We start from the raw sequence: 46,022 nt of genomic DNA, 5'->3' as shown, positions 1-46,022 counted from the left end.
TTTTTGCGTTTAAAGCCTCGGAAATGGGCCTAGGGCCCCGTTGGGCGAGATAGCCAAGCCGTTGCCGCAGGCAACGTCCTTACGATGTGAGAGTAGGCGAAGGGCCCCTCAGGCCCGCAGCGCGAAGAGCTTGCCCCTGAGCTAGCCACGGCCAACCTATTAAGACGAAAACCCCCAGCCAAACGGCTGGGGGTTTTTGCTTAAGGCTTCCCATTGTGGCTTCGGGCATAGCTGGCCTTGTTATGTTCCACACATCACGTGAACAAAAAGCACAAAACGCTCGTTATGGCCGATAAGTTCTCTTTGCTTTTCCTTGACGTTAACGTTCTGTTGCGGCGGCGCTTGGGGTGCTGCTAGCGACAATAACCTTAATAAACGAAAGGCAGCGAATAATGAGAATGTCAGCATTGGGCTCCCTGGTTGTGCTGGGGAGTGTTGCCGGGCTTAACCCGGCCTGGGGAGCAGATACATCTGTAGAGAGTCTTAAAGCGCAGATCGACGCTTTGTCCAAGAAGGTCGGTGAGCTTGAGGCAAAGGAAGAGAAAAGCGAGCCCTTCGCCGGCGTTTCCATCGGTGGCCGTTTGCAGCTCGATTACAACCTTTTTGATGGAGCCTATAACGCCAACCATCAAGGCCATACCGGTTCGGATCTCTTTGCCCGCAGGGCGCGGCTTTTTGCAGAAAAAGAAAGCGGTGACTGGGACTATAAATTGCTGTTGGAGTTCGCCGAGGATGGCGCTGAGATCACCATGGCCCGGCTTCAATACCGGGGCTTTAACGGCGGCCCGGTTATCAAGCTAGGTAAGATAAGGGAGGACATTTCCCTTGAAGCCCTCTCCAGCAGCAAGTACATCACCACCATCGAGCGCTCCAACCTGGCTGATACCTTCTCGCCTTATTTTCGTTGGGGCGTTGCGGCCTATCAGTACTTCCCTGCATCCAAGGTGCGCTATGCCATCGGTATTTATAAGAACGATGCGTTTGGCGACAGTGGTAAAAATAAGAACAACAACCTGGATTTGGCAACGACCGGGCGTTTGACCTGGGCGCCTATCCAAGGAGACGGTAAAACCCTGCACTTTGGCCTTTGGGGCTCTTATCGGGAAATGGGGGGCGACACGCTGTCCAGTGCCTTTGCCCGTGGTGAAGTCCGTGAAACCAGCGTCAAGCTGGCCGATTACGCCGCCGGCGGCGAGACTGTGGCTATCGATCACTTAACTCAATACGGTTTGGAAGCGGCAGGGCAGTGGAAGGCGTTTTCTCTGCAAGGCGAGTTTGCCCAGCGCCAGCTGCACACCTCTGACACCACCTCGCCCCTGGACGGCCAGCATTACAACGGTTATTCGGTTACGGCCAGCTACTTCCTGACCGGTGAGCAGCGCCAGTACAAAGCCGGTAGCGCCGTGTTCAGCCAACCCAAAGGCGTTAAAAATGCCTGGGAGCTTTATGGGCGAGTCTCCGGTATGGATGCCGCCTCCGATACCCAAGGTACCAAGGTGACTTCCTATACCTTGGGCAGTTCCTATTACTACAGCCCGCAAGTGAAGTTCATGCTTAACCTTATTCACTCCAAGGTGGGGGGACCGGGCCGGGCAGCCCTTGTCGGCGATGAAGATACCGGTAACGCCCTGACCTTCAGAACTCAATACCTGTTCTAGGAGCCTGCCATGAAGGCCTTTTATCTGTTGGCTGCGCTGCTGGCTTTCCCCGGTAGCCTGCTGGCCAAAACCGATATCCACTTCTTGATCCCCGGCGGGCCCGGTGGTGGTTGGGACACCACCGCCAGGGGTACGGGAGAGGCGTTGGTGAAGGCTGGCCTTGCCGACAACACCTCCTTTCAAAACCTCTCGGGCGGCGGCGGCGGCCGCGCCATTGCTTACCTTATCGAAATGGGTAACAAGCAGGGGGACATGTTGATGATCAACTCCACCCCCATAGTGCTGCGGGCGCTGTCCGGGCAGATCCCCAATAGCTTTAGGGATCTAAAACCCGTGGTGGGGCTTATCGCCGATTATGGCGCTTTTGTGGTGACCAAAAACTCCCCTTATCAAAGCTGGGACGCCGTGGTGGCGGCCTACCGCAAGGACCCAAGACTGGTCAAAGTGGCGGGCGGTTCGGCCCGGGGCAGCATGGATCACCTGGTTGCGGCCCAGGCTTTTGAAGCCGCTACCGGCAATGGCCGGGCCCTTAGGTACATTCCTTACGACGCTGGTGGCCGTGCCAAAGCTGGGCTGTTGTCCGGTGAGGTGCAGTTGCTGTCGACCGGGCTAAGCGAAGCCCTGGACTTGGCCGACTCCGGCGAGGCCAAGATTTTGGCGATGACGGCGCCGCAGCCGTTAGCGGACAGGCCCGATATTCCCACCCTCAAGTCCCTTGGCTGCGACATGAGCTTTACCAACTGGCGAGGCCTGTTTGCCTCTCCCGATACACCGGACGCCAAAGTCGCCGAATACGCCGCGCTTTTTAAAAAGCTGATGGCCACGCCCCAGTGGGAAGCGGTGCGCAAGCGCAACGGCTGGCTGAATCTCTATGAAGAGCCCAAGACCTTCTTGCAGTCCTTGGAGCGCCAAGAGTCCGACATGCGCCAGGTCATGCAAGATCTCGGCTTTATCCAGTAGGAGCACCTGATGAACATAACCAAAGACAGCCTGGGCGCCTTTCTGTTCCTGGTGTTCTCCCTGGCTTACGGCTTTTACGCCTGGCAGATAGTGCCGCTGCCCATCGAGGCAAGGGACGCGGTCACCTCCTCAACCCTGCCCAAAATTTACGCCGGTCTTGGCGCGCTGTTCAGCCTTTTGGCCTTGGTGCTGAGCTTTACCGAAGCCAAAAGCGAGGCAAAAGGCGCCGGCTTTTCTCGCCGCGCCATGGGGCGCACCGCAGCCTTGCTGGGGCTGATGCTGCTTTACGCGCTGGCCATGGAGCCCCTGGGGTTCATAGTGGCGACCCTGGCTTTTTTGCTGGCCGGCTATTGGGTAATGGGGGAGCGGCGCATCAAGGTATTGCTGTTGGCGTCGGTGCCGGTGGTGGTGCTGTTCTGGCTGGTGATGACCCGCCTGCTGGGCATCTATCTTGTTTCTGGTTCACTGTGGAGTTAACCCATGCTTGACGGGATCCTGCTGGGGCTGACCACAGCGCTCAGCATAAAAAATCTGATGTACGTGGTGCTGGGCTGCTTTGCCGGCACCTTTATCGGCATGCTGCCGGGCCTCGGGCCCATCACCGCCATCGCCCTGATGATACCGGTGACCTACAGCATCGACCCTTCCTCCGGGATGATCCTGATGGCTGGCGTGTATTACGGCGCCATTTTCGGCGGCTCCACCTCGTCCATCTTGATCAACGCTCCCGGTGTTGCCGGCACCGTGGCCACCTCCTTTGATGGCTATCCTATGGCCCGCCAAGGCAAGGCCGGCAAGGCGCTGGCCATTGCGGCTTACGCCTCTTTTAGCGGTGGCACCATCGCCGCCATCTTCCTGATGGTGGCAGCGCCGCTGCTGGCCAAGGTGTCTTTGAGCTTTCGCTCGGCCGATTACTTTGCGCTGATGCTGATGGGCCTGACCGCCATTGCGGCCTTTTCCAACAAGGGGCAGTTCCTCAAAGCGATGATGATGACGGTGCTGGGCCTGATGCTCTCTACTGTTGGCATAGACCCGTCCTCCGGCGCCGAGCGCTTTACCTTTGGGCAAAGCAACCTTCTGGACGGTATCAGCTTCCTGCTGGTGGCCATGTCCATGTTCGCCTTGTCCGAGGCGCTCATTAGTGTGCTTAAGCCTGAAAAAGACAAGGCCAAGAGCGAAGCGGCCGCCAACACCGACATGGGCAGCCTCAAGCTCAGCAAGGAAGAGGTCAAAGAGATTGCCCCTGTGATTGGCCGCTCGTCGGTGCTGGGCTTTTTGGTGGGTATATTGCCGGGGGCCGGGGCGACCATCGCCAGTTTCATGGCCTACGCTGCCGAGCGTAATCTGGCGCGGGGCGCCAAGAAGGCGTTGTTTGGCAAAGGCTCATTGCGTGGCCTGGCCGCGCCGGAAACCGCCAATAACGCGGCCTGTACCGGCTCATTCGTGCCGCTGCTGACCCTGGGCATTCCGGGCTCGGGCACCACGGCGGTGATGCTGGGGGCGCTTATCGCCTATGGGCTGCAACCTGGGCCGCTGCTGATGGAAGAAAATCCCGATGTGTTCTGGTCGGTGATCATGTCCATGTACATCGGCAACGTGGTGCTGCTGATCCTCAATCTGCCGATGATCCCCTACATCGCCAAGACCCTGGCTCTGCCTAGGCAGCTTCTGACAGTGCTTATCCTGTTCTTCAGCCTGATTGGCGTGTACTTGGTGTCGTTCAACACCTTCGACCTGCAGATGATGGTGCTCTTTGCGGTGATCGCCCTGGTGCTGCGGCTGATGGACTTTCCCATGGCGCCGCTGATCCTCGGTTTTATCCTGGGGGACATGATAGAGCGCAACTTCCGGCGCGCCATGATGATCTCCGACGGCTCCCTGAGCTTCCTGTGGGACAGGCCGTTGACCTTATGCATCATGCTGTTGGCGGTAGGGGTTTTGCTGGTACCCTTGGTCGATTACCTTCGCAGCCGGCGCGGCGCCAACAAGGCGCCGGGCGACGCTCAATTGGACAACCTATGACGGCAGGGCCCTGCGGGGCCCTTTGACCCTATGTGGCATATCAAACGTCTGGAAACCCGTCTTATCGTCTGGATAACGGCCCTTAGCCTTATCCAGGCGTTGTTGTTTGCGCTTTTGGGCCAGCATTTGCTGGAAAAAAGCGTGCGTGAAGAAGTAGGGAAAAAGGCGTTAGCGCTGGCCTCATCCATTGCTGAGCTCGACGAGGTGCAAAACGCCCTGGCTTATGGCGACACTCAAGGGCTGCAAGATTTTATCGAGAAGCTGCGCCGCTCCACCGGCGCCGACTTTATCGTGGTGGGTAACACCCGGCGCATCCGCCTGACCCACCCAGACCCTGCCCGCATCGGTTCGCTGATGGTGGGGGGCGACAGTCGCGAAGCGCTGGATGGGCGCTCTTATATCTCCGAGGCCAAAGGCTCCTTGGGTTATTCGCTGCGGGGCAAGGTGCCGGTTCGCGATACTCAGGGCAAAGTGGTGGGGCTGGTGTCGGTAGGCTTTTTGGCGACCTCGGTCAATTCCCTGGTATGGGCCAAGCTCGCCACGCTGGTGGCGGCGGTCGCCGGGCTTTTGGTGCTGGGCGTCCTGGCCTCCCTTTGGATAGCCCGGCGGGTCAAAGGGGCGCTTTACGGTTTGCAACCTGAGGAAATAGGGCGCCTTTATGCCGAGCAAAACGCCATCCTCAACACGGTACGTACCGGTATCTTGGCCCTTGATAACCATGGGGTGGTGCGCAAACTCAACCGCCGCGCCAAGGATTTGTTGGGCCTGCCTGACCGCCAACCGGGCCAGCCCAGGCGCCATATCCAGATGCTGCTGCCAGAGCAGGCCGAGTTCTTACTCAAAGACCCCGAGCAGCCCCTTAACGGCGTGGAGCTTTTCGCCAACGACCGCTGGCTGGTGCTGTCGCGCCTGCCCCTTAAGGTCAAGGACCAGACCGACGGCGTTTTGATCAGCTTTCGCCCGGTTGACGAGATAGAAGAGCTCAGCCAGCAGTTGGCCAAGGTGCAGGCGTTCTCGGAGCTGTTGCGGGTACAAACCCATGATCATTCCAACAAGCTCAATACCTTGGGCGCCCTTATCCAAATGGGGGCCTACCAGAAGGCGGTGGAGTTTATCGGCCTTGAAAGCCAGGGCTACCAGGAGCAGGTCAATCAGTTGATTGAGCATATCCAAGAGCCCATGGTGGTGGGCCTGCTGCTTGGTAAATACCATAAAGCTCGGGAGCTGGGCGTTGAGATGGCGGTGGAGCCCGACAGCCTGATGCAAGCGGTCGGGGAGGCGGCGCTGGTGGAGAAACTGCTGTCCATCCTCGGCAACCTCATTGATAACGCCATTGAAGCGGCGGTCAAAACCCGAGCGCGCCCGCCCAAGATCTCGGTGATGCTGGACGATGTGGGCAACAACATCATCTTTGATGTGGAAGACAGCGGCTGCGGCATCAGCGATGACCAGTTCGCCAGTCTCTGCTCGCCGGAGTATTCCAGCAAAGACGGGTGCCAGCACGGTGTCGGCCTATACCTTGTGCAAACCTATATTCAAGCCTTGGGCGGCAGCCTGGAGCTTGGCCAATCCATACTGGGCGGCGCCCGCTTCAGTGTTTACCTGCCCAAGACTCCAACCCAGGAGGAGCCCCGCTGATGCCCCATTCGGTGGTGATAGTCGAAGACGAAATTGCCGTTGCCCAACTGCTGGCCGATTACCTCGGCCAATGTGACGACTTCCAAGTACTGGGGATAGCCACCGACAAGGCCACGGCAAGCCGGCTGGTGGCGCTGGGCCAGCCGGAGCTGTTGCTGCTGGATATCCACCTGCCTGACGGCAATGGCCTGGAGCTGCTGGGTGAGCTGCGCCGCCAAGGTGTGGGGAGCGATGTGATCATGGTGACCGCCGCCAAAGAGGTGGCGGCCTTGGAAAAGGCCATGCAACTGGGGGCCTTTGATTTTCTGGTCAAGCCCATCATGTTGGCCCGGCTGGACCAGGCCCTTGCCAAGTTTCGCGCCCGCCACCAGCAGCTGCAGCAAGGCGAAGTACTGACCCAATCTCTGGTAGACAAACTCTTGGGCACCGACAGCAGCGCCAGCGCGGCCAGCGACACCCGGCTACCCAAGGGCATTGATGCAGTGACCCTGTCCAAGGTGCGGCAACTCTTTCAAGAAGACGCCCAGGCGCAGCTGAGCGCCGAGAAGGTGGGAGCCCTTATCGGGGCCAGCCGCTCTACCGCGAGGCGTTATCTGGAGTTCTTGCTGACCCAGCACGAACTGGTGGCCGACCTTTCCTACGGCAGCATTGGCCGGCCGGAGCGCTGTTATCGCTGGCGGCGCTGAACGCACTCTGTACCACCGTTTTTGTTAACGGTGCTCTGGGGGCACTGTTCAGGTTATAGCCAAGGGGGAGCGGCTAGCCTGAATCAGGACTTCAAGGAAAAAGGAGTGTCATATGAAGACCTTAGCTTTAACCGCGAGTGCCACCCTGATATTGTTGGCCGGTTGCAGCAGTACCACTGCCATGGAAAAGCCCGAAGGCACCTATGTTATTACCGCCAAAGGGGATAGCCGCGCCGAGGTGCTGAGTGATGCCAAGGACAAAGCCCTTGAGCAGTGCCAGGAGCATGATTTTGCCTCCTTCACCATAGTCCAGCAGGAGCTGCTGGCGCCTAACGATACCCTGGCCAAGAACCGCGCCTCTGACCGCACCATGACCGGTGCCACCCTGGATGACGACGCCGACATGGCCGCCATGGTGTCGGACGACGGCGAGTACCAGCTGACCTGGCAGATCCGTTGTAGCCGTTAACCTCAGCGAAAATCCCGCGACGGTACCGGCAGCTTGTCGAGTAACAGGCTGTGGTCGACAAGCTTGCCGGCTACCACATGCACTATCGCCCCTTCCTTTTCTAGCGTGCCTGCCACTTCCAGCAACCTGGCTTTGAGAAAGGGCTGGCGCTGATGATGGGCGGTAGCGGCCCATACCACCAGGTTGATATTGCCGGTCTCGTCTTCCAGGGTGACAAAGGTCACTCCCGATGCGGTGCCCGGGCGTTGGCGGCCGGTGACCAATCCTGCAATTCGTACCAGTTGGCCGTGGCGACATTGTGGCAAAGCAGCCGCCGTCACCCATTGGCTAAAATGGCCCTGGCGGCGCAGCAGCGCCATAGGGTGGGTACCCAGGGTCAGCCCCAATTGGCGGTAATCGGCCTGCATGACTTCATGGTCGCTGGGGGGCGCCAGTTGCGTGCTGGCAGAGGCACTTTCTTCGATACCGGCAAAAAGCGGCAGTTGCTCACCCAAGCTGGCCCTTTGCCAGGTCGCCTCAAAGCGGTGTTGGTAGAGCCCATCCAAGGCGCCGCAGCCGGCCAGCAGTTCTTGTTGGACAGCGGGCAGCGCAGTAAGTGCAGCCATGAGCGACCCTTGCTGTCTTTGGGCGATAAAGGCCTCGATAGCGGCCGCGTTGATGCCCTTTATCAGGCAAAAGCCCAGGCGCAGTGACTGGCCTTCAAGGCGGTGCTCAAAATAAGAGTGCACCGCTGACACCGCCAACACCTCAACCCCATGGCGGCGGGCATCCTGTATCAGTTGGTCAGGGGTGTAAAAACCCATGGGCTGGCTGTTCAGCAGGGCGCAGCAAAAGGCGGCCCTGTGGTGGCATTTGAGCCAGGCTGACACATAAACCAGCAATGCAAAGCTGGCCGAGTGGGACTCGGGAAAGCCATAGCCGGAAAAGCCTTTTATTTGCTCGAAGATACGCTCGGCAAAGTCCGGTTTGTAGCCATTAGCCTGCATGCCTTGAATCAGCTTTTGCCGGAACGCTTCGACATGGCCGTTACGAGACCAATTGGCCATGGCCCGGCGCAGTTGGTCGGCCTCGCCGCCGCTAAAGCCGGCCGCCACCATGGCAATTTCGATTACCTGCTCTTGAAAAAGTGGCACCCCCAGGGTGCGCTCCAGCACCTTTTGCAAAGCCGGGGAGGGGTAACTAACCGGTTCGATACCGTCGCGGCGTTTAAGGTAAGGGTGCACCATGTCTCCCTGGATGGGGCCGGGGCGCACTATGGCCACTTCGATCACCAAATCATAAAAAATGCGGGGCTTGAGCCTGGGCAGCATGTTGCTCTGGGCCCGGGACTCCACCTGAAACACGCCGATGTTGTCGGGCTCTTGCAACATGGCGTATACCCGAGGATCTTCTTGGGGAATGGTGGCTAAGGTGAGGGTTGGGCCACCTTGCTCCTGAATCATCGCCAGGCATTTACGGATGGCGGTGAGCATGCCAAGGGCCAGGATATCCACTTTCATCAGCCCCAGGCTTTCCAAGTCGTCCTTGTCCCACTGAATGACAGTGCGCCCTTCCATGGCGGCATTTTCCTGGGGCACTAGGTTATCCAGGGGAACCTGGCTTATCACAAAGCCCCCCACGTGTTGGGACAAGTGCCGAGGAAAGCCGATAAGGCTATCGACCAGCGCCAGAAAATGCGACCAAACGCCGCCTCGGGCTTGGCAAAGCCGTTTGAGCTGCTCACGCCAAGGGTCCAGCTTGTCCCGCCAATCCAACTGGCTTAGCAGGCTTTCAATCACCGGCAGCTCCAGCCCTAAGGCCTTGCCGATATCGCGAATGGCGCTTTTACGCCGGTAGCTCACTACCGTGGCGGTCAGGGCGGTGCGGGCCCTGCCGTAGCGGCGATAGATGTACTGGATCACTTCTTCGCGGCGTTCGTGCTCGAAATCCACGTCGATATCCGGCGGCTCCTTGCGCTCCTTGGAGACAAAGCGTTCAAACAGCAGGTTGCCCTGCTCGGGGTTGACCGAGGTGATACCCAGGCAAAAGCAGACCGCCGAGTTGGCCGCCGAGCCTCGCCCCTGGCAAAGAATGTTTTGGCTGCGGGCAAAATTGACGATGTCATAGAGGGTCAAAAAATAATGCTCGTAACCCAGCTCGTTAATCAGGGCCAGTTCCTTGGCGATAAGGCCTTTTACCTTGGCTGAGGGGCCTTGAGGGAAGTGCCGGTGCAGGCCTTTTTCCACTTCCTGGGCCAGATACTGGCTGGCGCTGAGCCCTGGCGGCAGCCATTCGTCTGGGTAGCGGTATTTGAGCTCTTCCAAACTGAACTGGCAGCGCTTAGCAATGGCAAGGGTTTCGGTTAGCCAAGCCTGTGGATAGCGCTGGCCGAGCGTGGGCAGGTCGTGCAGCACCGCTTCTTGGTTGCAGCTCAGGCGCCAACCAGCTTCTTGAACTGTGGTGTGGTGGCGAAGGGCGCTCAGGCAGTCCAGCAGCGACTGGCGATCGCGGCTGTGCATCAGTACCTGGGGGGCGGCGACAATGGGCAGCTGCCGGGCCTTGGCCCAACTTTCAAGGCGGCTGATATGCTCATCCTCACCGCTGTGGTAGTAGCGCCCGAGCGCCAGCCACAGGCGCCCGGCAAAATGGCGTGCCAACCAGTCGGCCAGGGCATCGTCTGGCTGGTTGGCGTGCCAAAGCAGCAGGCAGTGGCGCAACTGGCAAAGGCGCTCGCGGGCCAGCCGGTACTGGCCTTTGGGCGCCTGGCGGCGGGCATCACTTATCAGGGCGCAAAGCTCTTGGTAGGCGGCAAGGCTTGGGGCCAGCAAGGTCAGCTCCAGGTTGTCTTCCACCTGGATAAGGCTGCCAACCAGCAATTTGATGCTCAACTCTTTGGCAGCGCTGAAGGCCCGCACCACACCGGCTACCGAGCATTCATCGGTAATGGCAATAGCCTGGTAGCCAAGGGCATGGGCCTGGGTGACCAGTTCTTCCGGGTGGGAGGCCCCGGTCAGGAAGGTAAAATTGCTGCGGGTACACAGCTGGGCAAACATCAGCCAAACCAGCCGTGCAGATACCAGCGCTCTTCCTTGTCTTTAAATGTCCAGCAAAGCCCTCCTTGGGGATGGTGGGCAATGAAATAGTCTCGGCTGATGCTGTTTTGCCACCAGCCGCTGGCCAGCCTTTCGGGGCCGCGAATGATGTCGGGGGCATCATCCAAGGGCTCGGGGCTGGGCAATAGCCACAGGGGCCGTAGCGCCCTTTGCGGCTTTACCGCGCAATTTTCCCCTGGCCTTACCCATAAAAAGGCCTCTTCCGGGCAGTGGTTCTCGTTAAGGCAGATCCCTTGGACCGCCTGCTCGCCCAGGCGGGTGATCAGGCGGCCAAGCAGCGGTTCGTTGACCCTTTGATTTTCAAATAGGGCGGCATTACCTGGAGCCCGGGGGCTAAACTGCTGGGCCTGCAAAGCGATGGCCACCGCCGGGGCGTCCAGGCGCAGTTTGTCCAATTGCAGCTGGGCGATACTGCGCCAGTCAGGGTGGCGCCACAGGGGCTCGGCGCCCCTTAAGGTCAGCACCAAAGGCTCCTGGGCGCGAAAATACAGGGTCAATTGCAGCTGGCTACAGGCCAGTTGGCGTTTTTCCAAGAACAGGGCCAGAGCCTGCAATTGGGCACTGAGCGGGAATAACAAGGCCTGTGCCTGGCTGACTTCGTGGTTAAAGATCAGTTGGCGCTCAAAGCCCTCGGGGGGGTGATAAAGCTGGCGGGCTTCTTTGAGGCTGCCTTCCAAGCGGCCCAATACCGACAACAAAGTGGCGCCGTAACGTTTGCCAAGCTCCATACGTGGCAGATCCAGCAATTGGCCCAGTTGCCGCAACCCGGCTCGTTGCAGCCGGGCGTTGAGGTTAATTGGCAAGCCGAGATGGCTGACAGGCAGGGAACGGATGAGTTCCCAACTCTTGTCTAGAGGCAGGGGGCCTATATCCGCTTCGGCCAATAGGCGGGCCGCCAGAGGAGTGTCGGCAATGCCACTGCAAAGGCGATGCCCCAGCTTGTGATAGTTGTCATGCAGGCAAGCCAGTAGGGCCTGGTCACTGCCGTAGAGGCGCTGCATGGAGGACAGTTCAATCAGTAGGCCTTTGGGGGGCGCCAGGCTCAGGGGGCCGGCTAGGTCGTAGGCGGCCTGGGCCAGGGCTTGCAGGCCCTGATGCAGTTGCAGAGGCGACACCGAGATTTGTTGCAGCTGGGGGCACAGGGCCAGGGCCGTGTTCAAGCCCATGCCCGGTTGGATCCCGGCTGTGGCGGCGCCCTCATTGAGGCTACAGATAAGACCTTCTTTGTCCAGGCAGGCCTGTGGCTGCATGGCATCAAGGCCAGTGCTGCCCAGCTCCAGGGCCAAGTCGGGGAAGTGCAGGTAGAGCCAGCGCATGTCAGTGTTCCCAGGGGCCTTGAAGGACCGTGGCACTGTGGCCGGTAATGGTATCGGTGCCCAAGTTCAAAGACTGAGGGGGGAGGGGCCAGCCGCCTTTGCGCTTGTCAATGCTGAACCTGACCACATTGTGCTGGCTGTGCAGTGACAGGCGCAGTGCAGCCGGGCTTTGGGCACGCTGGCGGCGATAAAAGAAAATGCCCATGGCATCACCTTTCTGGGCAGCCAGCTGCAGGCGACGGATCTGCGGATCGGTCACTTCCCTTGGCCAGGCCAGTACGGCGCTGCAGCCACCGCTTTTCAGGGCTTGCTCCAGGGTCCACAGCTCGTCTTTGACTTTAGACGGATGCACCACCAGCACTTTGGACAGATCCACCCCCATGGCGGCCAGAGCCGGCCCGTAGGGTATATGAGGGGGGGCGATAAAGATGATCCAGCGCTTTTCCTGGGACAACCTTGCCAGCATGGGCATCAGCAGGCGTAGCTCGCCAATACCGTCCTGATGGTAGTGGATCTCGGTAATGGCGCCTTTGGGTAGGCCCATGCCCGGCAGGCTGTTATCCAGCTGTGGGTAGCCGGTGGCTTCGGCGGGGGCACCTTGTTGCCAGTGGCGGCCAGTCCAGATGGCGTTGTGTTCCAGCAGTTGGTTCAAGCGCGGGTCCATGGGCATCTCCTGATACTGTAATTTTATACAGTGTATGCATATACAGTAATATCCAGCGCTTCCTCAGGCAAGCCCGGTGGTGAAAAAAGATGCGATCAGGATCGCAGTTCAATGTAATCCTTGGCTTTTTTCTGATCGATTGGCGATCGCCCCTGAAAACGGTGCCTGGCAGGGGCTTAGGAGATCGGATGTTTGCGGGCAGGAAAATGGGCTACCATCAGCGCTGATTGTGAAACACACACACGGAACCCCCATGATTATCAAGCCCAAGATCCGTGGCTTCATCTGTACCACTGCCCACCCGGTGGGCTGTGAAGCCAATATTCTGGAACAGATCAACTACACCAAAGAGCACCCTCCCATTGAGAACGGGCCCAAGCGTGTATTGGTGATAGGCAGTTCCAGCGGTTACGGTATGCCGTCTCGCATTGCCGCCACCTTTGGCGCCGGCGCGGCCACCCTGGGTGTTTTCTTCGAAAAGCCGGGCAGTGACACCAAAACAGGCACTGCCGGTTTCTATAACGCCGTGGCTTTCGACAAGCTGGCCACCGAAGCGGGTTTCTACGCCAAGTCCATCAATGGTGACGCCTTCTCCAACGAGGTGAAGCAGCAAACCATCGACACCATCAAGGCCGACCTGGGCCAGGTAGACCTGGTGGTTTACTCCATTGCTTCTCCGGTGCGTAAACTGCCCGAGACCGGCGAACTGGTGCGCTCAACCCTCAAGCCTATCGGCAAGCCTTACAGCGCCACTGCCGTGGATACCAACAAGGACGAGATTATCTCCGTCGATGTTGAGCCGGCCGTTGACCAGGAGATCCAGGACACCATCACCGTCATGGGTGGCCAGGACTGGGAACTGTGGATCAAGGCCCTGAACGATGCCGGAGTACTGGCCGACGGCTGTAAGTCCATCGCCTACAGCTACATCGGAACCGAGATCACCTGGCCCATCTACTGGCACGGCACCATCGGCAAGGCCAAGGAAGACCTGGATCGCGCCGCCGCCGCTATCGATGCCCTGCTTAAAGGCACCGGCGGCGAAGCCCACGTGGCCGTGCTCAAGTCCGTGGTGACCCAGGCCAGCTCCGCCATTCCGGTCATGCCCCTGTACATCGCCATCGTCTACAAGGTGATGAAGGAAAAGGGCCTGCACGAAGGCACTATGGAGCACGTGTTCCGCCTGTTTAGCCAACAGCTCTACAAGGCTGACGGCGCCCTTTGCGACACCGACGACATGAACCGTATCCGCATGGACGACTGGGAACTGCAAGAAGAAGTGCAGAGCGCCTGTAAAGCCCTGTGGAACCAGGTGACCACCCAGAACCTGCGTGACATCACCGACTACGACGGCTACAAGGAAGAGTTCCTCAAGCTGTTCGGTTTCGGCCTGGATGACGTCGACTACGATGCTGACGCCAATCCCAATCCGCCGCAGCAATTCATTGAAGTATAAAGAGAAGGGGCCCACGGGCCCCTTCTTTGTTGTCCGATTTTAACAAACTGCGTAAGATACCCTCGCAATACTCATAACAAAAAAATAACGGAGCTTGCTCCGACTTAGAGGGAACGCGCGTGGGACGAATACTTGCATTGGCCCTGTTGGCCGGACTGGCCTGGTTGTCGCTGCCGGCGACGGCCCAAACCCTGGTCATAGGCCACAGAGGGGTCGCCGGCCTGGCACCGGAAAACACCCTGTCGGCCGTGAAAAAGGCCCTGCACCTGGGCGTGGATGCGGTAGAAGTGGATATCCGCCAGTCCAAAGACGGGGCCCTGGTGGCCTTTCATGACGACAAGCTGGAACGCACCACCAACGGCCAAGGGGACGTGAGCGACTTTACTCTGGCCCAGCTCAACACCCTGGACGCCGGCTCCTGGTTCGGCCCCCAGTACCTGGACGAGTGGATCCCCACCCTGGCCGAAGTGATGAACGCCATGGGCCACAGCCGCGCCAAGCTCATCATCGAACTCAAGGTACCGGGATTGGAGCGGGACGTGCTGGAGCATATCCGCACCTACAAGCTGCAAAAGCGGGTGATCATCAAGTCCTTTGACCCGGCGATCCTGACCCGCTTTGCCCAACTGGCCCCAGACATTCCTCGCCTGTACGGCTTTTTCGGCTGGTCTGAACGTTTTAACCTGCTGATGGATGACGAGATCCGCCGGTTAAACCCCCTGGATATGGACGTCAGCTACCTGCAGGTCTACCACAGCTTTTTGACGCCAGCGCTCCTTGACGAAGCCCACCAACGGGGGTTCAAGGTGGTGGCCTGGGGCGTGCATTCCCGCAAGGCCATGGAATCCATGCTGGGCCTGGGAGTGGACGGCATCGAAACCGACTACCCCGACCGTCTCTACAGCCTGATGGACGAGTTCAAACTCAAGCGGCTGATGGTGGGCTACAACGAGCATTGACAAAAGGGCCGCCAGGGCCCTTTTTTAATGAATGCGTATCCATTTTTTCAGCCTGCTGTGCCTGGCTGGCTGCCAGCAAATTCCCTGCGGCAGTGGCCAGCCCCCCAGCTTGCCTAGCGCCCCCTTGATGGCCGATGTCAGGGCCCTGACCAGCGACGCCATGGCTGGGCGCAAGCCCGGCACCCCAGGGCATGACCAAGCCCGGGACTACCTTGTGGCGCGCTTTGGCGCCCTGGGCTGGCAAGTGCTGCGCCAGCCGGTGCCAGAAGGGGGGGAGAACCTTATCGCCTGGCGAGGCCAGCCCAAGGTGTGGGTTATGGCCCATTACGACCACCTGGGCCCCGGTTACCCCGGCGCCGACGACAACGCCTCAGGGGTAGCGGTGCTGCTGGCCTTGGCAGAGCACCATCCAGGCTCCCTGGCCCTGATCGCCACCGACAACGAAGAGCGCGGCCTTTATGGCGCCAAGGCCTTGCTGGCCATGCCGCCCCTGGCGCTGCCGCAGTTGGTGATCAACCTGGACATGGTGGGGCGCGGCCCGGTGCTCTATGCCGCCGGCACCCGCGATAACCCGGCCTTAAAGCCCCTTGTTGCCCAGGTGGCCAAGGACGCCCCCCTTTGTCTGCGGCCAGGGCACGACAGCCGGCAAAGCCAGCGCGGCAGCGCCCTGGTCACCGACTGGCGCAATGCGTCCGACCATGCTCCCTTTCGGGAAGCGGGCATTCCTTATCTTTATCTTGGCAACGATACCCACGGCGATTGGCACAATCGCACCGACAGGGCAGAGCGGCTGCGCCCAGCATTTCTGGCGGCTGTAGCCCAAACCACCTTAACGCTGCTGTCGCAGCTGGATGACAAGGGCTTGAGCAAGTGGCAGGCTGAGCCTAAAGGAGGTGATCATGACTAAAGTGATGAAGGACTCGTTGGGGGAAGTCAGCCTGCCTGACGGTGCCCTCTATGGCCCCCAGACCCAAAGGGCGGTCAACAACTTCCAATTGTCCGGTGAACCCATGCCTTGGCGGTTCCTGGCCAGCCTTATCGAGATCAAGCGCGCTGCCGCCCAGACCCACCTGACCCTGGGGCTGCTGGACGACACCAAGGCCCAGGCCATCATCAAGGCGGCCGACCAGCTGCTGGCGGACAAGCCCCTGGACGCCTTCCCGGTGGAGGTGTTCCAGACCGGCTCCGGCACCTCCAGCAACATGAATGTCAACGAAGTGATAGCAAGCCTGGCCGGCAACGGCGTGCAGCCCAATGACGACGTCAACATGGGCCAGAGTTCCAACGACACGGTGCCGGCGGCGCTGCAACTGTCGGTGCTCAAAGGCCTGGAAAAGGGGCTGCTGCCCAAGCTGCATCACCTGGCCAAGACCATTGAAGTCAAAGCCCAAAGCCTCGATACCGTGGTCAAGACCGGCCGCACCCACCTGATGGACGCCATGCCGCTCACCTTCGGCCAGGAACTTACCACCTGGCAGGTGCAGCTGGAGGGGGTAGAGCTGGAGCTGCGCCATGCCATCAAGCGGCTGGCCCAGTTGCCCCTGGGGGGCACGGCGGTGGGCACAGGTATCAACGCCGACCCCAGGCTGGCGGACGGAGTCTGCGTGCGCCTGTCCGAGCGGCTGCACCTGTCGGTTGAGGCCCACGACTGGCCCTTTGCCCATATGGCGGCGGTTGATGCGCCTTTGGCGGCGTCGGCGGCCCTTCGCCAACTGGCGGTGGTGCTGATGAAGGTCAGCAACGACCTGCGCTGGATGAACTCGGGGCCCCTGGCGGGCCTTGGGGAGATCAGCCTGCCGGCCTTGCAGCCGGGGTCGAGCATCATGCCCGGCAAGGTCAACCCGGTTATACCTGAGGCCCTGGCCATGGTTTGCGCCCAGATCATGGGTCTGGACGCCGCCAATGCCGTCGCCGCCCAAAGCGGCAACTTCCAGCTCAACGTGATGCTGCCGCTGCTGGCCCGCAACCTTAACCAAATGGTGGACCTGCTGGGCAACGGCTGTGAGCACCTGGCCGACAAGGCCATTGCCGGCTTTACCGTCAACCAGGACAGGGTCAACGAAAGCCTCGACAAGAACCCGATATTGGTGACCGCCCTTAACAGCGAGATCGGCTATCTTAAGGCCGCTGCCATCGCCAAGAAGGCCTATGCCGAGGGGCGCCCCATACTGGAGGTGGCCAAGGAAGAAACCGACCTGGGCGAAGCCCAGCTAAAGACCCTATTGGACCCAAGGAAACTGTGCAGGCCCCAGGATGAATGAATACGGATACTGGCTAGACAGCCGCCACACCCTCAAGGAAACCGAGCGCCTGGACGCCCTGGCCCAGCCAGAACCCCTTTGGCTGCACCTGGACCGCACCCGCGACGACACCCGCCAGCTTCTTAAAAGCCGCTTTCCCCACCATCTGGTGGAGGCGGCCCTGGCCGAGGAAACCCGGCCCCGCTGGCAATACGATCCGGACGGCACCCTGCTTTTGATCATGCGCGGCATCAACTTCAACCCCGGCAAGGAAGCCGAGGACATGGTGTCCTTGCGCTGCCTGGTCAACGACCAGAACCTGGTGACCCTGGCCGGCCAGGGCCTCAAGTCGGTGTCCGAAGCCACCGACAAGCTGGGCCGGGCCAACGACGGCTCCAATACCTGGCTGATGCTGGGGGAGATCCTGCGCAACCTGGTACGGGGCGCCGACGAGCATTTAAAGCGCCTCACCGAGGGGCTGCTGGACATGGAAGTGTCTTGGCTGGAGAACAAACCCGATCTTCGCAGCCCCATCCTCAACCTCGACCGGCGCCTGTTGAGCCTGCGCCGCTACATAGAGCCGCAGCAGGAGATGGTCGAAGAACTCACCGATGAGCTGGAAGACGAGCTGGCCCCCGAGCCCCTGCGGCTGCTGCTGGAAGTGCAGGACCGCATGACCAGGCTGCTGGAAAGCCTTAATATCCTTAGGGAAAGGGTAAAGCTGCTGCGGGACGACATGAACGCCGAGCGCGACGCTCAGATGAACAAGACCCTGTACCTGCTGTCCATCGTCACCGCCCTGTTCCTGCCTTTGTCGGTTATCACCGGCTACTTCGGCATGAACGTGGGTGGGTTGCCCTGGGTGGAAGATCCCCGGGGCTGGCTGTGGGTCAGCGCCCTGATGGGGGGCTGTTTCGTGCTGTCGGGGCTGGTTATGTGGTGGCGGCGCTGGTTCTGAGCCGTTATCATGGCGCCACAAAAAAACATGCTCACCGGAGATCCCCATGCTTAAGCCAAGGCAACAGGCCAAGACCGTTGTTAACCGCCCGCAACTGAACCTGCGCCCCGAGCTCAAGGTGCTGGGTAAAGACGAACTGGCTCTGGCCCAGGACGTGATTGACGACTTTGGCTGGAAAGCCGGCGACCAACTGCTGGTCAGCGCCGAAGGCGGCAGCCTGCTGGTGACCAACCTGTCCCAGCGCGACGTGGCCCAGACCCGCTTTAACCGCGAGGCCCGCAGCCTGATCAGCGCCCTGGAAGACGACGAGCTGCCCCTGCGCCGGGTACGGGTGTTCTTCAAAGGCGAACTGGTCCAGGTGCTGGAAGCCGACGAGCATGAGTGCGACGAGCACTGCAGTCACGACTGATAAAAAAGCCGCCCCAAGGGCGGCTTTTTTAATGCCAGCTGCGGGTATCCAGGCCGTAGAAGGCCACCAGCAACCGGTAGATGTCGGGCTCAGCCTCGGCCAGATCGGCGCCCCGCTCAAAGAACAATTCTGACAAGACCGCAAAAAATTCTGCCGGATCGGTGGCCCCGTAAGGGTCGATAAGGCCGTAAAAGCCGCCGCGCACCGCCTGGCAGTGGCGCTGATAGGCCTCCTGGAAGGTGGCTTGCCAGCGCTTGGCATCGGGCAGGCTTTGCTGCAGCGGCGCCCCTGTGGCCAGGCCCTTGGCTTGGTCCAACTGGTGGGCAAACTCATGTACCACCAGGTTTTCTCCGTCAAAGGGCTGGGCGGCGGCATGAAGGCAGCCGGCCCAGCTCAGAATAACCCGCCCGTCTTCCCAGGACTCTCCCGCCAGGTGCTTGCCCTGAGTGTCCACCACGCCTCCCGGCAGGTAATGGGGGGCCTTGTTGACGAAACTGTCCTCAAACAGGTAGACGCTGTGCACCGTGGGGTAGGCTGGCTCGTCGCGGCCGATGAGCAGCAGGCAGGCCTGAGCCGATACCAGCAGCCGCATCCGGTCGGTCACAGCCAAGCCCTCGCAGCCGATAAAGTCTACCCGGCTCAAGAACGATACCATCAGCCCTTCCAGCTTTCGGCGCTGGGCCAGGGGCAGGCGAGGGTAGAGGGGCATGTCCTTGGCCAGTTGCCGGCGTTGGTGGTCGGTCAGGGGCTTTTCACGGCGCCGGTAATAGGCGGCGCGCAGCTTGTCGCCGTGGAGCCACCAGGCGATCAGCAGGGCGGTCAGCAACAGCAGGGTCAGTATGGCCACAGTCATCTTCCTTAAGGGCTTGTCACCAAGGTGGGGATGAGCCAGGCAAATTGCAATGAAGGACTATGCTTTAAGAACAGGGGAGAAAGACAAGAGGTTTGTTATGCAATCGCTGATCATTCGAGACCATATGCAACACCATCCATTGAGCCTGCACCCGGAGATGCCCATCGCCACCGCCGTGGAAAAACTGCTGGCTGGCCAGCAAACCGGCGCACCTGTGGTGGACAGCAGTAACCGCCTGGTGGGCTTTGTGTCAGAGCAGGATTTTTTAGCCAAGCTTATCGAGTGCAGTTACCACTGTGAAACCGTGGCCAAGGTGTCCGATATCATGCGCACCGAAGTGCTGACCGTCGGGCCCAACGATTCGGTATTCGAGCTGGCCCTGCAGATGACCGCCCAGAAGCCCAAGGTGTACCCTGTGGTCGAAAACGGCCTGCTGGTGGGCATCATCAACAGGCGCCAGGTGTTGCTGGCCATCGATAAGAACATGCACGACTGCTACAAGGCCAGTTGACCTAAAGGCCGGCCCCAGCCGGCCTTTACCTTCCGCAAAACGCCACAATCCAGTAGCATTGGGCCGTTTCCCTTAGTGCCCAAGCGAACTTGATGTCTGACTCTGCCCCGCAAATTTCCCTTGATGACGTACCCAGCCTTGACCGCAGCCGCCTGCGCCGCCGCATCGAAGGCGCCTATAAGGTAAAGGACGAGCAAAAGCGTGCCGCTACCCTGGCCATGCTGCAAAAGGAAGTGGATAAAGCCCGCGAGCGCCTGCTGGCCCGCAAAAACCGCAGCCTGCACTTGGATTACCCGGCGCAGCTGCCGGTGGTGGCGGCAAGAGAAGACATCAAAAAGGCCATCAGCGAGAACCAGGTAGTTATCATCGCTGGCGAAACCGGCTCGGGTAAAACCACCCAGCTGCCGAAAATTTGCCTGGAGCTGGGCCGGGGCGTGGACGGCCTGATTGGCCACACCCAGCCGAGGCGGCTGGCGGCCCGCGCCGTGGCCACCCGCCTTGCCGAAGAGCTGCAAAGCGAGCTGGGCGGCCTGGTGGGCTACCAGGTGCGCTTTACCGACCACACCCGTGCCCAAACCTGCGTCAAGCTGATGACAGACGGTATCCTTTTGGCCGAAATTCAAAAGGATAAGCTGCTTCGCCGCTACGACACCCTGATCATCGACGAGGCCCACGAGCGCAGCCTCAATATCGATTTCCTGCTGGGTTACCTTCGCACCATTTTACCCAAGCGCCCCGATCTCAAGGTGATCATCACCTCCGCCACCATAGACCCTGAGCGTTTTTCCCGGCATTTCAATGACGCCCCCATGCTGGAAGTGTCGGGCCGCACCTACCCAGTGGAGGTGCGCTATCGCCCCATTACCGACGAAGAAAAGGAAAAGGACCAGCTCCAGGCCATTTTTGACGCCGTAGACGAGCTGTTCCGGGAAGGGCCCAGGGGCGACATCCTGATTTTCATGAACGGTGAGCGGGAGATCCGCGACACCGCCGACGCCCTGGAAAAACGCAAGCTGCGTCACACCGAGATTTTGCCGCTGTTCTCAAGGCTTTCTGCTGCCGAGCAAAACCGCATCTTCGCCTCCCACGGCGGGCGGCGCATCGTGCTGGCCACCAACGTCGCCGAAACCTCCTTGACGGTGCCCGGCATCAAGTACGTGATTGACCCAGGCACGGCCCGCATCAGCCGCTACAGCTACCGCACCAAGGTGCAGCGCCTGCCGATTGAGGCCATCAGCCAAGCCAGCGCCAACCAGCGTAAAGGCCGCTGTGGCCGTACCGAGCCCGGCATTTGTATCCGCCTCTACAGCGAAGAGGACTTTACCGGCCGCCCGGAATTTACCGAGCCGGAGATCCTACGCACCAACCTCGGCGCCGTTATCCTGCAAATGCTGTCTTTGGGCCTGGGGGATATCGAAGCCTTTCCCTTTGTGGAAGCGCCGGACAGCCGCTTTGTCAAAGACGGCCTTAACCTTCTGGACGAGCTGGGGGCCATTGACGGGCGCGAGCTTACCGACATCGGCCGCCAGTTGGCCAAATTGCCGGTAGACACCCGCCTGGCCCGCTGCTTGGTAGAAGGGGCCAAACGGGGCGCCCTAAAAGAGCTTTTGATCATCAGCGCGGCCCTTGCCATCCAGGACCCGCGAGAGCGCCCCCTGGATGCCCAGCAAAAAGCCGACGAGCAGCACCGGCGCTTTGCCCACCCCGAGTCCGATTTTTATGCCTTCGTAAACCTTTGGGCTTACTCCGAGGCCCAGCAGCAGGCGCTATCGAGCAGCCAGTGGCGTCGCCTTTGCCAGAAGGAATTCTTAAACTACGTGCGCATGCGCGAGTGGCAGGACTTGACCGAACAGCTGCGCGAATTCTGCGACGAGTTGGGCTTTAAGGAAAACAGCGAGCCGGCCAGTTACGAGGCCATTCACCAGTCCCTGCTGGCCGGGCACCTGTCCAACCTCGGCTTTAAAGATAAAGAACGGGAATACTTCGGCGCCCGCCAAAGCCGCTTCTTGCCGTTCCCGGGCTCTACCATCGACAAAAAGCCCAAGTGGCTGATGGCCGCCGAGCTTACCGAGACCTCGCGCCTTTTTGCCCGCACCCTGGCAAGGGTCGAACCGGAATGGGCCGAACAGCTGGCCGGGGAGCGGGTCAACCGCAGCTACTTTGAGCCCCACTGGGAGAAAAACCGCGCCAACGTGGTGGCCTACGAGCAGGTGAGCCTCTACGGCCTGGTGCTTATTCCCCGCCGGCGCATCGATTATGGCCGCATCAACCCCATTGAGGCGCGCACCATTTTTATCCGAAGCGCCCTGGTGGAAGGAGAATTTCGCTGCCGGTTGCCGTTCTTTAAGCACAACCAGCAGCTGATTAAGAGCCTTGAGGCCCTGGAGGACAAATCCCGGCGCCGCGACATCCTCATTGAAGACGACACCCTGTTCGCCCTGTACGACGCCAGGCTTCCCCAAAACGTCTTTGACGGCCGCACCCTGGACCATTGGTGGCGCCGCACCGACGAAAAGGCCCAACAGGCGCTGCTGTTTACCGAAGCAGACCTTTTAGCCCAAGACACCGACCACGTTACCGAAAACGCCTTCCCCAACAGCTGGGCCCAGGGCAACCTGCGTTTCCCCCTCAAATACCGCTTTGAGCCGGGCCAGGACGACGACGGCGTGACGGTGCAGCTGCCGCTGGCGGCCCTAAACCAGGTGGAGCCCCAAGGCTTTGACTGGCAGGTGCCGGGCTTGCGTGAAGAACTGGTGATTGCCCTGATTAAGGGCCTGCCCAAGCCGGTGCGCCGCAACTTTGTGCCGGCCCCCAACTACGCCCAGGCCGCCCTTGGCCGCATGGCGCCGCTGGAAGGGCGGCTGATTGAAAAGCTCAGCGACACCTTGCGGCAAATGACCGGGGTGCGCACCGAGTTGGAGCTTTGGGAGCAATCCAGCATTGCCGAGCACCTTAAGATGCGCTTTTCGGTGATGGACGAGACCGGCAAAGAGCTAGCGGCGGGGCGCGACTTGCTGGCGCTCAAAGCCAAGCTCAAGGGCGCGGTTAAAGAAACCCTGGCGCAAGTGGCCACCCCCGGCATTGAGAAGGCCAAGCTCACCGAGTGGAGCTTTGGCGCCCTGCCAGAGGTCTTTGTGGAAAAGCGCCAGGGCCTGGAAATCAAAGCTTACCCGGCGCTGGTGGACGAAAAAGACAGCGTCGCGGTCAAGCTCTTTGACAGCCCCGCCGCGCAGCTCGATGCCCAGCAAAAGGGCCTGCGCCGCCTGCTGCTGTTGAACGTGCCGTCGCCTATCAAGCACCTGCAGGACACCCTGCCCAACAAGGCCAAGCTGGGGCTTTACTTCAACCCCTTTGGCAAGATTGGCGATTTGATTGATGACTGCATCAGCGCCGCCGTCGACAGCCTTATCCAAGGCATTGATTGCCGCGATGCAGCCGCCTTTGTAGCTCTTAAAGACAAAGTGCGGGCAGAGCTGAACGACACCGTGGTGGACATCGCCAAGCTGGTGGAGCAAATTCTGGTGCGCCATAACGCCATTAAAAAACGCCTCAAGGGCAAGACCGATCTGACCATGGTGCGGGCCCAGGCCGATATCCAGGCCCAGCTCGACGGCCTGGTGTTCAAGGGCTTTGTTGCCGCCACCGGCGCGGCGCGCTTAAAAGACGTTACCCGCTACCTTGACGCCATAGAGCGGCGCCTGGAAAAACTGCCCATCGACCCCAACCGTGACCGGGTACACCAGGGCAAGGTAGAGAACGTGCAGGACAAACTGGGCCAATACCGCGCCAAGGTGCCCAAGGGCCTCAGTGAGCCCGGCTGGCTGGTAGAAGCGCGCTGGATGATAGAGGAGCTGAGGGTCAGTTATTTTGCCCAGCAGCTGGGCACCCCTTACCCCATCTCCGACAAGCGCATCTGGAACTTTATGGAAGAGAAGGCCAAGGACGGTTAAGGCCCTGGCCAAAGAAAAAGGCGCCCTTGGGGGCGCCTTTTTTATTTGCGGCTAAGGTTATGAAAAGCCAAATAAAAGGAATTGCCGTGGACAAAGCCGCCTTTTTCGCCGCCATAGGGCAGGGCAACGAGCTCAAGGTCTTTGAGCTGTTAAAGCAAAGCCCCGGGCTTATTGCCAGCCGTTTGGAGGGCATAAGCCCGGTACTTTACGCCTGCTACCAGGGCCAACCGGCCCTGGCCCGGGAGCTGGCAGCCAAGGTGGACCTGGATATCTGGGAAGCGGCCGCCCTTGACGATGTTCATGCCATCCAAAGGGTGCTTGCGGAAAATGGCGCCTTGGTATCCTTACTGGCCCGGGACGGCTTTAGCCCCCTGCACTTGGCTGCCTTTTTTGGCGCCCCGGCCGCCTTGAAATGGTTGCTTGGGGCCGGGGCCGAGGTTAACCAAAGCGCAGCCAATGACGCCAAGGTGCAACCGCTCCATTCCGCCGTGGCCAATAGCGACAGGGAAAGCCGCCTCGATTGCACCCAGGCCTTGCTGGAGGCCGGGGCCGAGGTCAATGCCCGCCAGGCCGGCGGCTTTACGGCGCTGCACAGCGCCTACCATCAAAAAGATCAGGAACTTATCGCCCTGCTGCTGGCCTTTGGCGCCGATACCCAGGCCTGCAGCGATGACGGCCGCCTGCCCAAGGATCTTTTCCAATAAAAAGCCCCGCTTGGCGGGGCTTTTTACTTACTGCACTTCAATGCGTTTGGGTTCGTGCAGCAGCTTGGATTTGGGCAGCGCCAAGATCAGCAGGCCGCTGTCGAAGCGGGCCTCGATGGCGCCGGGGTCGATGTTGTCCGGCAGGCTGAAGCTGCGGCTGAATTTACCGTAGCTGCGCTCGGTGCGGTGGTTTTGGCCTTTTTCCTCGCGGCTGCGCTCGCCGCTTACCGTCAGCATCCCCTGGTGCACCGATACCTCGATGTTTTCCTTGGCAATGCCGGGCACTTCAAAGGCCAGGTGGAAGGCCTGCTCGTCCTCGTCGATATCCACTGCCGGCAGCCAGCCGCTGGCCTCGCGGTTTTGGCGCTGGAAGTAGCGGTTAAAGAGGTTGTCCATTTCCTTGAAGGGATCCCAGGTTACCAGTGACATAAACACCTCCAGTGAGTTGGGTCTCACTATCTATATGGTGCCTGCCCTGGAGCTTTCAATAGATCGCCCTGGCGATTATTTGTTCTGGATCAAGGTTGGGGTGGGCCATAAAAAAAGCCCCGCGATGCGGGGCTTTTTGTTAGCTGACCTGTACCACCAGGCCTTTAAGGTAGAGGCCTTCGGGGTAGTGGACGTTGACCGGGTGGTCGGCGGATTGGCTTAAAAAGCGCAGGATTTGTGCGTCGCGGCCTGCGTCCAGGGCGGCGTCGGCGACAATCTTCTGGAATAGGCCCATGTCCATCAGGCCGGAGCAGGAGAAGGTCAGCAGTATGCCGCCGGGGCGCAGCAATTTCAGGGCATGGAGGTTGATGTCCTTGTAGCCCCGGGCCGCGCCCTTGATGTTGGCCTTGGAGTCCACGAACTTGGGCGGGTCCAGCACGATAACGTCAAACTGGCGGCCCTCGCTGGCGTAGCGGCGCAGCAGGGCAAAGACGTCTTCTTTGACGAAGTCGCAGCGGCTTTCGTCCAGGCCGTTCAGGGCCAGGTTGTCTTTGGCCAGGGCCAGGGCCGACTCGGACACGTCCACCTGGGTAACATGCTTGGCGCCGCCTTTAAGGGCATAGCAGCCAAAACCACCGGTGTAGGCAAAGCAGTTCAGTACCTCTTTACCGTCCACATAGGGCAGCACGGCGGCGCGGTTGTCCCGCTGGTCCAGGTAGTAGCCGGTCTTGTGGCCTTGGACCAGGTCCACCCACAGCTTGACGCCGTTTTCCATGATGGCCACTTTGCCGGGCAGCTCCCCTTGTAGGGTTTGCACCAGGGGCACCAGCTCTTCTTTGCGGCGCACTTCCACGTCGGAGCGTTCGTGGATAACGCAGCCGGGGAAGCGGGCCTTGAGGGCGGCTACTATGGCGTCACGCCAGACATCGGCACCGATGGACAGCAGCTGGCAGACCAGCACGTTGTCGTAGCGGTCGATAGTGATGCCGGGTAGGCCGTCGGACTCGGCCGCCACCACCCGGTAACCGGTGATGCCTTCCCGTTCCACCATGGGGCGGCGGCGTTCGTCGGCGGCATTGATGCGGCGGGCGAAAAAGTCGGCGTCCACTTCTTCGTTCTTGTCGAAGGTCCAGACCCGGGCACGAATTTGCGAGGCAGGGGAATAGGCAGCCCGCGCCAGCCAGGTGCCGTCTTGGCTGTAGATCTCCACCGTATCGCCGGCCTTGGGCTTGCCTTTGCTGTGGTGCACGGCCCCGGCGAAGATCCAGGGGTGGCGACGTTTGACGGATTTTTCACGGCCTTCGGCCAAAACCAGGGCGTTACGGGGCATGGGGCTGCCTTGTGGAGAAAAAAGGGGCCGAGATTGTAGCAAATAAAAAGCCGGGCGGTGCCCGGCTTGGTTCAGATCTTCAGGCCTTTTAGGATATCGGCCAGGCTGCGGGCCAACCCTTGTAGCTCCTGGGTGCCCTTGGCGTTGTCCTGGGCGGCCTGTTCCACCGACAGGGACTGCTGGCGCACTGCCGTGATGTTCTGGGCAATCTCTTCGGCCACGGCGCTTTGTTCCTCGGCGCTGGCGGCGATTTGCGCCATCATCGAGAACACCTGTTCGGAGTGGCGGGTGATGGTGGTGAGATCTTCACCGGCCTGGGCGATGAGGGTGCCCCCGTGCTCGGCCTGTTGCACCGTCTTGTCCATGATCCGCGCCACTTCGCCGGTACCGGCCTGCAGGGCTTCAATCATCTTTTGGATCTCCACCGTGGCCTGCTGGGTGCGGGCCGCCAGGGTGCGCACTTCGTCGGCTACCACCGCAAAACCCCGGCCCTGCTCACCGGCCCTGGCCGCTTCGATGGCGGCGTTCAGGGCCAACAGGTTGGTCTGTTCGGAAATGCCGTTGATGGTGGTGACCACCTCGTCGATGCGCCGGGCGTTGTCGTTGACCTTGGTCACGGCAGCGCTGGCCTCGAAGATCTCTCTGGACAAGGCCTCGATGGCACCAATGGTCTGCTGGATATTGCGGGCGCCTTTTTGCGACTCGTTGGAGGCATGTTGGGTTTCGCCTGAGGCGTCTTCGGCGTGGCGGGCCACTTCCTTGACGGTGGCGCTCATCTCTTCCATGGCGGTGGCCAGGGAGTCCAGGCTTTGGCGCTGGTCTTGGGCCAGGCGCTGGGTGTTGGCCGCTTCGCTGCCGAACAGATCGGCAGAGCCGCCCAGGGCGTCTGAGCTTTCCTTGATGAGTTTGACCAATTGGTGCTGGCGCTCGGCCAGCTTGTCGATGGCGATGGCCAGGGTGGAGAACTCGTCACGGACCGGGAAGAAATTGAGGCGGAAGGTGAGATCCCCCTCGGCGACTTTGGTCAGGGCCTGCACCTGGGTGTAGAGGGCGCCGCCGATAAAGGTAGAAACGTAATAGGTGATGATGCTGAGCAGCACCAGGGCCGCGCCCAGCAAGACCAGGTAGTCCTGGCTGGTGGCCCAGAACTCCGCTTCTTCGAGGGGGCTATGCAGGCTCAGGTACCAGTCCCGGCCCGGAACGCTGGTGGCAGCCATGATCTGGCCGTGCTCAACCTGGGCGCTTTGGGCAAGGCGTTCCAGTTTATTGGACAGGCTGCCGGCAAAGCCGGGGAAGGGGCGGCCATTGGCCTGGTACAGGGCCAGATCGTCCCCTGCGGCTTTGACCGCCTTGATGGCCTCAGCCTCGGGCAGCACGGCCAGGGCCTGGGCCAGGGTCTGTACCTGGGCCTGGGCCAGATGCAGCTGTTCGTCCTCCAGGGCCTTGAAGTCGCGGCTGATGCCTATGCTGGCAAGCAGCACCATTACCAGCATGGGAAGACCGAAGAGAAGGAAGAGTTTTTCTTGTAATTTCAGGTGGATAAGATACTTGTCAATCCAGCGAAACTTGACTTCGCGCATGGGCAATCCTCGAAAGCAAGGTGAGCGGTGTCATTGTCGGCCCGGGAGGCAAAAACTTGACACTCTGTCAGAACCCAGCAAGGGGCATGCCTAGTTTACGCGAGGTATGGGCTCTCCTGCATCTATTGCCTTGACCGCTGCCCTAAGGGCCGCCAGCTTGCCTTCCCCCTCTGCCAATTGCGCCTGGCTAAGGCCCTGTTGGCGGCCCTTTTCAATCAGGGCTTCCAGTTCGCTAATACGGCTGCGTGCCGCCAGGGCAAAGGCCTGCAGCTGCGCCTGGTGGCGCTTGTCTTCTTCTTTTAGGTATTGGTCCGGGTCGGCCAGGGGCCTCGGCGCCGTGGGGATAGTGCGGGTCAGCGGCGGCGTGGCCGGGTCGGTAAGGGGCACCGGCGCCACAGGTTCGGCGTCCAGTGCCGGCACCGGTGCCGGCAGGGTCTGCTGCGGCTCTGGGGCCAGTTGGCTGACAGGCGCGGGCAAGGGCTGCGGTTGGGCCTGCGCCGGCCAAGGCTGGGCTTTGGCCTGGGACGGGCTGTCGGCGGGCCAAAGCCAGGCAAAAAGAGCCAGTACCGGCAGGGCAAGGAGTAACCGCTTCATTTGGCCTCCCGGCGCAGCTGTTGCAACAGGGCCTGCCAGTTGGCCTTGGCCTTTTCCCGGGCTATGGCCTGGCGGGCGGTGAAGGCGACCGATTCGGAGTCGGCGGCCAGCGACTGGTAATGGCGGGCCAGCACCTCTACCTGGCCAAAGCGGCCCGAGGGTAGCCGGATAACGGCAGAGCGCCCTTTTGCCGGGGTAACAAAGGCCAGAGTGCGCAGCACATCCCCCTGGGCGTCTTGGCGTGCCAGGCGCTGGGGCTCGGGGCTAAGGCTTACCAGGCTGTCTTGGGTCTCGCCTTCAAAGAATCGAGCGTCCACGGCGGCCAGCTGGCGAAAATCGTCCTGGTGGCGCCGGTAGTAAAGGGCAATCTGGTCGGCCGTCACTTCTTTGGCCAGTTGCCTGAGCACCGGGCTTTCCTGGTGGGGATCGTCCGACAGCCCCAAGTGCTGCATCAACCAGACCCTGTCCAGGCGGTTTTCCACCAAGGCGCGGGCGCAGGCAACCTTGTCCTTGTCCCAGCCCTGGTTGGCAAGCCAGGTGGGAGCCAGGGCCAGGGTGGCCTGCTGCCACAGTAGGGCTTCCAGCAGGGCTTTGTCCCCTTGTTGCAGGGCCAGGCGCTGCTGCAGATTTAGGCCGTCAAGGTCGGCTGGCTGCCATTGGCGGCTGCCAAGGCGCAACAGCGCGCCGTCAAACTTGGCCGCTTGGCGGGCGGCCTTGGCGGCCTCGCCGATAAAGGGGGACACCAGGCTGAGCCATTGCTCATCCACCTGGCGTTGGTGGCTGCTGCCTACCCGGCTGGCCTGGTGCACGGCGCCGGGGTAGTGGGCCCTGGCATAGGGGCCCAGCAGGGCGTCGTCCGCCAGTTGCGCGGCCACGGTCGGCTCCGGCAGTTTGCTCATCAAGGCCAGGCGCGCCAGCAGATCCGGGGTAGGGCAGGCGGCCCACGAGGGGCCGCCGAGCATCAGCGCCAGGGCGCTTAGCAGGTTAACGCTGCATCGCATGGTTCAACACCTTGACCACCATGGCGATGGCGTGGGGCACTACGATGCGCCCCACCATCACCCGCTCGTTATGGTCCTTGGAATTCAGCACCAGGCCCCCTTGGCTATAGGACAGGCTGCCGCCCTGGGTGAGCAGGGGGCGGATATCGTCCTCGTCCACGGCAATGCTGTCGAAGTCGTCCAGGGCGGCGGTGACCAGATTGTCGCTGGCCAGCTGCTCGCTGTCGTAATAGTCGCGGACCCAGGACTCCCAGCCCGAGTGGTTGAGGGCCGAAGTGGTCCAGGTGTGGTGGGGCTGAAGGAGGTCGGTGGAGTGCAGGCTGAAGCCCAGGGCGTCGACGCTGTGATTGGCCAGGTAGCGGCCGTACCAGTACTGGGCCAGGTTGTCGATGGGCTGGAAGGGCATGGTCTCGAAGTCTTGGTACATGCCGTAGTTGGAGGTGGAGCCTTGGCGGTAATGGGCTTCGGTCAGGCCGTAGCTGTTGTATTCTGAGTCGTCCCCAAACCAGCCGCCCTTGCCGCCGGGGCCGTCGTCCAGGTGGTCACCCTTGAGCCAGGAGGCGGCCAGGTTGTCCACGTCCCCCCAGACGGTGAGCTTGTCGTAGTTGTAGCCGCCAAAATCGTTGCCGTGGGCATCGGGGCCCTGGGTGTGGTTTTGAAAGTGCCAGTAGGAGCTGTAGGAGACGATGCTGCTCAGGGTGCCCCACAGCGGCGCCCTGACGCAGTCGCCGGTGACGGCGCCACACAGGTAGGTGTCCTCGAAGTCGTCCACGTCATAGGCCCCCTGGCCCAGGCGCTCGGCCAACTGATCCACCGTCAGGCCGGCCTGGCTGGCGTATTGCACCAGGCGGCCGTACTGGGTGGTGTCGGGGTGGGCTTGCATGTAGGCCACGGCGTCAACGACGATGCGCTTGTGGGTGTCCTGGGTGAAGGCCTGGGCCTGGCTGGCCAGCAGGCAAGGCAGTGCTGCGATGATGATTCTTTTCATTGTCCTCGTCCCTTAGGGTTGTTGTTAACCGCAGTTAACCTAACGCTTACAAGTGACGAGAAAATGGCAGTCAGGTGAATGGCATCAATGACTTAGCTGCCGAATGATATGCATAAAAAAGCCGGCTGGCGCCGGCTTATTGCTTAGAGCTTGCTGCCCCAGAGGTCGTACTCGTCGGCGTTGTCGATGTTGACCTTGACGATGTCACCGGGCTTCACGGCGCTTTCACCGTTCAGATACACCACGCCGTCGATCTCCGGAGCATCGCCCTTGGTGCGGCCGATGGCGCCTTCTTCGTCTACTTCGTCAATCAGCACCTCTTGCACAGTGCCGACCTTGCGCTGCAGCTTGGCGGCGCTGATGCGCTGCTGGGCTTCCATAAAGCGGGCGAAGCGTTCTTCTTTGACTGCTTCGTCCACCGGGTTGGGCAGGGCGTTAGCGGTAGCCCCTTCCACCGGGCTGTACTTAAAGCAGCCCACCCGATCCAGCTCGGCTTCGTTGATGAAGTCGAGCAGCATCTGGAAGTCGTCCTCGGTTTCACCGGGGAAGCCGACGATAAAGGTGGAGCGCAGGGTGAGATCCGGTACGTCGCGGCGCCAGCGCTGGATGCGCTCGAGGGTGCGCTCCACCTGGCCGGGGCGCTTCATCTTCTTAAGGATGTCCGGGCTGGCGTGTTGCAGCGGCATATCCAGGTACGGCAGCACCTTCCCTTCGGCCATCAGCGGAATGACGTTGTCCACATGGGGGTAGGGGTAGACATAGTGCAGCCGGGTCCAGACCCCCAGCTCGCCAAGGGCCTCGGTGAGCTGGTACATGTCGGATTTGACCGGGCGGCCGTTCCAAAAATCGGTGCGGTGCTTGGTGTCGACGCCGTAGGCGGAGGTGTCCTGGCTTATCACCAGCAGCTCTTTGACGCCGGCATTGACCAGGCGCTCGGCCTCGCTCAGCACCTGGCCCACCGGGCGGGACACCAGGTCGCCGCGCATGCTGGGGATGATGCAAAAACTGCAGCGGTGGTTACAGCCTTCGGAGATCTTCAGGTAGGCGTAGTGGCGCGGAGTCAGCTTGACCCCTTGCGGCGGCACCAAGTCCAGGAAGGGGTTGTGCTGCTTGGGCACCGGCAGGTGCTTATGGACGGTGTCCAGCACCGCCTCATAGGCGTGGGGGCCGGTGATGCCCAGCACATGGGGATGAATTTCACGGATTTCATCTTCCTTGGCGCCCAGGCAGCCGGTAACGATGACCTTGCCGTTTTCATTGAGGGCTTCACCTATGGCGTCCAGGGATTCCTGTACGGCGCTGTCGATAAAGCCACAGGTGTTGACGATCACCAGGTCGGCATCGTTATAGCTGGGAACTATGTTGTAGCCCTCCACCCGCAGTTGGGTGAGGATCCGCTCGGAATCCACCAGGTTTTTAGGGCAGCCCAGGCTGACGAAGCCGACGGTCTGGTTACTCATGCTCTACCTCAAATGAAAAAGTTAGCCGCCAAAAAGGCGCCATATTCTAGCCAAGTCTGGGCCCCTGTGCACCCGGCTTGAAGGGGCTCCTGGCTATTGGTGCACAAAAGCGAATATAGACCGTCCTTTTTCAAGGGTTTTTATCGGCGCCGCCTCGGCTATCATGCAAGCCTCCCCGGCTTGGGGACTACGCTTAAAGAGACGAATTTCACCGGGAACAGGGGTATAGTACCCCGCACCCCGGTTCGTGATGTAAAGGTGAGACATGACAGCTGAAGCTGGCGAAAATGCAGTAAAGGTAAGGCGCCAGGTGGAGATCCCCGTCCTTGGAGGCCGGTATCTGGCGACCTTTATCACCTTCGACAACCTGGCTGACGGCAAGGAACACTTCGCCATCGCCCTGGGCGACTGGCAGCGAAGCGAGCCTCTGGTGCGAATGCATTCCGAGTGCGTTACCGGCGACGTCTTCCTGTCGGCCCGCTGCGACTGTGGCCCGCAGCTGGAAGAAGCCATAGTGCGGATCAGCGCCGAAGGCGGCCTTATTCTCTATCTGCGCCAGGAAGGGCGCGGCATCGGCCTTATCAATAAGCTGGACGCCTATGCCCTGCAGGATGAGGGCATGAACACCTACGAGGCCAACCGCGCCCTGGGCTTCGAAGACGATCAGCGGGATTTCACTGTGGCCGCCGAGATGCTCAAGGCCCTGGGAGTGGACCATATCCGCCTGCTGACCAACAACCCCCGTAAGGTGGCCCAGTTGACGGACAACGGCATCCAGGTGGACGGCCGGGTTGGCACCCGCGTCTATCGCAACGACCATAACGAGCGTTATCTGGCCGCCAAGAAAGAAGAAGGGCACCACGCCCTGGGTGAAGACGAACCCTGCTGCCCCGCCCACAGCAAGTACTGAGCCCCGTTCCCCGCTCCTGAAGGCCGCCCTGTGCGGCCTTTTTCCTTTCTAAAACATCGAAAAGAACCGCCAATATTCTCCGATATTCTTTTTAAATCCCTGGCTTAAGATGAAATGGCCTGTGTGGAGGAAAGACTATGTGGAAGAACTCGTCCCAGGGTTTTGGGCGCCTGGCCATCGGCATCCATTGGCTCAGTGCCCTGGCCGTCTTCGGGCTTTTTGGCCTGGGGTGGTGGATGCGCACCCTGTCCTATTACGACCCCTGGTATCGCCTGGGGCCCTGGTGGCACAAGTCCATCGGCATCAGCCTGTTGGCCTTGACGCTGCTGCGGGTGCTGTGGCGCTGGCGTAACACCAAGCCGCGTCCCCTGGGCACTGCCCTTGAGCAAAAGCTGGCGGGGTTTGGTCACGGCCTTTTATACCTGTTGCTGGTCCTGGTGATGGTGACCGGTTACCTCATTTCCACCGCCGACGGGCGCGGTATCAGCGTATTTGACTGGTTTGAAGTGCCGGCCCTGGTGACCGGCCTGCATGACCAAGCCGAAGTGGCCGGCAGTATCCATTGGTATGCGGCCTGGAGCCTGGTGGTATTGGCCCTTGGCCACGGCCTGGTGGCCCTTAAGCACCATTTCATCAATAAAGACGGCACCTTGAAAAGGATGCTGGTGACACAACCGAGCGAGGAAAACTGACATGATGAAGAAGACCCTGTTGGCAACGGCCCTGCTGGGCGCCCTGGCCACTCCGGCCATGGCCGCCGACTACGTGATTGACCACGAAGGCCAACACGCTTTCATCCAATTTAAAATCAAGCACCTGGGTTACAGCTGGCTGCTGGGCCAGTTTAACGATTTCGACGGTACCTTCAGCTACGACGACAAAAACCCCCAGGCCTCCAAAGTCTCGGTCAACATCAACACTGACAGTCTCAACTCGGCCCATGCCGAGCGTGACAAACACCTGAAGAGCAAAGACTTCCTGGACGTGGCCAGCTTCCCCAAGGCCAGTTTTGAAAGTACTGCTTTTACCCCCAAGGCTGACGGCACCGCCGTGCTCACCGGCAACTTCACCCTGCACGGCGTGACCAAGCCCATCAGTATCGATGTTACCCACATCGGTGGCGGCGCCGATCCCTGGGGTGGTTACCGTCAGGGCTTTGAAGGCACCACCTCCTTCAAGCTGGCCGATTACGGTATCAACTACGATCTGGGCCCGGCTTCCAAGGAAGTGCAGATCTACATCTCCCTGGAAGGCGTTCGTCAGTAAGGGCGCCCAAAAAGTCGCAAAAGCCGCAGCCTTAAGGGCTGCGGTTTTTTTATGTCTGCCAGCAGCATCCCGAACTCATGGGTCAGGACTGTGACCAGATCCTCTTTTGGGGGCATATTGACCACCCCGTAACGGCAAGGGCTTTGCTCAGGGGTAAAGGTGCCAAAAAGCTTGTCCCAGATAATCAACACGCCCCCGAAATTCTGATCCAGGTAAGGGGCATGGCTGGCATGGTGAACCCTGTGGTGAGAGGGGGTATTGAAGTACTTCTCAAGCCAGCCCCAAGAGCGGGGATCGGGGCTGTGAACAAAAAACTGGTAAGCCAGATTCAGGGCCACCATGGTCACTATCCAGCCAGGTTTAAATCCGAGCAAGGCCAAGGGGCTCCAAAATAACCACATTCCTACCAGGGGATAAAAAAGCGACTGGCGCAGGGCGGTGGAATAGTTAAATCCGGCCGAAGAATGATGCACCACATGGGCTGCCCAAAACCAATGGCAACGATGTGAGCAGCGGTGAAACCAGTAATAAAGAAAGTCCTGTGCGACAAAAAGCAGCAGGAAAGTGCCGGGGCCCGCTTCCAGGGTGAAAAAGCGCTGCTGATAAAGCAGCTGGTAAACCCAAAGGGCCGGGAACCAAACCAGCCATTCGCTCAGTTGATAGCTGGCGGCCAGCAACATATTGCGAAAAGTCTCCCCTTTTTGATATCGCATCGGGTGCTGGTATTGTTCCTTGAGGATAAGGCCGAGAAATATCGGCGCCGCCAGGAGTAATAACAGGGTGTCCATGCAGAGCGTCCTTTACCGTGTGCCTTTTAGCATGCCAAGGGCAGGGGGCTATCGCTTGTTCCCAAAGGCCAGCCCATGGTGAACAGCTGCCAACTGGATATCACCTGGCCTTACCTCGAGCCCCTCTACCTGGCTTTGGGCCAGCCAGCCCCCGCTGAGGCTGGCCAGAGCCGCCTGGATGCCGGGCTGTACTTCAAGGCTTTGGCTCAGGGCTGCGCCCAATCACGGAGTTTTGCCGTTGACATGGGCCTTGGCGCCCGCGCTGCCGACTACCTGGTGCTGGGGCAGCTGCTGCAAAGCTGTAATCGCCTGGAACAAGCCCTGGCGGCCCTGCTGCGTTACCAATGGTTGGTAGCCAGGTTGGGAGAAGCCAGGTTGCAGTTGGAGGGGGAGCTGGCCCTGCTTTGCTGGCAGCCCTGGCCTGGGGTGCCGGACCTGGCCGTGGAGCGCAATATGGCCGGCTGGCTGGGCTATGCCCGCTTTTTACTGGGACCCGGCTACCAACCGTTGTCTCTGGACCTTGGCCATAGGGCGCCTGGGGCTGAAGCCATGCTGAGCCAGCGCCTGGGTTGCCCGGTGCGGTTTGGCGCCGCCCAGAATGCCCTGGTCTTTCCCAGGAGCTGGCTGGATTTGCCGTTGCGGGGTGACGAGGGCCTACATCAGCACCTTACCCAGTATGCCGAGGGGCATTTACGGCGCCTGGCGCCGGACAGTCGCAGCCAGGCCCTGGCGGCCATGGACAGCCTGGTGGGGCAGCAACTGGTCACCCTGGAAGCCGTGGCCGATGCCCTGGCCCTGTCACCCAGGCAGTTACAGCGCCAACTGGCTCGGGAGGGGCTTTGCTTTCGGGAGTTGCTCGACAGCTGGCGGGCCGGCCAGCTCGCCGCCCTGGCGGAAAAGGACTGGGGGTGGAGTGAAATTGCCGCCGCCCTTGGTTATGCCGAGCAGGGGGCCCTTATCAAGGCTTGTCGCCGCTGGTATGGCTGTACGCCAGGGGAACTTAAAAAGAAAAAGGGACCCTAAGGTCCCTTTATTAATAAGGCTAAGCCTTATTTGATCAGGTAAGCGTCCAGGCTGCCGCCGTTGTCGACGATTTCCTTGAATACTTTGGGCATGCGGCCGATACCGGTCCACAGGTGCTCTTCACCGTCTTTTTCCAGGCGGTATTTGGGGGCGCGCTTGGCACCTTTACCACCACGGCGGGAAGCGGGGGCGCCAGCGCCACCGAGGATATCTTCGGCAGAAATACCGGCTTCAGCCATGGCTTTACGCAGTTCGTCGATTTTCGCAACGCGCTCGGCATCTTCTTTTTGGCGCTCTTCTTCTTCGGAGGCGCGTTGCTCGATAATGGCGTCCAGCTTGCCTTTGATTTCTTCGAGCTCTTGCAGGCTCAGTTCTTTAGTGGCGGCATTCAGGCGACGTTGGTTGCCCAGAATCTGCAGAAAATCTGACATTGGGTGGTCCTTAAAGTGGTGCAAGGAATTTGAGACACTCTATTTTTAAAAAAGGATCGCCCTTATTGCAAGGGGAAAATAAAAAAAAAGCGGCTAAGCCGCTTTTTTTACATATTGGGGTAGTTGGGTCCGCCTGCCCCTTCTGGGGTAACCCAGAGGATATTTTGAGAAGGATCCTTGATATCGCAGGTTTTACAGTGGATGCAATTTTGCGCATTGATTTGTAAACGCTTGGCACCCTCTTCCTCAACAATTTCATAAACGCCTGCCGGGCAATAGCGCTGTGCCGGCTCGTCAAAACGGGGCAGGTTGTAGGCAACCGGTACCTCGGGATCCTTGAGTTTTAAATGACAGGGCTGATTTTCTTCGTGGTTGGTATTGGAAATAAAAACTGAACTCAGCCTGTCAAAACTCAATTTGTTATCGGCTTTGGGATATTGGCGTGGCTGATGAAGATCCACGGTTTCTAATTGCAGGTGATCCGCTACCGGATCGGACAGGCGCCAAGGTGCCTTGCCTCCCAGCAGGTTTTGCTCCAGCCAGTTATAGGCGCCTCCCAGCAAGGGGCCCCAGCGGTGCAAGGCGGCCCCGAAATTGCGGGCGCCGTGCAGCTCTTGATATAGCCAGGAGGCCTCGAAACGGCGGGCAAAATGGCTGGCGGTCAAGGGTTCTTCCCCTTTGAAGTCGTCAACCAAGGCTTCGGCGGCCAACATCCCCGATTTCATGGCGGTGTGGCTGCCTTTGATTTTGGCAAAGTTGAGGGTGCCGGCGTCACAGCCGATGAGCATGCCGCCGGGAAAGACCGGCTGGGGCAGGGCATGGAGCCCTCCTTTGGCGATGGCCCTGGCGCCGTAGCTGATCCGCTCGCCGCCCTTAAGGTATTGGGCAAAGAGGGGGTGGTGCTTCATGCGCTGGAATTCATCGAAGGGGGAGAGGTAAGGGTCCTTGTAATTAAGGTCCACGATCAACCCCACCGACACCAGGCCGTCTTCCAGGTGGTAGAGAAAACTGCCGCCGGTGGCGGTCTTGTCCAGGGGCCAGCCGGCGCCGTGCACCACCAGGCCGCTCTGGTGCTGTTCCTTGGGAACTTGCCACAGCTCCTTAAAACCGATGGCGTAATGCTGGGGCTCCTTGCCCTGGTCCAGCTTGAAGCGCTCCAGCAATTGTTTGCCAAGGTGGCCACGGCAACCTTCGGCGAACAGGGTCTGGCGGGCTGTCAGGTTCATACCCGGCTGGAACTGGGGGCCTTCGCTGCCGTCCTTTAGGCGGCCCATGTCACCGGTTTGAATACCGGTGACCTTGCCGTTGTCATCGAACAATACCTCGGCGGCGGCAAAGCCGGGATAGATCTCCACCCCCAGGGCTTCGGCCTGTTCGGCCAGCCAGCGGCACAGGTTGCCAAGGCTGATGATGTAGTTGCCGTCATTGTGCATGGGCTTGGGAATGGCCCAGCCGGGCAGGGCTGTCTGGCCCTTTTCGTTCAGCAGGTACAGTTCGTCACCGCTGACCGGCGTATTTAGCGGTGCCCCCTGGTGCTGCCAGTCGGGAAACAGCTCGTTCAAGGCGCGGGGTTCGAAAAGGGCGCCGCTCAGAATATGGGCTCCCACTTCCGAGCCTTTTTCCACCACGCAGACCATCAAATCCGGGTCCAGTTGCTTGAGGCGACAGGCCGCCGACAAGCCCGCCGGACCGGCGCCGACGATGACGACATCAAATTCCATGGTTTCGCGTTCCATAGGGACTCCTGCTCGAAAAATGGCAGCCTAATACACTGCTCTTATCTGTGGCTTATCAAGTTGACGTTTACGTTAACAGGAAGTATTTTGGCGGTAAAGCTGGGCGCGGTCCAATGACAGCCCCGAAACTGCTTGCTGAGGAGTTACCGATGAAGGTACTGGTCGCGGTAAAGCGCGTCATAGATTACAACGTCAAGGTCCGGGTGAAAGCCGACCAGAGCGGCGTGGACCTGGCCAACGTCAAGATGGCCATCAACCCTTTCTGTGAAATTGCCGTGGAAGAAGCGGTGCGCCTTAAAGAACAGGGCACCGCTACCGAGGTGGTTGCGGTTTCGGTGGGCTCTGATGCCTGCCAAGAACAGCTGCGCACCGCCCTGGCCCTGGGGGCCGACAGGGCCATCCAGGTCAAAACCGAAGAGGGCCTGGACTCCCTGCTGGTGGCCAAGCTGCTGGCCAAGGTCTGTGACCAGGAAAAACCGGATCTGGTGATCCTCGGTAAACAAGCCATCGATTCCGACAACAACCAGACCGGCCAGATGCTGGCGGCCCTTAACGACTGGCCCCAGGCTACCTTTGCTTCCAAGCTGGTAGTCGAAGGCCAGGAACTGCTGGTGACCCGGGAAGTGGACGGCGGCCTGGAAACCGTGGCGGTGGCCCTGCCGGCGGTGGTCACCACCGACCTGCGCCTCAACGAGCCCCGCTATGCCACCCTGCCCAACATCATGAAGGCCAAGCGCAAGCCCCTGGACCAGTTGGACGGCGCCGCCCTTGGGGTGGATTTGGCACCCCGGGTCAAGGTGCTGGCGGTAACGGCGCCGCCGGTGCGCCAAGGGGGCGAGAAGGTCGACAGCGTCGACAGCCTCATCGACAAACTGCGTAACCAAGCGAAGGTGATCTGATGAGCATTCTGGTCATTGCCGAACACGACAACAAACACCTCAAACCGGACACCGCCAAGGTGCTGAGCGCCGCCCGTGCCATGGGCGACGACATCCACCTTTTGGTGGCCGGTCACCAATGCCAGGAGGTTATCCGTGCTGCAACTGAACTTGATGGTGTCGCCAAAGTCCTGGTGCTGGATGAGGCGCGTTTTGCGCACGCGCTGCCGGAAGCCCTGAGCCAGGCCATAGTGGCCCTGGCCGCTGACTACAGCCACCTGGTGGCGGCCAGTTCCACCACTGGCAAGAACCTGATGCCAAGGGTGGCGGCCAAGCTGGATGTGGCGCAGATCTCCGACATCATCGCCGTCGACAGCGCCGATACCTTCAAAAGGCCCATCTATGCCGGCAACGCCATCGCCACTGTGCAGGCCCTGGACGCCACCAAGGTGGTGACAGTGCGCCCGGCGGCCTTCGACGCCAGCGGCGCCGGCAACAATGCCCCTGTGGTTACCCTGCAAAGCGACGCCAGCTTTGGCGCCAGCCGCTTTATCGGTGCCGAACTGACCGAGAGCGAGCGCCCGGAGCTATCCAGCGCCAGGGTGGTCATCTCCGGTGGCCGCGGCCTGCAAAGCGGCGACAACTTCAAGATGCTCGAAGCCCTGGCCGACAAACTGGGGGCCGCCATCGGCGCCTCACGGGCGGCGGTGGACGCCGGCTTTGTGCCCAACGACTGGCAGGTGGGCCAGACCGGCAAGATAGTGGCGCCGGATCTGTACATTGCCGTGGGTATCAGCGGTGCCATCCAGCACCTGGCGGGGATGAAGGATTCCAAGGTGATCGTTGCCATCAACAAGGATCCGGAGGCGCCCATCTTCCAAGTGGCCGACTACGGCCTGGTGGGGGATCTCTTCGAAATAGTGCCCGAGCTCACAGAAAAGCTGTAAAAGCCGCACTACTGGTCAAGGTGCGCCCAAGAGGCGCACTTTTTGTTTGCATTCACTATCGGGCGCTGACAGAGTAGCCGCGCCAAGTAGAGGTGCGTCCTGGATGAGTCGCCGGGGGGAAGGTGATGCTGTGGATCCCCGGTAAAAGGCCAGTGCGCCGAAGTGAAGCCGACATCAAGCGGTTTTGCTGGTGTCGTGGGCGAAAGTCGCGGCACTGCCATAGTCCTAAACACTATGGAGCGCTACCGAAGGCCCCCGTTCCTTTTGTGGTTCTCCATGGGAATTTGCTGGAAATTCCATGGAATTAAATGATCTCTCCCTGTCAGCCCAATCGCTGATCCCCACAGTCCTGACCCTGGGACTGGCCCTGGCTACCCGCCGTATCCTGCTTTCTTTGCTGCTGGGCAGCCTGGTAGGCGCTTTCCTGCTGACCCCGTTGCCCGAGCTGCCCCTGTACCTGGGCACCAAAGTCACTGGCCTCTTTTATGATGACGGCATCAGCTGGTGGACGCTGCAGGTGGTGGCCTTCCTGCTGATGCTCGGCGCCCTGTCGCGGCTGTTGCAGGTCAGCGGCGCCGCCCAGGCCTTTGCCGACGCCTGCGCCAGCCGCATCCAAAGCCGCCGGGGCGTGGGATTGATGAGCGTTGGCCTGGGCCTGGCCATCTTTATCGACGACTACTTCAATGCCCTGGCGGTAGGCCAGGCTACCCGCCCCCTGGCTGACCGCTATCGCCTCAGCCGCGAGCGCCTGGCCTATTACATCGATTCCACCGCCGCCCCGGTTTGTGCCCTGATGCCGTTGTCCTCCTGGGGCGCCTTTATGCTGTCCTTGCTGGCCCCCCTGGCAGCCAGCCCCATGGGCCTTTTTGTGGACATGAGCCTGGCGGCTTTCTACCCCTGGCTGGCGTTGCTGCTGGTGGTGTTCACCGCCTGGACCGACTGGGATCTTGGGGCCATGAAAAAGGCCAAGGCCAAACCCCAGCCCCTGGTAGCCACCCAGCAGGCCCAAGGGGCGCTGTTGCCGCTGCTGGGGCCGCTGCTGGCCCTGATCCTGGTGACCCTGGTGGCCCTCTTTGTTACCGGCGCCCTGGCCACTGAAGGCCCGGTGTCCGCCATCAGCGCCCTGGAAAACACCAATGTGGGCCTGTCTTTGGTATTGGGAGCCCTGCCGGCCCTGCTATGGGCCCTTTGGAAGGCCAAATCCCAGCGCCTGGCCAATGCCTGGGCCGGTGCCAAGGTGATGCTGCCGGCGGTTTACCTGCTGCTGAGCGCCTGGCTGCTGGCGGCGGTGATGAAGGACGTGCAAGTAGGTGCTTACCTGGCCTCCTGGGTCAAAGGTGCCTCCCTTGGTCCCTGGATGCCCCTGGCCTTGTTCTTTATCGCCATGGTGATGGCCCTGGCCACCGGTTCCAGCTGGGGCACCTTCGGCATCATGCTGCCCCTGGGGGCGCAACTGGTGGACCCGGCCTTGCTGCCCCTGGCCCTGGGGGCCGTGGTGTCTGGCGCCGTCTTTGGTGACCACTGCTCGCCCGCTTCCGACACCACCATACTGTCGTCCGCCGGGGCCGAGTGTGAGCATATGGACCATGTGCTGACCCAGCTGCCCTATGCCGGCCTGGCGGCGGGGATCTGCGTGCTGGGTTACAGCCTCAGCGCCCTTGGCCTGCCCCTTGGCCCCCTGTGGCTGGTGGTGCTGGTGGTCCTGGTGCTGGCGGTGACGCTGCTGGGGGGATGGGGTAAACTTGCGCCCCAAAAACAGGAAGTCTAAATGGCCCAGCTCTATTTCTATTACTCGGCGATGAATGCCGGCAAGTCCACCTCCTTGCTGCAGTCTGCCTACAACTACCGGGAGCGCGGCATGAACGCGCTCCTTTATACCGCCGCCGTGGATGACCGCTCCGGCAAGGGCATGATCAGCTCTCGCATCGGCCTGGAGAGCGAAGCCTGTGTCTTCGATCCCCAAAGCGACCTCTTTGCCGAGGTGCTGGGCCTGTCCCATACCCAGCGCATTCATTGCCTGCTGCTGGACGAAGCCCAGTTTCTCAGCAAGGCCCAGGTGGCCCAGCTGTGCCGCATCGTCGACGAACTGGGTATTCCGGTGCTGGCCTTTGGCCTACGCACCGACTTTCGTGCCGAGCTTTTCGAAGGGGCCCAGTACCTGCTGGCCTGGGCCGACAAGCTGGTGGAGCTGAAAACCGTCTGCCACTGCGGCCGCAAGGCCAACCGGGTGCTGCGGGTCGGTGCCGATGGTCAGCCCATCAAGGAAGGGGCCCAGGTGGAGATCGGCGGTAACGACCGCTACGTTTCGGTGTGCCGTAAACACTACATTGAGGCATTGGCAAGGCCCTGACACGCAGGTATAACGAGGCTTTACAGTCTCGGAAGATAGCTGATGATCGTGGTTGTCAAATTGGGTACCAGCGTGCTGACAGGCGGTACCCAGCGCCTGGATCGGGCCCATATGGTGGAGTTGGTGCGCCAATGTGCCATGTTGCAAAAGGCCGGGCACAAGGTGGTGGTGGTCACCTCGGGGGCTGTTGCCGCCGGCCGCGAACTGCTGGGCTTTCCCGACCTGCCGGCCGACCTTCCCCACAAGCAGATGTTGGCCGCCATAGGCCAGGGTCAGCTGGTGCAGCTTTGGCAGCACCTCTTTGGCCTTTATGGGCTTAATGTCGGCCAGATGCTGCTGACCCGGGCCGATTTGGAAGACCGGGAACGTTACCTCAATGCCAGGGATACCCTGGGCACGCTGCTCAGCCACGGGGTTATTCCCCTTATCAATGAAAACGACGCCGTGGCCACCAACGAGATCAAGGTGGGGGACAACGATAACCTGTCGGCCAGGGTGGCTATCTTGGCCAAGGCCGAACTGCTGTTGCTGCTGACCGACCAACCTGGGCTCTTTACCGCAGACCCCCGTGCCAACCCCGATGCCGAGCTGATACAAGAGGTGAAAACCATAGACGCCACCCTCCACAAGCTGGCCGGTGGCAGTGTGTCTGGCCTTGGTACCGGCGGCATGGCCACCAAGCTGCAAGCGGCAGACGTGGCGCGCCGGGCCGGCATCGCCGTGGTGATTGCCTCGGGCCACGGGGTAGACGTGATTGGACGGCTGGTGGCCGGTGAGCGGGTGGGAACCCGTTTTTCCCCCATCGAAGATCCCTTGGAAAGTCGTAAACAATGGATCCTTGCCGGCCCGCCGCCCGTAGGACGGCTGCAATTGGATGACGGCGCGGTCCGGGCCCTGGTGGATAAGGGGGCCAGCCTGCTGCCCAAGGGCATCTCGGCCATCCATGGCCGTTTCGAGCGGGGCGACGCCGTGGCCCTGCTGGCACCGGACGGGCACAAGCTGGGGGTGGGACTGGTCCGATATAGCGCTGCGGAATTGACGGCTATCCTTGGGGTACATTCCGACGCCATCAGCATGGCCCTGGGGTTTGACCGGGGGGCCGTGGCGATACACAGGGACGATCTGGTCCTACTTGGGTAAAGGGGTATCGGTTTTGGCCGATACGACTGTAGCCGGACGCTTGAAGTCTGAAGCCAGGGACAAGGCAGTAGTAAGAGTCTCGGTTTTCAGTAAGGAGCAGACGTTTTGGTCGGCTATATCCAATATGTGTTGGTCAACACCATTCGCCACCTGGGTGGCGATGTGGCCTTGAACGCCGTAGCGGCGCGCCTGGGCCTGGCGCAGCTGCCGGAGTTTCGTATCGACAGCGATTACGACAACGCCCAATGCCTGGCCATGATTGAGGCCACTGGTGCCCATTTCGGTCTGGACAGGCCGGCCCTGTTTCGCCTCTACGCGGACCAGTTCATCATCGCCTCGCGCCGGCAGTTTCCCTTTTTCTACGACATGGCCGAGTCTGCCGAAGACTTCCTGCGCCGTCAGCCACGTATCCACAAGACCCTGGCATCCAGCATCCAGGACAAGGGCACCCGCGAAAGGGTAACCCAGAAGTTTGAGCTGCTGGAGGGCAGCATACCGATGCGGGTACGCTACTACTCCCCCAATAAGCTTTGCGGCCTTTACGAGGCCCTCTTTTACCGGTTGTTGGACGAGTACGGCCAGAGCGGCCACCTTTCCCATGACCGCTGCCAGCACAGAGGGGACAGCTACTGCGAATTCAGCCTCTACTTCTCCGGGGAGTCACCATGAGTGACAACACCATCCGCAAAGGGGTCAATGCCATTGCCGACCAGCTGTGCCGGGCGGTAGACAACGACTTTTCTTTTCGGGTGCAGACCGGCAGCAGTGACGTTGATCTGCAAAAGCTGGCCATTCTCACCAACTTCCTGCTCGAGTCCATGGAGCAGAACCTGCAAAGCCTGGAGGACAACCGCCAGGAACTGGAACAGCGGGTGCTGGAGCGCACCAAGCGGCTGGACCTTATCGTCAAGGGGGCCGGTGTCGGCATTTGGGAATGGGACCCAGACAACGATCTGGTGCGGGTGTCCACCCAGTGGCTGGGATCCCTGGTGGGGGCCAAGAACGAGAGCTGCTTTAGCCTCGATTACTGGCTCAAACTGATGCACCCGGCGGACGTGGGAGCCTTCAAGAAAGCCCTGCATCTGCATCTTTGCGGGGTGGCGGCCCGCTTCGAGGCCGAGTACCGCATGGCCGACAACGCCGGTGGTTACCGCTGGGTATTGTGCCGTGGGGTAGGGGACAGGGACCCGGCTACAGGCCAGGTGACCTGGATGTCCGGCACCCTGAGCGATGTGACCCAGATGCGTTTTCGCGACAGCGAAACCGGCCTTGCCAATGGCGACTATTTCGAACTTATCGCCAACGAGCGCCTGGCCAAAGGCGAGCCGGCCTCCATGGTGATGCTGAGCATCGCCAACCGCAGCCTGCTGGCAGAATCCCTGTCCCGGCGCGACACCCAACAGCTCACCGAGGCCCTGTCGGCGCGGCTGCTGGGGCTGCTGGGCCCCCATGCCCTGCTGGCCTATCTGTCCGGGGGCCTTTACGGCTTCTTGCTGCCCCAGGCCGACGACACTCTGCTCCATGCTTTTGCCCAGGATCTGCTGAGCCTGTTCGAGGAGCCTTTCGAGATAGGGGAGCAGCGGCTGTGGCTGTCTTGCCATATCGGTGCCTGCAATCTGGTGCAGATCCGTGCCCAGAGCGCCGAAGACGGCATCCAGGCGGCGCAGCTGGCCTTGAGGGAAGTGCGCAACCGCCACGGCAGCGACTTTCGCCTCTTTGAAGACGCCATGCGCACCTCCAGCCTGGAGCGCCTGGAAACCGAACAGATACTGCGTAACGCCCTGCGTTACGACTGGGTGGCGGTCAAGCTGCAACCCATCATCGATTTCGACAACGGCAATATCAACGGTTACGAGGTGCTGGCCCGCATCGAGCACCCCAACAAGGGCACCATCAGCCCGGCCCGCTTTATCCCGGTGGCCGAGGAAACCGGCCTTATCCGCCAGTTAAGTGACGTGGTGATGCGTCAAGCCCTGCAGTTGGCCAAACACCCGCTGTTGCAGGCCCTGCATCCCAAGGGCTTTAACCTGGGGGTGAACCTGTCGGCGGTGCAGCTGCACGACTCCAACCTGCCGGAGCGCCTTCATGGCCTGTTGCAGGCCCACGGGGTGGCGCCAGAGCGCATCAAGCTGGAGCTGACCGAGTCGGCGGTGATGGCCGACCCCGAAGGGGTCAAGGACGTGATAAGGCGCCTTAGGGAGCTGGGCTTTAAACTGGCCCTGGACGATTTTGGTACCGGTTATTCGTCCCTCGGTTACTTGCGCCAACTGCCCCTGGACATCCTCAAGGTGGACCGCAGCCTGGTGTCCGGCCTGCACCGCAACCCGGATCAGTACGCCATCTTGGAGATGGTGATGGGACTGTCGGCCAAGCTGGGCCTGAGGGTGGTGGTGGAAGGCATCGAAACCGAAGACGAATTCTTGCAGGTGTTGGCCTTGGGCGGGCGCTTTGGCCAGGGCTTCTTGTTCAGCCGCCCGGTTGCGGTGGAAGAGCTACCCCAGGCCCATGAGAAGGTGCGGGTGCTGTTTCGGCTGATGCAGCAGGCCCAATAAAAAGGGCCGTTGCCGGCCCTTTCCTTTAAAACGTCATTTCTGGCGTATCGTCGGCAGCGATAAGCGTGCCGGCG

41 protein-coding genes and 1 riboswitch are annotated in these 46,022 nt (G+C 60.7%); of the genes, 27 read left to right on the top strand and 14 right to left on the bottom strand.

Annotation, left to right across the window (positions count from 1 at the left end):
- The first annotated feature begins 392 nt into the window (after nucleotides 1-392).
- The 7 genes from B3C1_RS17150 to B3C1_RS17120 all read left to right on the top strand — a co-directional run bounded on the left by B3C1_RS17150 (nucleotide 393) and on the right by B3C1_RS17120 (nucleotide 7,433).
- Nucleotides 393-1,658, top strand: coding sequence for an OprO/OprP family phosphate-selective porin (locus B3C1_RS17150; RefSeq protein WP_237751014.1), 1,266 nt, complete (start codon nucleotides 393-395; stop codon nucleotides 1,656-1,658).
- Between the two features lie 9 nt (nucleotides 1,659-1,667).
- Nucleotides 1,668-2,618, top strand: a complete 951-nt coding sequence (locus tag B3C1_RS17145; protein WP_008486369.1) for a tripartite tricarboxylate transporter substrate binding protein — start codon at nucleotides 1,668-1,670, stop codon at nucleotides 2,616-2,618.
- A gap of 9 nt (nucleotides 2,619-2,627) precedes the next feature.
- On the top strand, nucleotides 2,628-3,095 hold the full coding sequence (locus tag B3C1_RS17140) for a tripartite tricarboxylate transporter TctB family protein (protein WP_008486368.1): 468 nt from the start codon (nucleotides 2,628-2,630) through the stop codon (nucleotides 3,093-3,095).
- A 3-nt stretch (nucleotides 3,096-3,098) separates the two neighbouring features.
- Nucleotides 3,099-4,640 carry a tripartite tricarboxylate transporter permease gene (locus tag B3C1_RS17135; protein WP_008486367.1) on the top strand — a complete coding sequence of 514 codons (1,542 nt, stop codon included), beginning with the start codon at nucleotides 3,099-3,101 and terminating at the stop codon, nucleotides 4,638-4,640.
- 30 nt (nucleotides 4,641-4,670) lie between these two features.
- Complete coding sequence (locus B3C1_RS17130; RefSeq protein ID WP_008486366.1) at nucleotides 4,671-6,278, top strand: ATP-binding protein; 1,608 nt, start codon at nucleotides 4,671-4,673, stop codon at nucleotides 6,276-6,278.
- Nucleotides 6,278-6,964, top strand: coding sequence for a response regulator (locus tag B3C1_RS17125; protein ID WP_008486365.1), 687 nt, complete (start codon nucleotides 6,278-6,280; stop codon nucleotides 6,962-6,964). Before B3C1_RS17130 ends, B3C1_RS17125 begins: the two co-directional genes overlap by 1 nt.
- A 112-nt stretch (nucleotides 6,965-7,076) precedes the next feature.
- Nucleotides 7,077-7,433, top strand: coding sequence for a hypothetical protein (locus tag B3C1_RS17120; RefSeq protein ID WP_008486364.1), 357 nt, complete (start codon nucleotides 7,077-7,079; stop codon nucleotides 7,431-7,433).
- A 2-nt stretch (nucleotides 7,434-7,435) separates the two neighbouring features.
- Here B3C1_RS17120 and B3C1_RS17115 read toward each other — a convergent pair whose 3' ends face one another.
- From B3C1_RS17115 to imuA, 3 genes are read right to left on the bottom strand one after another with little or no spacing between them, the layout of a single operon-like run.
- Nucleotides 7,436-10,465, bottom strand: coding sequence for an error-prone DNA polymerase (locus tag B3C1_RS17115; RefSeq protein ID WP_008486363.1), 3,030 nt, complete (start codon nucleotides 10,463-10,465; stop codon nucleotides 7,436-7,438).
- The gene (locus B3C1_RS17110; protein WP_008486362.1) at nucleotides 10,465-11,841 is read right to left on the bottom strand and encodes a Y-family DNA polymerase; all 1,377 of its coding nucleotides are present in this window, start codon (nucleotides 11,839-11,841) and stop codon (nucleotides 10,465-10,467) included. Before B3C1_RS17110 ends, B3C1_RS17115 begins: the two co-directional genes overlap by 1 nt.
- Before the next feature lies 1 nt (nucleotide 11,842).
- The gene (gene imuA / locus B3C1_RS17105; protein WP_008486361.1) at nucleotides 11,843-12,505 is read right to left on the bottom strand and encodes a translesion DNA synthesis-associated protein ImuA; all 663 of its coding nucleotides are present in this window, start codon (nucleotides 12,503-12,505) and stop codon (nucleotides 11,843-11,845) included.
- Between the two features lie 253 nt (nucleotides 12,506-12,758).
- Here imuA and fabV point away from each other — a divergent pair, with 253 nt between their 5' ends.
- From fabV to B3C1_RS17075, 6 genes are all read left to right on the top strand, one after another.
- Nucleotides 12,759-13,961, top strand: coding sequence for an enoyl-ACP reductase FabV (gene fabV, locus B3C1_RS17100; RefSeq protein WP_008486360.1), 1,203 nt, complete (start codon nucleotides 12,759-12,761; stop codon nucleotides 13,959-13,961).
- Between the two features lie 119 nt (nucleotides 13,962-14,080).
- On the top strand, nucleotides 14,081-14,920 hold the full coding sequence (locus B3C1_RS17095; RefSeq protein WP_083858385.1) for a glycerophosphodiester phosphodiesterase: 840 nt from the start codon (nucleotides 14,081-14,083) through the stop codon (nucleotides 14,918-14,920).
- Between the two features lie 31 nt (nucleotides 14,921-14,951).
- On the top strand, nucleotides 14,952-15,827 hold the full coding sequence (locus B3C1_RS17090) for a M28 family peptidase (protein WP_008486358.1): 876 nt from the start codon (nucleotides 14,952-14,954) through the stop codon (nucleotides 15,825-15,827).
- Nucleotides 15,820-17,181: a class II fumarate hydratase gene (locus B3C1_RS17085; protein WP_008486356.1), complete on the top strand. Its 1,362-nt coding sequence runs from the start codon at nucleotides 15,820-15,822 to the stop codon at nucleotides 17,179-17,181. Before B3C1_RS17090 ends, B3C1_RS17085 begins: the two co-directional genes overlap by 8 nt.
- Nucleotides 17,174-18,118 carry a CorA family divalent cation transporter gene (locus B3C1_RS17080; RefSeq protein WP_008486355.1) on the top strand — a complete coding sequence of 315 codons (945 nt, stop codon included), beginning with the start codon at nucleotides 17,174-17,176 and terminating at the stop codon, nucleotides 18,116-18,118. The genes B3C1_RS17085 and B3C1_RS17080 overlap by 8 nt, the downstream gene beginning before the upstream one ends.
- 46 nt (nucleotides 18,119-18,164) lie before the next feature.
- Nucleotides 18,165-18,527 carry a hypothetical protein gene (locus tag B3C1_RS17075; protein ID WP_008486354.1) on the top strand — a complete coding sequence of 121 codons (363 nt, stop codon included), beginning with the start codon at nucleotides 18,165-18,167 and terminating at the stop codon, nucleotides 18,525-18,527.
- A gap of 28 nt (nucleotides 18,528-18,555) precedes the next feature.
- On the opposite strand, the gene B3C1_RS17070 is transcribed toward B3C1_RS17075, so the two are convergent.
- The gene (locus tag B3C1_RS17070; RefSeq protein ID WP_192813400.1) at nucleotides 18,556-19,374 is read right to left on the bottom strand and encodes a M90 family metallopeptidase; all 819 of its coding nucleotides are present in this window, start codon (nucleotides 19,372-19,374) and stop codon (nucleotides 18,556-18,558) included.
- A gap of 103 nt (nucleotides 19,375-19,477) precedes the next feature.
- On the opposite strand from B3C1_RS17070, the gene B3C1_RS17065 reads away from it, so the two are divergent.
- The 3 genes from B3C1_RS17065 (at nucleotide 19,478) to B3C1_RS17055 (ending at nucleotide 24,545) form a co-directional block, all read left to right on the top strand.
- Nucleotides 19,478-19,891, top strand: a complete 414-nt coding sequence (locus B3C1_RS17065; protein ID WP_008486352.1) for a CBS domain-containing protein — start codon at nucleotides 19,478-19,480, stop codon at nucleotides 19,889-19,891.
- A gap of 92 nt (nucleotides 19,892-19,983) precedes the next feature.
- Nucleotides 19,984-23,841, top strand: coding sequence for an ATP-dependent RNA helicase HrpA (hrpA, locus tag B3C1_RS17060; RefSeq protein ID WP_008486351.1), 3,858 nt, complete (start codon nucleotides 19,984-19,986; stop codon nucleotides 23,839-23,841).
- An 86-nt stretch (nucleotides 23,842-23,927) separates the two neighbouring features.
- Complete coding sequence (locus B3C1_RS17055; RefSeq protein WP_008486350.1) at nucleotides 23,928-24,545, top strand: ankyrin repeat domain-containing protein; 618 nt, start codon at nucleotides 23,928-23,930, stop codon at nucleotides 24,543-24,545.
- A gap of 27 nt (nucleotides 24,546-24,572) precedes the next feature.
- On the opposite strand, the gene B3C1_RS17050 is transcribed toward B3C1_RS17055, so the two are convergent.
- The 7 genes from B3C1_RS17050 to rimO form a co-directional block, all read right to left on the bottom strand.
- Nucleotides 24,573-24,974: an Hsp20/alpha crystallin family protein gene (locus tag B3C1_RS17050; protein ID WP_008486349.1), complete on the bottom strand. Its 402-nt coding sequence runs from the start codon at nucleotides 24,972-24,974 to the stop codon at nucleotides 24,573-24,575.
- A gap of 139 nt (nucleotides 24,975-25,113) precedes the next feature.
- Nucleotides 25,114-26,304 (bottom strand): class I SAM-dependent rRNA methyltransferase, encoded by a 1,191-nt coding sequence (locus B3C1_RS17045; RefSeq protein ID WP_008486348.1) that lies wholly within the window; start codon nucleotides 26,302-26,304, stop codon nucleotides 25,114-25,116.
- 71 nt (nucleotides 26,305-26,375) lie between these two features.
- Nucleotides 26,376-27,884, bottom strand: coding sequence for a methyl-accepting chemotaxis protein (locus B3C1_RS17040; protein WP_008486347.1), 1,509 nt, complete (start codon nucleotides 27,882-27,884; stop codon nucleotides 26,376-26,378).
- Between the two features lie 90 nt (nucleotides 27,885-27,974).
- The gene (locus B3C1_RS17035; protein WP_008486346.1) at nucleotides 27,975-28,478 is read right to left on the bottom strand and encodes a hypothetical protein; all 504 of its coding nucleotides are present in this window, start codon (nucleotides 28,476-28,478) and stop codon (nucleotides 27,975-27,977) included.
- A complete protein-coding gene (locus B3C1_RS17030; protein ID WP_008486345.1) occupies nucleotides 28,475-29,479 on the bottom strand; it encodes a hypothetical protein in 1,005 nt (334 codons plus the stop codon). The genes B3C1_RS17035 and B3C1_RS17030 overlap by 4 nt, the downstream gene beginning before the upstream one ends.
- Nucleotides 29,463-30,467, bottom strand: a complete 1,005-nt coding sequence (locus B3C1_RS17025; RefSeq protein WP_008486344.1) for a phospholipase C/P1 nuclease family protein — start codon at nucleotides 30,465-30,467, stop codon at nucleotides 29,463-29,465. Before B3C1_RS17025 ends, B3C1_RS17030 begins: the two co-directional genes overlap by 17 nt.
- Nucleotides 30,468-30,610: 143 nt before the next feature.
- On the bottom strand, nucleotides 30,611-31,927 hold the full coding sequence (gene rimO / locus B3C1_RS17020) for a 30S ribosomal protein S12 methylthiotransferase RimO (RefSeq protein WP_008486342.1): 1,317 nt from the start codon (nucleotides 31,925-31,927) through the stop codon (nucleotides 30,611-30,613).
- A gap of 265 nt (nucleotides 31,928-32,192) precedes the next feature.
- Between rimO and ribA the strand changes: the two genes are divergently transcribed.
- The 3 genes from ribA to B3C1_RS17005 all read left to right on the top strand — a co-directional run bounded on the left by ribA (nucleotide 32,193) and on the right by B3C1_RS17005 (nucleotide 34,103).
- Nucleotides 32,193-32,837 carry a GTP cyclohydrolase II gene (gene ribA, locus B3C1_RS17015; protein ID WP_008486341.1) on the top strand — a complete coding sequence of 215 codons (645 nt, stop codon included), beginning with the start codon at nucleotides 32,193-32,195 and terminating at the stop codon, nucleotides 32,835-32,837.
- Between the two features lie 137 nt (nucleotides 32,838-32,974).
- Entirely contained in the window at nucleotides 32,975-33,529 is a 555-nt protein-coding gene (locus B3C1_RS17010; protein WP_008486340.1) for a cytochrome b, read from the top strand.
- A 1-nt stretch (nucleotide 33,530) separates the two neighbouring features.
- A complete protein-coding gene (locus B3C1_RS17005; protein WP_008486339.1) occupies nucleotides 33,531-34,103 on the top strand; it encodes a YceI family protein in 573 nt (190 codons plus the stop codon).
- On the opposite strand, the gene B3C1_RS17000 is transcribed toward B3C1_RS17005, so the two are convergent.
- The gene (locus B3C1_RS17000; protein WP_008486338.1) at nucleotides 34,097-34,891 is read right to left on the bottom strand and encodes a sterol desaturase family protein; all 795 of its coding nucleotides are present in this window, start codon (nucleotides 34,889-34,891) and stop codon (nucleotides 34,097-34,099) included. The genes B3C1_RS17005 and B3C1_RS17000 overlap by 7 nt on opposite strands.
- A gap of 75 nt (nucleotides 34,892-34,966) precedes the next feature.
- Between B3C1_RS17000 and B3C1_RS16995 the strand changes: the two genes are divergently transcribed.
- Nucleotides 34,967-35,914 carry an AraC family transcriptional regulator gene (locus tag B3C1_RS16995; protein WP_008486337.1) on the top strand — a complete coding sequence of 316 codons (948 nt, stop codon included), beginning with the start codon at nucleotides 34,967-34,969 and terminating at the stop codon, nucleotides 35,912-35,914.
- A 26-nt stretch (nucleotides 35,915-35,940) separates the two neighbouring features.
- On the opposite strand, the gene B3C1_RS16990 is transcribed toward B3C1_RS16995, so the two are convergent.
- Complete coding sequence (locus B3C1_RS16990) at nucleotides 35,941-36,345, bottom strand: H-NS histone family protein (RefSeq protein WP_008486335.1); 405 nt, start codon at nucleotides 36,343-36,345, stop codon at nucleotides 35,941-35,943.
- Nucleotides 36,346-36,452: 107 nt separating this feature from the next.
- A complete protein-coding gene (locus B3C1_RS16985) occupies nucleotides 36,453-38,102 on the bottom strand; it encodes an electron transfer flavoprotein-ubiquinone oxidoreductase (RefSeq protein WP_336391134.1) in 1,650 nt (549 codons plus the stop codon).
- Between the two features lie 128 nt (nucleotides 38,103-38,230).
- Between B3C1_RS16985 and B3C1_RS16980 the strand changes: the two genes are divergently transcribed.
- From B3C1_RS16980 to B3C1_RS16950, 7 genes are all read left to right on the top strand, one after another.
- Nucleotides 38,231-38,980, top strand: a complete 750-nt coding sequence (locus tag B3C1_RS16980; RefSeq protein ID WP_008486332.1) for an electron transfer flavoprotein subunit beta/FixA family protein — start codon at nucleotides 38,231-38,233, stop codon at nucleotides 38,978-38,980.
- A complete protein-coding gene (locus B3C1_RS16975) occupies nucleotides 38,980-39,906 on the top strand; it encodes an electron transfer flavoprotein subunit alpha/FixB family protein (protein WP_008486331.1) in 927 nt (308 codons plus the stop codon). The genes B3C1_RS16980 and B3C1_RS16975 overlap by 1 nt, the downstream gene beginning before the upstream one ends.
- Nucleotides 39,907-39,985: 79 nt before the next feature.
- Nucleotides 39,986-40,159, top strand: a riboswitch (Lysine riboswitch).
- A gap of 45 nt (nucleotides 40,160-40,204) precedes the next feature.
- Nucleotides 40,205-41,674 (top strand): Na+/H+ antiporter NhaC family protein, encoded by a 1,470-nt coding sequence (locus B3C1_RS16970; protein ID WP_008486330.1) that lies wholly within the window; start codon nucleotides 40,205-40,207, stop codon nucleotides 41,672-41,674.
- Nucleotides 41,675-42,256 carry a thymidine kinase gene (locus tag B3C1_RS16965; RefSeq protein WP_008486329.1) on the top strand — a complete coding sequence of 194 codons (582 nt, stop codon included), beginning with the start codon at nucleotides 41,675-41,677 and terminating at the stop codon, nucleotides 42,254-42,256.
- Nucleotides 42,257-42,298: 42 nt separating this feature from the next.
- The gene (proB, locus tag B3C1_RS16960; protein ID WP_008486328.1) at nucleotides 42,299-43,396 is read left to right on the top strand and encodes a glutamate 5-kinase; all 1,098 of its coding nucleotides are present in this window, start codon (nucleotides 42,299-42,301) and stop codon (nucleotides 43,394-43,396) included.
- A 105-nt stretch (nucleotides 43,397-43,501) separates the two neighbouring features.
- Nucleotides 43,502-44,065 carry a heme NO-binding domain-containing protein gene (locus tag B3C1_RS16955; protein WP_008486327.1) on the top strand — a complete coding sequence of 188 codons (564 nt, stop codon included), beginning with the start codon at nucleotides 43,502-43,504 and terminating at the stop codon, nucleotides 44,063-44,065.
- Entirely contained in the window at nucleotides 44,062-45,948 is a 1,887-nt protein-coding gene (locus B3C1_RS16950) for a bifunctional diguanylate cyclase/phosphodiesterase (RefSeq protein WP_008486326.1), read from the top strand. The genes B3C1_RS16955 and B3C1_RS16950 overlap by 4 nt, the downstream gene beginning before the upstream one ends.
- Nucleotides 45,949-46,022: the final 74 nt, after the last annotated feature.

The organism is Gallaecimonas xiamenensis 3-C-1 (assembly GCF_000299915.1).
Classification (GTDB): Bacteria; Pseudomonadota; Gammaproteobacteria; order Enterobacterales; family Gallaecimonadaceae; genus Gallaecimonas; species Gallaecimonas xiamenensis.
Note: the sequence above shows the minus strand (reverse complement) of the source record. Positions and strands in the feature narration are given on the sequence as shown.

What these genes read in the sequence shown, in the direction of transcription:
- B3C1_RS17150 (WP_237751014.1), top strand. Translation starts at nt 393, where the DNA reads ATGAGAATGTCAGCATTGGGCTCCCTGGTTGTGCTGGGGAGTGTTGCC.
- B3C1_RS17145 (WP_008486369.1), top strand. Translation starts at nt 1,668, where the DNA reads ATGAAGGCCTTTTATCTGTTGGCTGCGCTGCTGGCTTTCCCCGGTAGC.
- B3C1_RS17140 (WP_008486368.1), top strand. Translation starts at nt 2,628, where the DNA reads ATGAACATAACCAAAGACAGCCTGGGCGCCTTTCTGTTCCTGGTGTTC.
- B3C1_RS17135 (WP_008486367.1), top strand. Translation starts at nt 3,099, where the DNA reads ATGCTTGACGGGATCCTGCTGGGGCTGACCACAGCGCTCAGCATAAAA.
- B3C1_RS17130 (WP_008486366.1), top strand. Translation starts at nt 4,671, where the DNA reads ATGTGGCATATCAAACGTCTGGAAACCCGTCTTATCGTCTGGATAACG.
- B3C1_RS17125 (WP_008486365.1), top strand. Translation starts at nt 6,278, where the DNA reads ATGCCCCATTCGGTGGTGATAGTCGAAGACGAAATTGCCGTTGCCCAA.
- B3C1_RS17120 (WP_008486364.1), top strand. Translation starts at nt 7,077, where the DNA reads ATGAAGACCTTAGCTTTAACCGCGAGTGCCACCCTGATATTGTTGGCC.
- B3C1_RS17115 (WP_008486363.1), bottom strand. Translation starts at nt 10,465, where the DNA reads ATGTTTGCCCAGCTGTGTACCCGCAGCAATTTTACCTTCCTGACCGGG.
- B3C1_RS17110 (WP_008486362.1), bottom strand. Translation starts at nt 11,841, where the DNA reads ATGCGCTGGCTCTACCTGCACTTCCCCGACTTGGCCCTGGAGCTGGGC.
- imuA (WP_008486361.1), bottom strand. Translation starts at nt 12,505, where the DNA reads ATGGACCCGCGCTTGAACCAACTGCTGGAACACAACGCCATCTGGACT.
- fabV (WP_008486360.1), top strand. Translation starts at nt 12,759, where the DNA reads ATGATTATCAAGCCCAAGATCCGTGGCTTCATCTGTACCACTGCCCAC.
- B3C1_RS17090 (WP_008486358.1), top strand. Translation starts at nt 14,952, where the DNA reads ATGCGTATCCATTTTTTCAGCCTGCTGTGCCTGGCTGGCTGCCAGCAA.
- B3C1_RS17085 (WP_008486356.1), top strand. Translation starts at nt 15,820, where the DNA reads ATGACTAAAGTGATGAAGGACTCGTTGGGGGAAGTCAGCCTGCCTGAC.
- B3C1_RS17080 (WP_008486355.1), top strand. Translation starts at nt 17,174, where the DNA reads ATGAATGAATACGGATACTGGCTAGACAGCCGCCACACCCTCAAGGAA.
- B3C1_RS17075 (WP_008486354.1), top strand. Translation starts at nt 18,165, where the DNA reads ATGCTTAAGCCAAGGCAACAGGCCAAGACCGTTGTTAACCGCCCGCAA.
- B3C1_RS17065 (WP_008486352.1), top strand. Translation starts at nt 19,478, where the DNA reads ATGCAATCGCTGATCATTCGAGACCATATGCAACACCATCCATTGAGC.
- hrpA (WP_008486351.1), top strand. Translation starts at nt 19,984, where the DNA reads ATGTCTGACTCTGCCCCGCAAATTTCCCTTGATGACGTACCCAGCCTT.
- B3C1_RS17050 (WP_008486349.1), bottom strand. Translation starts at nt 24,974, where the DNA reads ATGTCACTGGTAACCTGGGATCCCTTCAAGGAAATGGACAACCTCTTT.
- B3C1_RS17045 (WP_008486348.1), bottom strand. Translation starts at nt 26,304, where the DNA reads ATGCCCCGTAACGCCCTGGTTTTGGCCGAAGGCCGTGAAAAATCCGTC.
- B3C1_RS17040 (WP_008486347.1), bottom strand. Translation starts at nt 27,884, where the DNA reads ATGCGCGAAGTCAAGTTTCGCTGGATTGACAAGTATCTTATCCACCTG.
- B3C1_RS17035 (WP_008486346.1), bottom strand. Translation starts at nt 28,478, where the DNA reads ATGAAGCGGTTACTCCTTGCCCTGCCGGTACTGGCTCTTTTTGCCTGG.
- B3C1_RS17030 (WP_008486345.1), bottom strand. Translation starts at nt 29,479, where the DNA reads ATGCGATGCAGCGTTAACCTGCTAAGCGCCCTGGCGCTGATGCTCGGC.
- B3C1_RS17025 (WP_008486344.1), bottom strand. Translation starts at nt 30,467, where the DNA reads ATGAAAAGAATCATCATCGCAGCACTGCCTTGCCTGCTGGCCAGCCAG.
- rimO (WP_008486342.1), bottom strand. Translation starts at nt 31,927, where the DNA reads ATGAGTAACCAGACCGTCGGCTTCGTCAGCCTGGGCTGCCCTAAAAAC.
- ribA (WP_008486341.1), top strand. Translation starts at nt 32,193, where the DNA reads ATGACAGCTGAAGCTGGCGAAAATGCAGTAAAGGTAAGGCGCCAGGTG.
- B3C1_RS17010 (WP_008486340.1), top strand. Translation starts at nt 32,975, where the DNA reads ATGTGGAAGAACTCGTCCCAGGGTTTTGGGCGCCTGGCCATCGGCATC.
- B3C1_RS17005 (WP_008486339.1), top strand. Translation starts at nt 33,531, where the DNA reads ATGATGAAGAAGACCCTGTTGGCAACGGCCCTGCTGGGCGCCCTGGCC.
- B3C1_RS17000 (WP_008486338.1), bottom strand. Translation starts at nt 34,891, where the DNA reads ATGGACACCCTGTTATTACTCCTGGCGGCGCCGATATTTCTCGGCCTT.
- B3C1_RS16995 (WP_008486337.1), top strand. Translation starts at nt 34,967, where the DNA reads ATGGTGAACAGCTGCCAACTGGATATCACCTGGCCTTACCTCGAGCCC.
- B3C1_RS16990 (WP_008486335.1), bottom strand. Translation starts at nt 36,345, where the DNA reads ATGTCAGATTTTCTGCAGATTCTGGGCAACCAACGTCGCCTGAATGCC.
- B3C1_RS16980 (WP_008486332.1), top strand. Translation starts at nt 38,231, where the DNA reads ATGAAGGTACTGGTCGCGGTAAAGCGCGTCATAGATTACAACGTCAAG.
- B3C1_RS16975 (WP_008486331.1), top strand. Translation starts at nt 38,980, where the DNA reads ATGAGCATTCTGGTCATTGCCGAACACGACAACAAACACCTCAAACCG.
- B3C1_RS16970 (WP_008486330.1), top strand. Translation starts at nt 40,205, where the DNA reads ATGGAATTAAATGATCTCTCCCTGTCAGCCCAATCGCTGATCCCCACA.
- B3C1_RS16965 (WP_008486329.1), top strand. Translation starts at nt 41,675, where the DNA reads ATGGCCCAGCTCTATTTCTATTACTCGGCGATGAATGCCGGCAAGTCC.
- proB (WP_008486328.1), top strand. Translation starts at nt 42,299, where the DNA reads ATGATCGTGGTTGTCAAATTGGGTACCAGCGTGCTGACAGGCGGTACC.
- B3C1_RS16950 (WP_008486326.1), top strand. Translation starts at nt 44,062, where the DNA reads ATGAGTGACAACACCATCCGCAAAGGGGTCAATGCCATTGCCGACCAG.